Annotated in this window: 51 protein-coding genes, 1 tRNA gene and 2 rRNA genes; 29 read left to right on the top strand and 25 right to left on the bottom strand. The window is 38.1% G+C overall.

Features of this window, described 5'->3' with window-relative positions:
* Window positions 1-399 precede the first annotated feature (399 nt).
* The 8 genes from EGI31_RS17005 to EGI31_RS16970 all read left to right on the top strand — a co-directional run bounded on the left by EGI31_RS17005 (window position 400) and on the right by EGI31_RS16970 (window position 8,600).
* Window positions 400-1,056 carry a CBS domain-containing protein gene (locus EGI31_RS17005; RefSeq protein ID WP_255038352.1) on the top strand — a complete coding sequence of 219 codons (657 nt, stop codon included), beginning with the start codon at window positions 400-402 and terminating at the stop codon, window positions 1,054-1,056.
* Between the two features lie 12 nt (window positions 1,057-1,068).
* Window positions 1,069-1,956: an NAD kinase gene (locus EGI31_RS17000; RefSeq protein ID WP_255038351.1), complete on the top strand. Its 888-nt coding sequence runs from the start codon at window positions 1,069-1,071 to the stop codon at window positions 1,954-1,956.
* Window positions 1,957-2,022: 66 nt separating this feature from the next.
* Window positions 2,023-3,069 (top strand): hypothetical protein, encoded by a 1,047-nt coding sequence (locus EGI31_RS16995; RefSeq protein ID WP_255038350.1) that lies wholly within the window; start codon window positions 2,023-2,025, stop codon window positions 3,067-3,069.
* A 64-nt stretch (window positions 3,070-3,133) separates the two neighbouring features.
* Entirely contained in the window at window positions 3,134-3,886 is a 753-nt protein-coding gene (porG, locus tag EGI31_RS16990; RefSeq protein ID WP_255038349.1) for a type IX secretion system protein PorG, read from the top strand.
* Between the two features lie 139 nt (window positions 3,887-4,025).
* Window positions 4,026-4,769 carry an undecaprenyl pyrophosphate synthase gene (gene uppS / locus EGI31_RS16985; protein ID WP_255038348.1) on the top strand — a complete coding sequence of 248 codons (744 nt, stop codon included), beginning with the start codon at window positions 4,026-4,028 and terminating at the stop codon, window positions 4,767-4,769.
* A complete protein-coding gene (bamA, locus tag EGI31_RS16980; RefSeq protein ID WP_255038347.1) occupies window positions 4,766-7,369 on the top strand; it encodes an outer membrane protein assembly factor BamA in 2,604 nt (867 codons plus the stop codon). Before uppS ends, bamA begins: the two co-directional genes overlap by 4 nt.
* Before the next feature lie 110 nt (window positions 7,370-7,479).
* The gene (locus EGI31_RS16975; RefSeq protein ID WP_255038346.1) at window positions 7,480-7,998 is read left to right on the top strand and encodes an OmpH/Skp family outer membrane protein; all 519 of its coding nucleotides are present in this window, start codon (window positions 7,480-7,482) and stop codon (window positions 7,996-7,998) included.
* A 29-nt stretch (window positions 7,999-8,027) separates the two neighbouring features.
* The gene (locus tag EGI31_RS16970) at window positions 8,028-8,600 is read left to right on the top strand and encodes an OmpH/Skp family outer membrane protein (RefSeq protein WP_255038345.1); all 573 of its coding nucleotides are present in this window, start codon (window positions 8,028-8,030) and stop codon (window positions 8,598-8,600) included.
* Between the two features lie 53 nt (window positions 8,601-8,653).
* On the opposite strand, the gene proB is transcribed toward EGI31_RS16970, so the two are convergent.
* The 5 genes from proB to EGI31_RS16945 all read right to left on the bottom strand — a co-directional run bounded on the left by proB (window position 8,654) and on the right by EGI31_RS16945 (window position 13,918).
* Complete coding sequence (gene proB, locus EGI31_RS16965; RefSeq protein ID WP_255038344.1) at window positions 8,654-9,688, bottom strand: glutamate 5-kinase; 1,035 nt, start codon at window positions 9,686-9,688, stop codon at window positions 8,654-8,656.
* 2 nt (window positions 9,689-9,690) lie between these two features.
* Entirely contained in the window at window positions 9,691-10,251 is a 561-nt protein-coding gene (locus EGI31_RS16960; protein WP_255038343.1) for a hypothetical protein, read from the bottom strand.
* 1 nt (window position 10,252) lies between these two features.
* Window positions 10,253-11,341, bottom strand: a complete 1,089-nt coding sequence (locus EGI31_RS16955) for a complex I subunit 1/NuoH family protein (RefSeq protein ID WP_255038342.1) — start codon at window positions 11,339-11,341, stop codon at window positions 10,253-10,255.
* Window positions 11,342-11,344: 3 nt separating this feature from the next.
* A complete protein-coding gene (asnS, locus tag EGI31_RS16950; RefSeq protein WP_255038341.1) occupies window positions 11,345-12,787 on the bottom strand; it encodes an asparagine--tRNA ligase in 1,443 nt (480 codons plus the stop codon).
* Between the two features lie 108 nt (window positions 12,788-12,895).
* Window positions 12,896-13,918 carry a DUF4056 domain-containing protein gene (locus EGI31_RS16945; protein WP_255038340.1) on the bottom strand — a complete coding sequence of 341 codons (1,023 nt, stop codon included), beginning with the start codon at window positions 13,916-13,918 and terminating at the stop codon, window positions 12,896-12,898.
* A 109-nt stretch (window positions 13,919-14,027) separates the two neighbouring features.
* On the opposite strand from EGI31_RS16945, the gene EGI31_RS16940 reads away from it, so the two are divergent.
* Window positions 14,028-14,981: a threonine ammonia-lyase gene (locus EGI31_RS16940; RefSeq protein WP_255038339.1), complete on the top strand. Its 954-nt coding sequence runs from the start codon at window positions 14,028-14,030 to the stop codon at window positions 14,979-14,981.
* Between the two features lie 30 nt (window positions 14,982-15,011).
* Here the strand turns inward: EGI31_RS16940 and EGI31_RS16935 are convergent, their stop codons facing one another.
* Window positions 15,012-15,968, bottom strand: coding sequence for an OmpA family protein (locus EGI31_RS16935; protein ID WP_255038338.1), 957 nt, complete (start codon window positions 15,966-15,968; stop codon window positions 15,012-15,014).
* A gap of 104 nt (window positions 15,969-16,072) precedes the next feature.
* On the opposite strand from EGI31_RS16935, the gene EGI31_RS16930 reads away from it, so the two are divergent.
* A complete protein-coding gene (locus EGI31_RS16930) occupies window positions 16,073-16,303 on the top strand; it encodes a hypothetical protein (protein WP_255038337.1) in 231 nt (76 codons plus the stop codon).
* 73 nt (window positions 16,304-16,376) lie between these two features.
* On the opposite strand, the gene EGI31_RS16925 is transcribed toward EGI31_RS16930, so the two are convergent.
* On the bottom strand, window positions 16,377-16,586 hold the full coding sequence (locus tag EGI31_RS16925) for a PspC domain-containing protein (RefSeq protein ID WP_255038336.1): 210 nt from the start codon (window positions 16,584-16,586) through the stop codon (window positions 16,377-16,379).
* 457 nt (window positions 16,587-17,043) lie between these two features.
* The gene (locus tag EGI31_RS16920; protein WP_255038335.1) at window positions 17,044-19,467 is read right to left on the bottom strand and encodes an endonuclease MutS2; all 2,424 of its coding nucleotides are present in this window, start codon (window positions 19,465-19,467) and stop codon (window positions 17,044-17,046) included.
* 239 nt (window positions 19,468-19,706) lie between these two features.
* On the opposite strand from EGI31_RS16920, the gene EGI31_RS16915 reads away from it, so the two are divergent.
* Window positions 19,707-22,925, top strand: a complete 3,219-nt coding sequence (locus tag EGI31_RS16915; protein ID WP_255038334.1) for a VCBS repeat-containing protein — start codon at window positions 19,707-19,709, stop codon at window positions 22,923-22,925.
* Window positions 22,922-24,229 carry an AGE family epimerase/isomerase gene (locus EGI31_RS16910; protein ID WP_255038333.1) on the top strand — a complete coding sequence of 436 codons (1,308 nt, stop codon included), beginning with the start codon at window positions 22,922-22,924 and terminating at the stop codon, window positions 24,227-24,229. Before EGI31_RS16915 ends, EGI31_RS16910 begins: the two co-directional genes overlap by 4 nt.
* Window positions 24,230-24,238: 9 nt before the next feature.
* Here the strand turns inward: EGI31_RS16910 and EGI31_RS16905 are convergent, their stop codons facing one another.
* The 5 genes from EGI31_RS16905 to EGI31_RS16885 all read right to left on the bottom strand — a co-directional run bounded on the left by EGI31_RS16905 (window position 24,239) and on the right by EGI31_RS16885 (window position 26,784).
* The gene (locus EGI31_RS16905; RefSeq protein ID WP_255038332.1) at window positions 24,239-24,559 is read right to left on the bottom strand and encodes a heavy metal-binding domain-containing protein; all 321 of its coding nucleotides are present in this window, start codon (window positions 24,557-24,559) and stop codon (window positions 24,239-24,241) included.
* 115 nt (window positions 24,560-24,674) lie between these two features.
* On the bottom strand, window positions 24,675-25,088 hold the full coding sequence (locus EGI31_RS16900) for a PIN domain-containing protein (protein ID WP_255038331.1): 414 nt from the start codon (window positions 25,086-25,088) through the stop codon (window positions 24,675-24,677).
* Complete coding sequence (locus EGI31_RS16895) at window positions 25,085-25,291, bottom strand: hypothetical protein (RefSeq protein ID WP_255038330.1); 207 nt, start codon at window positions 25,289-25,291, stop codon at window positions 25,085-25,087. Before EGI31_RS16895 ends, EGI31_RS16900 begins: the two co-directional genes overlap by 4 nt.
* Before the next feature lie 65 nt (window positions 25,292-25,356).
* Window positions 25,357-26,265, bottom strand: a complete 909-nt coding sequence (locus EGI31_RS16890; RefSeq protein WP_255038329.1) for a DUF58 domain-containing protein — start codon at window positions 26,263-26,265, stop codon at window positions 25,357-25,359.
* Window positions 26,266-26,784 (bottom strand): septal ring lytic transglycosylase RlpA family protein, encoded by a 519-nt coding sequence (locus EGI31_RS16885; RefSeq protein WP_255038328.1) that lies wholly within the window; start codon window positions 26,782-26,784, stop codon window positions 26,266-26,268.
* A gap of 201 nt (window positions 26,785-26,985) precedes the next feature.
* Between EGI31_RS16885 and EGI31_RS16880 the strand changes: the two genes are divergently transcribed.
* Entirely contained in the window at window positions 26,986-27,342 is a 357-nt protein-coding gene (locus tag EGI31_RS16880) for a DUF3276 family protein (RefSeq protein ID WP_255038327.1), read from the top strand.
* Here EGI31_RS16880 and EGI31_RS16875 read toward each other — a convergent pair.
* From EGI31_RS16875 to EGI31_RS16850, 6 genes are read right to left on the bottom strand one after another with little or no spacing between them, the layout of a single operon-like run.
* Complete coding sequence (locus EGI31_RS16875; protein WP_255038326.1) at window positions 27,339-27,971, bottom strand: oxidoreductase; 633 nt, start codon at window positions 27,969-27,971, stop codon at window positions 27,339-27,341. The two genes, EGI31_RS16880 and EGI31_RS16875, sit on opposite strands and share 4 nt — an antisense overlap.
* A gap of 9 nt (window positions 27,972-27,980) precedes the next feature.
* Complete coding sequence (locus EGI31_RS16870; protein WP_255038325.1) at window positions 27,981-29,498, bottom strand: GH3 auxin-responsive promoter family protein; 1,518 nt, start codon at window positions 29,496-29,498, stop codon at window positions 27,981-27,983.
* A gap of 8 nt (window positions 29,499-29,506) precedes the next feature.
* Window positions 29,507-30,376 carry a glycerophosphodiester phosphodiesterase family protein gene (locus tag EGI31_RS16865; protein WP_255038324.1) on the bottom strand — a complete coding sequence of 290 codons (870 nt, stop codon included), beginning with the start codon at window positions 30,374-30,376 and terminating at the stop codon, window positions 29,507-29,509.
* The gene (locus EGI31_RS16860; protein ID WP_255038323.1) at window positions 30,360-32,423 is read right to left on the bottom strand and encodes a TonB-dependent receptor; all 2,064 of its coding nucleotides are present in this window, start codon (window positions 32,421-32,423) and stop codon (window positions 30,360-30,362) included. Before EGI31_RS16860 ends, EGI31_RS16865 begins: the two co-directional genes overlap by 17 nt.
* A complete protein-coding gene (locus tag EGI31_RS16855; RefSeq protein ID WP_255038322.1) occupies window positions 32,399-33,046 on the bottom strand; it encodes a gluconate 2-dehydrogenase subunit 3 family protein in 648 nt (215 codons plus the stop codon). The genes EGI31_RS16860 and EGI31_RS16855 overlap by 25 nt, the downstream gene beginning before the upstream one ends.
* 27 nt (window positions 33,047-33,073) lie before the next feature.
* Entirely contained in the window at window positions 33,074-34,813 is a 1,740-nt protein-coding gene (locus EGI31_RS16850; protein ID WP_255038321.1) for a GMC family oxidoreductase, read from the bottom strand.
* 407 nt (window positions 34,814-35,220) lie between these two features.
* Between EGI31_RS16850 and EGI31_RS16845 the strand changes: the two genes are divergently transcribed.
* Both EGI31_RS16845 and EGI31_RS16840 read left to right on the top strand, forming a co-directional pair.
* Window positions 35,221-36,576, top strand: a complete 1,356-nt coding sequence (locus EGI31_RS16845) for an MBOAT family O-acyltransferase (RefSeq protein ID WP_310586223.1) — start codon at window positions 35,221-35,223, stop codon at window positions 36,574-36,576.
* A gap of 3 nt (window positions 36,577-36,579) precedes the next feature.
* The gene (locus EGI31_RS16840; protein ID WP_255038319.1) at window positions 36,580-37,578 is read left to right on the top strand and encodes a hypothetical protein; all 999 of its coding nucleotides are present in this window, start codon (window positions 36,580-36,582) and stop codon (window positions 37,576-37,578) included.
* An 80-nt stretch (window positions 37,579-37,658) separates the two neighbouring features.
* Here the strand turns inward: EGI31_RS16840 and EGI31_RS16835 are convergent.
* Window positions 37,659-37,730, bottom strand: a tRNA-Arg gene (locus tag EGI31_RS16835).
* A 123-nt stretch (window positions 37,731-37,853) separates the two neighbouring features.
* On the opposite strand from EGI31_RS16835, the gene EGI31_RS16830 reads away from it, so the two are divergent.
* On the top strand, window positions 37,854-38,252 hold the full coding sequence (locus EGI31_RS16830; protein WP_255038318.1) for a hypothetical protein: 399 nt from the start codon (window positions 37,854-37,856) through the stop codon (window positions 38,250-38,252).
* 34 nt (window positions 38,253-38,286) lie between these two features.
* Here EGI31_RS16830 and EGI31_RS16825 read toward each other — a convergent pair whose 3' ends face one another.
* A complete protein-coding gene (locus EGI31_RS16825) occupies window positions 38,287-38,802 on the bottom strand; it encodes an acyl-CoA thioesterase (RefSeq protein WP_255038317.1) in 516 nt (171 codons plus the stop codon).
* Window positions 38,803-38,978: 176 nt separating this feature from the next.
* On the opposite strand from EGI31_RS16825, the gene EGI31_RS16820 reads away from it, so the two are divergent.
* From EGI31_RS16820 to EGI31_RS16795, 6 genes are all read left to right on the top strand, one after another.
* Window positions 38,979-39,659 (top strand): DUF1361 domain-containing protein, encoded by a 681-nt coding sequence (locus tag EGI31_RS16820; RefSeq protein WP_255038316.1) that lies wholly within the window; start codon window positions 38,979-38,981, stop codon window positions 39,657-39,659.
* Window positions 39,628-39,981 (top strand): diacylglycerol kinase family protein, encoded by a 354-nt coding sequence (locus tag EGI31_RS16815; protein ID WP_255038315.1) that lies wholly within the window; start codon window positions 39,628-39,630, stop codon window positions 39,979-39,981. The genes EGI31_RS16820 and EGI31_RS16815 overlap by 32 nt, the downstream gene beginning before the upstream one ends.
* Window positions 39,982-39,984: 3 nt before the next feature.
* Window positions 39,985-40,608: a hypothetical protein gene (locus EGI31_RS16810; protein WP_255038314.1), complete on the top strand. Its 624-nt coding sequence runs from the start codon at window positions 39,985-39,987 to the stop codon at window positions 40,606-40,608.
* Window positions 40,605-40,895 carry a winged helix-turn-helix domain-containing protein gene (locus EGI31_RS16805; protein ID WP_255038313.1) on the top strand — a complete coding sequence of 97 codons (291 nt, stop codon included), beginning with the start codon at window positions 40,605-40,607 and terminating at the stop codon, window positions 40,893-40,895. The genes EGI31_RS16810 and EGI31_RS16805 overlap by 4 nt, the downstream gene beginning before the upstream one ends.
* 59 nt (window positions 40,896-40,954) lie before the next feature.
* Window positions 40,955-42,127 (top strand): AIR synthase related protein, encoded by a 1,173-nt coding sequence (locus EGI31_RS16800; protein ID WP_255038312.1) that lies wholly within the window; start codon window positions 40,955-40,957, stop codon window positions 42,125-42,127.
* A gap of 257 nt (window positions 42,128-42,384) precedes the next feature.
* Window positions 42,385-44,892 carry a glycosyl hydrolase gene (locus tag EGI31_RS16795; RefSeq protein ID WP_255038311.1) on the top strand — a complete coding sequence of 836 codons (2,508 nt, stop codon included), beginning with the start codon at window positions 42,385-42,387 and terminating at the stop codon, window positions 44,890-44,892.
* A 52-nt stretch (window positions 44,893-44,944) separates the two neighbouring features.
* On the opposite strand, the gene EGI31_RS16790 is transcribed toward EGI31_RS16795, so the two are convergent.
* Window positions 44,945-46,108 carry a sigma-54-dependent transcriptional regulator gene (locus EGI31_RS16790; protein WP_255038310.1) on the bottom strand — a complete coding sequence of 388 codons (1,164 nt, stop codon included), beginning with the start codon at window positions 46,106-46,108 and terminating at the stop codon, window positions 44,945-44,947.
* A gap of 179 nt (window positions 46,109-46,287) precedes the next feature.
* On the opposite strand from EGI31_RS16790, the gene crtD reads away from it, so the two are divergent.
* The 7 genes from crtD to EGI31_RS16755 all read left to right on the top strand — a co-directional run bounded on the left by crtD (window position 46,288) and on the right by EGI31_RS16755 (window position 55,539).
* Window positions 46,288-47,784 (top strand): 1-hydroxycarotenoid 3,4-desaturase CrtD, encoded by a 1,497-nt coding sequence (gene crtD / locus EGI31_RS16785; protein WP_255038309.1) that lies wholly within the window; start codon window positions 46,288-46,290, stop codon window positions 47,782-47,784.
* Window positions 47,785-48,012: 228 nt separating this feature from the next.
* Window positions 48,013-48,813 (top strand): hypothetical protein, encoded by an 801-nt coding sequence (locus EGI31_RS16780; protein WP_255038308.1) that lies wholly within the window; start codon window positions 48,013-48,015, stop codon window positions 48,811-48,813.
* Between the two features lie 253 nt (window positions 48,814-49,066).
* Window positions 49,067-50,365 (top strand): DUF937 domain-containing protein, encoded by a 1,299-nt coding sequence (locus tag EGI31_RS16775; RefSeq protein WP_255038307.1) that lies wholly within the window; start codon window positions 49,067-49,069, stop codon window positions 50,363-50,365.
* Window positions 50,366-50,414: 49 nt separating this feature from the next.
* Window positions 50,415-51,545 carry a trans-sulfuration enzyme family protein gene (locus EGI31_RS16770; protein ID WP_255038306.1) on the top strand — a complete coding sequence of 377 codons (1,131 nt, stop codon included), beginning with the start codon at window positions 50,415-50,417 and terminating at the stop codon, window positions 51,543-51,545.
* A 76-nt stretch (window positions 51,546-51,621) separates the two neighbouring features.
* Entirely contained in the window at window positions 51,622-53,205 is a 1,584-nt protein-coding gene (locus tag EGI31_RS16765) for a S8 family peptidase (RefSeq protein ID WP_255038305.1), read from the top strand.
* A gap of 50 nt (window positions 53,206-53,255) precedes the next feature.
* Window positions 53,256-54,431 (top strand): putative sugar nucleotidyl transferase, encoded by a 1,176-nt coding sequence (locus tag EGI31_RS16760; RefSeq protein ID WP_255038304.1) that lies wholly within the window; start codon window positions 53,256-53,258, stop codon window positions 54,429-54,431.
* Between the two features lie 7 nt (window positions 54,432-54,438).
* Complete coding sequence (locus EGI31_RS16755; RefSeq protein WP_255038303.1) at window positions 54,439-55,539, top strand: DNA polymerase III subunit; 1,101 nt, start codon at window positions 54,439-54,441, stop codon at window positions 55,537-55,539.
* 9 nt (window positions 55,540-55,548) lie between these two features.
* Here EGI31_RS16755 and EGI31_RS16750 read toward each other — a convergent pair whose 3' ends face one another.
* The 3 genes from EGI31_RS16750 to EGI31_RS16740 all read right to left on the bottom strand — a co-directional run.
* Window positions 55,549-56,193, bottom strand: coding sequence for an START domain-containing protein (locus tag EGI31_RS16750; RefSeq protein WP_255038302.1), 645 nt, complete (start codon window positions 56,191-56,193; stop codon window positions 55,549-55,551).
* 240 nt (window positions 56,194-56,433) lie between these two features.
* Window positions 56,434-56,545 (bottom strand): 5S ribosomal RNA (rrf, locus tag EGI31_RS16745).
* A 189-nt stretch (window positions 56,546-56,734) separates the two neighbouring features.
* Window positions 56,735-57,671: ribosomal RNA gene (locus tag EGI31_RS16740) — 23S ribosomal RNA — on the bottom strand; the annotation flags it as partial.

Here is a 57,671-nt window from a genome sequence, read left to right as displayed (position 1 = left end):
TACGTATTTATGTCGAACTTTGAATAATTGGGAAGCAATCAGGGCTGATGCATAACATTTTATTTTTAGCTTTTCGGGAATCTTTATTAGCTATTTGAATATTGGACTTACCACCATTTTTAGAAAATAAAGAATTAAAGTTCAGTATGCTAAAGAAACAAAGGTGGCTTAAAGGATTAGGATACGGATATTAAAATCCATGCCTATTATTTTGGTTCTGAAAGATTCGATGACGCTAAAGTTATGTAAACCATAAATTGAACAAATTTCGTCTATTTAAGATGAGAATTGAACATACAAATATTCTAACACACAAAAGGTACAACTGGCTAGATTGCTTTGTAAAACAAGTGAAGCTAAAAAATATTTTCGAAACAGCATCAAAATAATATCTACCTCATGGTAGCCAAAGAACTTATAGATAGCAATATACCTGTTTTGAAACAAACAGATAATGTAGACAGAGCATTACAACTCATGGGCGAATGTAAAAATACACATTTACCATACGTATGCGATGACAACTTTTCAGGTTTCTTTTCAGAAGAATTTCTTCTGAATTATAACTATGACACCCTTCTCGAGGATATCAGACCCGAAATGGTCGAGCTCAAAATCGACTCAAATCTACCAATTCTAGAACTTATAAAACTTTTTTCTCAAACCTCGTTTGAACTTCTTCCAGTATTTGATAGCACCGACGTATTTCTTGGCGTTATCGAAAAAAAAGAGGCCAATGAAAGATTTATTGAAACATTGGCATTAAATGACAATGGCGGCATAATAGAAATCAATCTACATCAAAAGGAGTATTCCTTGAGTGAGATTTCGAAAATAATTGAGTACGAATATGCCAAAATTATAAGTTTATTTCTGTCCAATGACAGCCAGAACCAATTACACTTGACCCTTAAGCTTGATATTGCCCAGATTAGCGGAGTGGTCAACTCACTAGAAAGATATGGCTATGACGTAGTATCTTACTTTGCCTCTGAGCCGGTTACAAACATTGAAAAGGATCGCTACGACCTTTTAATGAAATATTTGAGCATCTAAAATACCTATTTTATGAAATTTGCCATTCACGGAAGAGTTTTTAAATCAGACTCTTCGGCTGCTATACAAGAGATTTTTGACGAATTAAAGAGCAATGACATCGCCTACCAAGTATCCGATTCATTTACAGAAATTCTGCATGAAGCTCAAATTCAATTTGACGACACCAATATTTTTAAAAATGCACAAGACTTACAAGACATTGACATAGCCTTTAGTTTGGGTGGAGATGGTTCTTTTTTGGAAACTTTGGGTTTAGTAGCGAGCAATGAAATCCCTGTATTGGGTATTAACTTTGGTAGGTTAGGTTTTTTAACTGACATTCAGCCACAAAATATCAAGAAAACCATCAAGAAGATTTTGGCCAAACAGTACAAAATAGATGAAAGACTCATGCTGCATACTGAGGCTAATAATGACTTTTTTGAATCAGGCATGAATTTTGCTCTGAATGAAATAGCTATCTCGAAAACCGATACTTCGTCTATGATAGTTATTCATGCGTACATAGACGGTGAGTTTTTAAATAGTTACTGGGCAGACGGCCTCATGGTGGCAACACCAACGGGTTCTACTGGTTATAATTTAAGTTGTGGTGGGCCACTTGTGATGCCAAAGTCTGAAAACTTTATCATCACACCCATTTGCCCTCATAACTTATTTGTTAGACCAATAATAGTGTCTAGCCAAAGCAAAATTACTTTGAAAGTAGAAAGTCGCAGCAAGAATTTCTTGGTATCGATGGACTCGAGAGCCAAAATAATTGGTGACGATGTGGGTGAAATTAACATCAGCATGGAGACTTTCAAAGCCAAACTAGTGAAGATTGACGGAATGAGTTTCTTAAGCACACTCCGCAAGAAACTAAATTGGGGCGACGATATCAGAAACAGAAATTAAAAAAATATTCAATAAAAACGAATTAGAAATCGTTTTAGAACAAATTCGAAAAAACTAGGAAACACCATGTTGAAACCCATAAGTAAATATTACAACGTCGTTTTGGTATTAATGATGCTTGTATCTACTAATGCACTAGCTCAAAAAAACGGCCTTTTTAGTAAGAAAAGCGTCCTTAACCAATACGCCACCGTGGGAATTGGTGGTGGTAGTTCGCACTATTTTGGGGACTTAGCTCCGTATTCGAAGTTTTATTATGGTATTTACACTAACGTTCGTTGGAATGGAAGTATAAACTATACAAGATTTTTGAATGCAAACGCAGCTGCAAGGGTGTCTTACACCTACGCAAGAATTTATGGCGATGATTATACTTTTGCCTCAAGAAACCTAGAAAAAATGGCCGCAAACTATGTTCGAAACTTGAGCTTCAGAAACGATTTGCAAGAATTTACGCTTTCAGGCATTTTCAATATACTTCCTCAATATGGAAAAGGTGCAAAAGGCAGGAGTAACATCATGCCTTACGGTGCCATAGGTATTGGCATATTTGGACATAATCCAAAAGCCAGAGGAGAAGTAGGGTTTGATCCTGCCACAGGATTACCGGCTAAAGCACCATGGGAGGCATTAAAGCCGTTGAACACCTCCGGACAAGGTATTCCGGGAAGCACCGTGAAAACATATTCTCTCGTGCAACCAGTTATGCCAATAGCTTTGGGTCTAAGGGTTAAAATAAATTCCAACTTCGATTTTACAGCCGAAGCAGGTTTAAGACTTACACCATTCGACTATCTTGATGATGTTGGCAACACTACCTATCCATCGAAGTCTTTAATGGTTTCAAATTATGGTACCGATGCAGCAGGCTTTAGCTACAGAGCTGGTGAAGATTACACGGCAAATTCGGGAGATTTGCGTCTACAAAATTTTATTCAAGCAGCATCCCAGTTGGGTTTTAGTACGGCCGGAATTGCACCCTCTACTAACGCAGAACAAATTTATCCCTACTCATCCAAGAGAGGTACTAAGAGAATAGACAGCTATATTCTTACCCAGTTTACACTAAGTTACGTCTTGAGCAACAACATCAAATGCCCTGTAATTAAATGATTTAACCTCTACCTTTTTTTATTTCAGAGAAAAAACAGGAACTTTGCTGTCGCAAACTAGAGGTATGTTCAAAAAAACACTATTCTTTCTTTCTATTTCTTATTTTTCTGTAGCACAAAAACTTGAGATTGGTGCTGGTCTGGGTCCGACCTACTATAAAGGTGACTTACAACCAACATTCAGAGTTCTTAATCCAAGTATAGGAAGTAATGTTTTTGTGAGATACAATGCTTCGAAGGTTATCTCCATAAAAGCAAACGCTATGATCGGTTTTGTGCATGGCAATGACCGAAAGTCTGGAAATGTTTTGAACCAATACAGAGGGCTAAAATTCAACAATACACTATGGGATTACAACGGACAGATTGAATATAACTTTTTGAATTTCAGAACCCACAATGGCCGCTATGAACATCAATGGACGCCTTATTTGTTTGGTGGTCTAGGGAATATGCAGTTTCTTACTAGAAAATATACTACCAGATTGATATCAAAACAAAACGCAAATATTTCCGGCCCCGATCCTGTTTTGCCTTTCGGCATTGGCTACAAAAAAATCATCAACGGTAAGTGGAACTTTGGTATTGAATTTAGTACGCGTGTATTACTACGTAAAAAAAATGCAGACACCTTCGATGGCTTTGGTTTCAATCCAACCAATGGAGAGGTACAGAATTATTACATTGCCCAAGACGGCTCGGACTCAAACATAACTTTATTAGAATACCCGAATACCTTGCAGAAAGACAAATATTTCCACATTTCGTTTTCAGTAAGCTATCTTTTTTATAAAGTACATTGCCCTCCGGGAAGATAATTCCAGACCATTCACGTACCAATAAGCCCCTCGAAATCAATTAAAACTATATTTTTGCTTTATTAGATACACTGCTTTTTATTCCTTTATCTTTTTTGTATTTTTGCAGTCCTTTTCAAACGGACAAACACTATTTTTTTTGGAAGACATCGATTTAAACAATTTACCCAAGCATATAGCCGTTATCATGGATGGTAACGGAAGATGGGCGAAGAGCAAAGGTGCCATGCGTATTTTTGGCCACCACCACGGCATTGCGGCTGTTCGTGATACCGTTGAGGGCTGTGCTGAGCTGGGTATTGGACACCTAACACTTTATACTTTTTCAACCGAAAACTGGGGAAGACCCAAGGCCGAAGTTGACGGGATAATGAGTCTATTGATAAAAACCATTGGTGACGAAATACCAAGTTTACATAAAAACAATGTCAGACTTAAGTGTATTGGCGACTTAGAAATGTTACCGAAAAACGCTAGGAATGAGATGTTAGCAGGTATTGAAAAAACCAAAAATAACACTGGTTTAGTACTTAGTCTAGCATTAAGTTACAGCGGAAAATGGGATATAGTACAAGCTATTAAACAAATAGCTACCAAAGTAAAAACGAACGAAATCGAAATAGAAGATATTAACGAAAGCATGTTTAACAAGTTTTTGTCCACATATCCAGACCCTGACGTTGACTTTCTTATAAGAACCGGAGGAGACCATAGAATAAGCAATTACCTACTTTGGCAGTCTGCCTACGCAGAACTTCTGTTCTTAGACGACGTTTTTTGGCCTGACTTTAGAAAGGAGCATTTGAAGGATGCTATTAAAACATATCAACAAAGAGAGAGAAGATTCGGAAAAACAGGAGATCAGATAAAAACAAATAAATGAGGAATTCTTTAAAACTATTCATATTAACAGTCCTAATTTTTGCAGTGCACATCGTTGCAAAAGCCCAAAGAGTAGGTCTTCCGCGTTTAAACAGAACGGTATCTGAGGAAGCCTTGGTAGATTACACTAGTCCAAAAGATTATATTATTGGTGGCATTGTAGTAACAGGTGCCAAATTCCTTGACCCAAACACACTGATATCTGTTTCAGGTCTGAATGTAAACGATGAGATAAAAATCCCAGGGGAGCGAATCTCGACAGCCATCAAAAGACTGATGGACCAAGGTATTATAGAGGATGTATCCATTAACATCACAAAAGTGGAGGGTAAAACCGTATTTCTCGAACTAGCTTTAAAAGAAAGACCAAGACTCAACAAGATAGTACTGAACGGTATCAGAAAAGGAGAAAAAGAGACGATTGAGGAGAAAATAAAAACCTATAAAGGCAAGGTAATTACTGATGCCATGGTTAAAAACATTCAGAACATCGTTAAAAAGCACTATTTGGATAAAGGGTTTAGAAATTGTGCAGTTCAGGTTCAACAAATCGCTGATACCGTACGGGTAAATAACGCTGCTTTGGTGTTTAACATCTCCAAAAAATCAAAAGTAAAAATAAACGATATCCAGCTAAACGGAATCAAGGAATTGCCCGAATGGAAGGTACTCTCTAAAATGAAAGGAACGAAAGAAAAAGCACCTTTGAGAATATTTACACCTTCAAAATTCGTTACGAAGAAATATAAAGAAGACAAAGAAAAACTGATCAGTTTCTTGAATAAAAACGGATATAGGAACGCACAGATTGTTAGCGATTCTATATATGAAGTAGATGACAAGAACATCAACATTGTTTTGAATGTTACCGAAGGGAATAGATTTTACTATAGAAATATTACCTGGACGGGTAATTATCTGAGAAATTCGGATACTCTTGCCTTGATCCTAGATGTTAAAAAAGGTGATTTATACAATCCTGAGGAACTTGAGAAAAAAATAAATGGAAAGCCTCAGCAAGACGTAAGTTCTTATTACATGGATGACGGATATTTATACTTTAGCTGTCAACCGATAGAAACCGCCATAGATGGCGACTCTATTGATATCGAAATGAGAATCACCGAAGGCAAGCAAGCCACTATCAATAAGATTATTCTAAACGGCAATACCAAAACCAGTGACCATGTGGTCCTTCGTGAAATCCTAACTAAGCCAGGACAAAAGTTCAGCAAAACTGACTTGGTAGAAACGGTACAGATGCTCTCGAAATTGGGCTATTTTGACCCTCAAAAAATTGACCCTAAACCGGTTCCTCAAAATGACGGCACTGTCAATATTGAATATAATGTAGAAGAAAAATCCAATGACAACATCGAACTTTCGGGTGGTTGGAGTGGCATACAGGGAATAATCGGTACGTTTGGTATTGTATTTAACAACTTTGCCATACGCAAAATACTTAATCTTAGAGAATACAAACCACTTCCAAAGGGCGACGGTCAAAGATTCTCTATTAGGTTTCAAGCCAATGGTGGTTTCCAAAATTACTCTATGTCTTTTACAGAGCCTTGGTTGGGAGGTAAAAAACCAAACTCATTCTCGGTAAGCTTATTCCACTCTGTGCAAGATTATAGCAAAATTGCAGAAAGAATGCAACGTCTTCAAGGCAATTCATTCAATAATCCATTTTTGGGGGGTGGATTTAATTCAGCACTATATCAAGGATTTTTTAGAAATACAGGTGGATCAGTGACTTATGGCAAGAGACTTAACTGGCCAGATAGAAACTTTAACTTCAGTACCGCATTTTCATATCAGTATTATGATGTAGAAAATAGTTTCTTGCTTTCAAACTTTAGAAATGGTCAAGCTCATGATGTATCGCTGGGCTTTAACGTCTCTCGATATAGCCTTGACAACCCTCAGTTTACAAGAAGCGGTTCCAACATTTCATTAAATACAACTTTCAACCCACCGTATTCATTATTTGGTACACAGAAGTCAGGAAAACTGTGGATAGAAGGACACAAGTGGATGTTTGACGCTGACTGGTATGCCCCTGTTTTTGGCAAGTTGATCTTCCACGCCAAAGGAAACATGGGTTTCTTGGGTAAATATAACTCAAGCACTGGCTATAGTCCATTTGGTAGATTCGTAATAGGTGGAGCAGGTATGGGTCTCCAAAACACCAACAGTATCGGTGTCGAATTGATCGGATTAAGAGGTTACGACGAAGGTGTAGTATATGAGGCTACTTATAACGAAAAAGTAGAGGCAGCTCAAGCAACAGGGACTTTCTCTAGGACGGGTGGAATTATATATAGCAAATACGCATTAGAGTTGCGTTATCCGGTTTCTCTTAACCCTCAGGCCACCATATTTGTCTTGGGATTTGCCGAAGCGGGTAACAGCTGGGGTAGTTACAAAGACTACAACCCGTTTAAGTTACGACGCTCGGCCGGTATTGGTGCCAGAGTATTCATGGCAGCCTTTGGTTTACTCGGAATCGACTATGGTTACGGTTTTGACCCAATCCCTGGCCTACAAAATCAAGGTAGAAAAGCCTTTACATTTAGTATTGGTCAGCAGATTCGATAATGTTAAAATTCTGTTAATCCGAGATAGAATTATAAACTCTAGACAAAGAATTTCGTCTTAAGAACACGAAACCGTTGAATAAAAAACAAAAAGGACTAAATCTAAAAAAAATGAAATTGAAAATATTTTTTTTACTTTTGATGCTCGGAGGTTTCCAGTCCATTGCTCAAAAATTTGGCTACATTGATACGGAATATATCATGAACAAAATGCCAGAATATAAGAAAGCAAATGAAGAAATGAATCAATTTGCAGAAAAATGGACGAAAGACATTCAGGCCAAATATGCAGATGTAGAAAAAATGAAACAGAAATATCAGCAAGAAGAAATACTTCTGACGGCCGATATGAAAAAAGAAAAACTGGCTGAAATTGACAAAAAAGAAGAAGAACTGAGAACATTAAACAACAGTATTTTCGGATTGAATGGACAGCTATTTCAGAAGAAAAAGGAGATATTGAAGCCAATATTGGACGAAATATACAAAACATCCGAAAAAATAGCTCGAAAATATAAACTTAGTTTTATCTTTGACAAAGCATCTGACATGAGTATGTTTTATGCTGACCCTAAGCACGATTATACAGATTTTATAATGGACGAGCTTGGATTAAATCTTAAAAAGTAAACCAATTTAATTTTATTAATACTACAGAAATGAAAATCAAACTATTTGTAATTGCTTTAACAATTTTAGCAAGTATTTCAACAAACGCTCAGAATCTTAAGATAGGTTATACCAATATAGAGTTTATCCTTCAAAACCTACCAGATTCTAAGGATATTCAAGCGAAATTATCTACAGAAAAAGCTCAGTATGACAAACTTTATCAAGATAAATTAGCCGAAGCTCAAAAAATGTTTGAAGACTATCAAAAAAATGCAGCTTCAATGTCAGCAGTTATCAAAGCAGACAAAGAGAAAACTTTGCAAAACAAACAAAATGAATTGCAAGAGTTACAACAGAATGCAGAGACAGCTCTTTCTCGTAAGCAACAAGAAATGATTGCACCGGTTATGGATAAAATCCAAACCGCGATCGATGCAGTAGCTAAAGAGAATGGATACACGTATGTTTTAAACTCTGACGCTGGATATGGCACGACACCAGTAATCTTAGTTGCTCCAGAAACTGATAACATTACCAACTTGGTATTCAAGAAAATGGGTGTTCCGATTCCTGCTGAAACCAAAGACGCTGCCCCAGCTTCTACAACTCCGAAAAAATAATTTTTAGATTTTTTAGAATAGACGAAGCCTTTGGTTAATGCCAAAGGCTTTTTTTATATCAATACAATGTCATCTGCATGAATAAAGATCAAATTCTGCACTTTAAGGTTTTCTTGTAGAATTTGAGAGGATATTTTTGCTTTACCTACCGCCAGTATTTGTTTGGTTTCATCTAATATTTCAACCAACTCACCCGATTCAAATTCTCCATCAAAACTCGTAATACCTACGGCAAGAAGACTTTTGCGATTAAGAAGTGCTTTACTCGCTCCTGCGTCAATGGTCACACTACCCACCGAGATAGCACCACTCGCAATCCATTTATTTTTAGCTGATAAATTGGCATCTTGAGGCAAAAATGTCGTCCCTGCTTTTTCGTTAATGGCATTCAATATGCCGTCTACCACCTTCATTCCGAATATAATAACTTTTATACCCATTTTGTTGGCCAAATGAGTAAATGTAAGCTTCGAAGCCATTCCACCCAGACCTAAAGCTGTTTTGGATTTACTCACCATTCCCAGAATTTCCTCATCAATTTTTTCCACTTGATTCACCAACTGGCCTTCTTTATTCAGTAAACCACCAGAAGCCGTGCAAAGCATGAGAACTTGGGCTCCAAACCCGCCGGCAATTAAAGTAGCTAATTCATCATTATCAGAAAACTTTAGCTCCCGATTGCTCACTACGTCGTTTTCGTTGGCTATCGGAATTATATTACTTTTCCAAAGTTCATCGTAGGTTTCCTTTAGTTGCAAAAACTGCTGTCTGTTGGCAAAATGCTGTCTTTCCAGAAGACTTTGGGCAACATTGATATTGTATTTCTGAAAAGCTTGGTCGTACATTTTTAATAAAAGTGGATTTCCAATGGCCGCAGCTGCCTTTCTTTGGCTTATAGTGCCTTCATAATTTTGCACAAAATGTTTTCCAGCACCCACCGCTCCTGAAGACACAATAATGATTCTATATTTTTTATGCAAGATAGCGGCCTGGCGTGCAATCTCGTCTATTATAGCTACATCAGGCTCGCCTGATGGTTTCGTAATGGAGGCCGTTCCAAACTTTAAAACTAATAGGGGTCTTTTCATTTTTAGTCAATATATCGAGGCAAAGCAAGGCTCTTGGCCAAGCCTGCATGAATACCATTATAAAAGAAATCAAGAATAGTATTAATGTCATCCACAAATTCTATTTGATAGTCCTCGTGAATTCCTTTAAGGTTTTTGAGCAAAAGCAACATTTTTTTGATATTATATTCATTCAGTTTGTGGTTATATTTCAGGTCAGGTTTGTTGAAAACCAGCGAATAATCAGTTACAAACTTCAAAATCAACTTAAGACTTAAACGTACCTCACCCACCTTGTCACTAGTGATTCTTTTGTGGTGGGAAATCTGTGCAAAATAGCTTCTTTGTAAAGTCAGTAGCTCTTTTGATTTGATTGCATTATATCTTTTAAGATTTTCTATTTGATCAGCTACTGAATCCTGACGTAGCTTTAGATCTATCTCTGGATGTTCTAACAGTTTAAAATGTAGTTGCTCAACCAAAACCTTATTTTTGTCAATAAGTCTAATCAGAATCTTATTTTTTTCTTTTGTTGGTAAGGCTAATATGGCTTCTTCAAGATCTTTTTCGATTAATTTCGCCATTTCACCAAATCATTAGAATTCTCCAAAAGGCTGAAATTAGGACCAATATAAGACACAAAGGAGTCAAAACTTTCCAACACAGATACATGAGCTGATCGATTCTGAGGCGAGGCAAGGTCCATCTTACCCACATCTGAACTAACATACCGAAATAAGCCTTTGAAAATATCCAGAAAGCCCCCCAAAGGTGCATGGCTATTGATCCATCTTTTCCTGATGTCCAATCAGCCAATTTTAATGAGCCAATATTTGGCAATGGCGTATTCCATCCTCCCAAAAACAAAATTGTAGCCATAAATGCCAACAATAGCATCATGCCATATTCCGCTAAGAATATGATAGCCCAACGAAAACCCGAATATTCTGTATGAAAACCGGCAATCAATTCGGACTCTGCCTCGGGCAAATCGAAAGGAGCTCTATTGGCTTCAGCTAAGCCTGAAATCACAAAAACAATGAAAACAATGAATAAAAATGGATTTCTAAAAATATTCCAGGTCAAAAAACCACCCACATTTGTGGTTTCTATTCCCAAGGCTTTTATTCCAAAAAGGTAATTGGGCTCATTAGAAAAAATGCCTTGCAAGCCGATTATTTCCTGCAAATTAAGGCTAGCACTCGTTATAGCTACACAAAGAATACATAAACCAATGGGTACTTCATACGAAAGAATTTGGGCAACCGAACGCATGGAGCCCAACAACGCATACTTGTTATTTGAGGACCATCCCGCCATCAAAATACCTATTATATCTAGTGAAATAACACCTATCAAAACAAATACTCCTGACTGCAAATCAGCTCCTTGAAGCAATTTATTGATAGGTATAAGAGCAAAGCCTGCAAAAATAGCTGCAAAAATAAGAAAAGGTGCTGCTTTAAAAAGTCTCTTGTCTGCCGTAAATGGTATGATGTCCTCCTTTTGAAATAGTTTCATTAAGTCAGCAAACAATTGTAAAAGGCCCCACTTACCTACTTCCATCGGACCAAGTCTGTCTTGAATAAATGCAGAGAGTTTTCGTTCGAGATATACACTCACGATAACATTGGCACCTATGACGGCAAGGAAAATAAGTAAGGCTACAACCATTGCTTAGAATTCAGCATTTTTCGGTGTACGTGGGAAAGGAATTACATCACGGATGTTACCCATGCCAGTCACAAAAAGCACCAAACGCTCAAAACCAAGACCAAATCCTGAGTGTGGGGCAGAACCAAACTTGCGGGTATCTAAATACCACCAAAGGTTTTCTGGATCTATACCTACCTCGTTAATGCGGGTCATCAATTTCTCGTAGTTATCTTCTCTTTGAGAACCACCGATTATTTCGCCAATGCCAGGGAATAAAACATCCATGGCTCTAACTGTTGCACCCGGAGTCGCATCAGACACTTCATCTTGCTTCATGTAAAAAGCTTTTATGTCCTTCGGATAGTTGGTAAGTATAACTGGCTTTTTGAAATGCTTCTCTACCAAATAACGTTCGTGTTCTGACTGAAGATCTATACCCCAGCCTACTTCGTATTGAAACTGCTTCTTTTGTGCTGGCTTAGATTTTAATAAAATATCTATAGCCTCGGTGTAAGTAAGTCTTTCGAAGTCATTTTCAACCACAAACTTCAGTTTTTCCAATAATGTCAACTCCGAACGTTCGTTTTGAGGTTTTGATTTTTCTTCTTCCAAAAGTCGATTTTGAAGAAACTCCAAATCGTCCTTACAGTTATCCAAGGCATACTGAATTACGTATTTCACAAAACTCTCGGCGAGATTCATGTTGTCCTCCAAATCATAAAACGCAACCTCCGGCTCAATCATCCAAAACTCCGCCAAGTGACGGGTAGTGTTGGAATTTTCAGCTCTAAAAGTTGGTCCAAAAGTATATATTTTTGAAAGAGCCATGGCACCCAATTCGCCCTCCAACTGTCCGGATACGGTTAATGAAGTTTCTCTACCGAAGAAATCTTGGCTAAAATCTACCGAACCGTCCTCATTTTTAGGAGCGGCGTTGGGCTCGAAACTACTCACTCTGAACATTTCACCAGCACCTTCGGCATCGGAGGCCGTAATGATGGGGGTGTGTAAATAAAAGAACCCGTTGTCGTTGTAATACTTGTGTACAGCAAAAGCGAGAGCGTGTCTTATTCTAAAAATTGCTCCGAATGTATTGGTTCTGAAACGCAAATGGGCTTTTTCTCGAAGAAATTCAAGGCTATGTTTTTTCGGCTGCATCGGAAAAGTTTCGTCAGCTGTACCATAAATCTCTATACTTTGAGCTAAAACCTCAACTGCTTGACCTGAGCCAGCAGAAGCCACCAAAGTACCCGAAACTGCTATACAAGCTCCCGTTGATATTTTTTTGAGTGTTTCTTCGTCAATCTTACCGTCTTCAACAACCGCCTGAATATTTTTTATAGTAGAGCCGTCATTTAGATTTATGAAGACGATATTGGCTTGACCACGTTTGGTTCTTACCCAACCTTTTACTATTACACTTTGACTTTCGGGCGAAAGTTGGAGAATATCTTTAATCTGCATATTTTACGAAAATTTTATATCGATTTAAAATTCCTGCAAAATTAAGGATTTCGAGGGGTATTTACTATGCAAAACGAGGATAATTAAATGAGAAAATTATCTTAAATTCTAGTCTGCAGTGGTCTTGAAAGTTTCTACCTCAGCATATTTTATCAAAGAAGGAAAATCTAACTGTGTGATGGTTTTTTTTTCTTTGACATGAGTACCAAAAACCTTCTCCACGGGAATTTTAAAATTGGCCTTTATACTCAAAGAGTAGTAGTTGTTCAGCGGTAAGTTACCAGAACTTAAAAGTGGCACGCAAACTTTGTTCTGGTCGCTATTTTGTGCCGATTCCGCATCTACTAACATTGGGAAAACACAGTCGTATACGTCAAACTGACGTTTTATCAAAACCTTACGACTAGGTAATTTGGCTTTCCCTGACCACCAAATGTCTTTGACCGCATTCATGGCGGCTATCGTACTTTCTCTATTTTTTACGGCATCTAAACCATCTAAAGTTGCCTTCACATTCTTTGTCATTTCGGCCTCATATTCGCCATCGGCCAATATAGACTGCATGCCCAAGTGTACACCAAGTAAGTTGGAATAGGCATCTTCTACCGAAAAACTAGAATAACGCTCTGGCACCAATGGAATAAACGAGGCTCCATAGGAAGTGGATATTTCATGCCAAACAGAAAGGTCATAGGCTATTTTTCCAGCCAAATGAACGAGGTCCTCGTCGGTCAAATTTTCAGGCACATTGAAATTCAAAGTTTTCATACCGCCCTCATTGCCAAGTTTCAATGAAAAAACAACATTATGCCGTTCTTTTTGAATATAGAGGTATACAAATGCTGTAAAGTCAGCAATGTCCCTCAAGTGACCCATGTCAATAAAACCGCCCTTTTGGGTGTAAATAATACCGTTATTCTCGGCTTTATTACCCAAATATTTGTGTTCGCCAATAAGTTCGGGAGACGTAACTTCGGTATATTTGATAAAAGGCATCCCTGCCACTTTAACATCTACTCCAAACGAGCAGCAAGTTCTAATAATTCTGGGAGGCGGATTTTTGAGATTTACGTCTTTTGGAGCTTTTGCAAATAAGCTGCAAGAAATAAATAAAAGTGTTAATATTCGCATATTTTTGTATCTCCACAGATTTGACCACAAAAATAATCCTTTTGTGACAGATTTAATGGAATGATAATGTTAAATTGATAATTGATTTTAAATACAATAAGTTCAAAATATGCTTCACGAAGTTCCGTCAAAACTTGATATAGTCACCACACATGAAAGAATCAGACCTTACATAAACAGAACACCCGTTTTGTCATCTGATAAAATCAACGAAATATGTGGTGCTGAAGTGTTCTTTAAATGTGAAAATCTTCAGAAAATAGGTGCATTCAAAGCAAGAGGTGGAATAAATGCAGCCTTAAGTCTAGAGAAAGATGAAGTAAAGAATGGAGTTTGTACCCATTCATCGGGAAATCATGCTCAGGCGGTAGCTCTTGCGGCTAAAATGTTAGGCGTAAAAGCCTACATTGTCATGCCAAATAATGCACCAAAACCTAAAGTAAATGGGGTGATAGGCCTTGGTGCCGAATTGATTTTCTGTGAACCAACCCTAGAAGCAAGAGAAAATGGCGTTAAAGAAATAATAGAAAAAACAGGTGCCAAATTCATACATCCATTTGATAACTATGACGTTATAGCTGGCCAAGCAACTGCTTCTAAGGAACTTTTGGAAGAATATCCAGACTTAGACGCCATACTTGCACCTGTTGGTGGTGGTGGACTTTTAAGCGGAACAGGGCTTAGTGCAAAGTATTTCTGCAAAAAAGCAAAAGTGTACGCCGGAGAACCCGAAGGTGCCGCTGATGCTGTTTTATCTTTCAAATCGGGCAAAGTGGAAAAGGCTCCTTATATCAAAACGATTGCCGACGGGCTGTTAACCAACCTCTCGGAAAAAACTTTGGGCATCATAAAAGATACCGTAACGGATATACTTTTAGTAAATGATGATGAAATTATGGCCGCACTGAAGCTTGTCTTTGAAAACCTAAAAATTATTATCGAACCTTCGTGTGCCGTTCCTTTGGCAGCACTCATCAAAAACAAGGAATTGTTTAAAAATCAACAAGTTGGAATAATCCTCAGTGGTGGCAATGTTGATTTGAGCAAATTGAGCTTTACCTAATCAGTACACTTAAATCCAATTTATACAATACTATAAAACTATCAGCTCTACTCTCCTATTTTTCCGGCGAGTTTCTTCGGATTCGTTGCTGGCGATTGGTTTCGTACTTCCAAAACCCCGGGTGCTGATTCGCTTGTCGTCAATACCTTTCTTTACCAAAAAGTTTTTAACCGCCAAAGTTCGATTTCTCGAGAGTGTTAGGTTGAGGTTAAAATCTCCTTGGTTGTCGGTATGGCCTTGCAGTTCTATTTTGGCCTTGGGATTATTTTCTAAAAATGCGAAAATATTTTCAAGCTCAGGAATGGACTCTGGCAATATAACATCCTGACTTTTAAGAAAATACAGGTTCTTCAGAATACCCTTTGGATTAAAGCCGACAATATTATTTTGTTCAGAAAAAATTTGAAACAGATTGGATGCATTTTTCTCATCAATAAAAAAATCATATAGTTTGATCATAGCCACTGCACCAGCAGTGGTTGGAGTTCCTTCCTGAGAAAAAAAACTTACTTGAGATTTATCATCAATTTCCAGATTGTTGCCAGTATCCGAAAAATTAAGTGTGAGTTTTCCGTTTACAAAAACATTCATTTGCTTGGTTTGGACATTTCGGGTGGTTACCAGATGTACGTATTTACCCTGACTAGAAATCAGCTGATCTCCCAAAAGTTGCCCATAGAGCAGCATACTACCATCGTCGTACCTGAAATACATCTCAATCCCGTAAGATCCATTAATGAAATTCTTGATTTTGGTGTTGTCAAAAACCAAACCCGAGCTTTTTGGAAAACGATACACCTTTCGTTTTTCTTTACCAAACTTCTCTACCACCTCCTCCAAAAACTCTCCTTTGTCGCCTTCGATTCCTAAAGCTGGGAAGTTACCCGAAAACTCATCAAAGCCTTTATCGAAGTAATAAAAAGCTTGATTTTGAGCGGATACTTGATTTAAACATAAACCACAAAAAATAAGTAGTAGGAATCTCATGCCAATGATTTTAATATTTTTCAAATCTAACGAAAACCTGAAAATTATTTCAGCAGAAATCAAATTCTTTGGTTGAAAAACATGAAATTTGTGTAAAAAGAATTATGGAGTCAACTGTTATAAAAAGTATCGTTATTCAGGCTTTGCAATTTATTGTCATAATTATGCTCATCAGTTTCGTGTTAGATATCGGCTTTGATAAACTAACCCAAGAGCCGTTTTTGGCTAATTTAGAAAACTGGTTTCAGTCTATCCTGACGCTCAACAAGCTGGGAATTTGGGTAGCTATTTCGTTAGTATATAGTTATTTTAGAGTAACCAAGTTGAAAAAATAGATTTGGAAAAGCCTAAAATGAAAATAGCCTGGAGCAATGCCCCAAGCCATTTTGATCTATTAAACCCTAATTATTATTGTGCCAAAGTAGCGAACGTCTCTTGTTTCACAGGCATAATAGCCCACAAGATAAGGTACATGAACACTACAGGTACTGGTGTAAAAAAGGCACCCACGGCCAAAACTCTCACCAGCGTAACATCGATACCAAAATACTCAGCCATACCGGCCATAACACCACCCAACATCGACTCATTTCCTTTAATTCTAAATAGCTTTTTCATATTTGTATTTGTTTATTTTGTTTTGTTTGATGATTCAAAACTAACATACGACAAGGTACTATGCATAACAAAGTACATGAATGGATAGAAATAATGATGAGGTGTATTTTTTGATTATGGTATTTGAAATTTAATTTGCAGTGGCCCTATATTACATGCTAATGAAGTTCCGATAGCTATCAAAACAAGCAACGCTGATTTTCCCGGATTAAATGATCGAGATAATTCTAAATGGCACGCTGATGACGCTGATACAAGCAACGCTGACTTTCGCGGATTACATTAGCGAGATAATTCTATATGGCACGCTGATGACGCTGATGAAAGCAACGCTGATTTTTACGGAATGAGCTTAGAGACACAGTTGGCCTGACCAAAGACCTGTAACCAATTCAACAGTAAACCAGTAACAAATTTACCAATAAACCAGTACCCAGTTCAGCAATAACCAAATACCCTACTTCATATCCACAATAGTTACGCCTTGACCTCCACGGTCTGCGTGTTCGTCTGACATCTTTTTTACTGATTTATAATGCTTTAAGTGGGTCCTTACCAAGTTTCTTAATATCCCGTCGCCTTTGCCATGAACAATCCTTAGTTGAGGATAACCAAGAAATATGGCATCATCCATCAATAAATCGACCTCATGAAGAGCCTCCTCGCCCCTTTTCCCACGAATGTCAAGATTAAAACTAAACTGTGTCATTTTCTCATTGATGTCAATACCTTTCAGGTTTTCTCGAGGAGTTTCTTTATTAGCAGACTTAAATTCTTTCTTCGAAACCTTCTCTAAACGATTAAGTTTGATATTGGATTTTAACTCACCGAGAGATACCTCTGCATCCTTCCCATTCAAACTAACCACCTGACCAAAAGTATCTTGTCCAATTATTCTTACAAAATCGCCTTGGGCAATTTTGCCATCCGCTTTCTGGAATACATCAGCTGTTTGTTTTTGAACCTGAGGTTTTTCGGGTTTGAGTTTTTCTTCCTTGAATTCCTCCAACATTTGCCTCACCACTTTGGTGGTTTCTTTCTCGGCTTTGTTTTCTTTTATTTCCCTTATCGTACTCTCTATCTGCCTATTGGCGTCTTTGAGTAGTGTTTTGGCGTTTTCTTTGGCCTCATTCAGAATTCGTTTTTTATCGCTATCCAAGAAATTTTTGAGGGCGTTGTACTGCTCAATCTTTTGTTTAAGTTCGCTGGTTTCTTTTTTGAGCAAAGCATTTTGTTCGGCAAACACCTTCTTCTCAATCTCCAGTTCTTTGAGCAATTTCTCAAAGTTGACCTGACTTTTACCCAACTTTCGTTTCGAATTGTCAATAATATGCCTTGGTAAGCCGATTTTCTGAGCCACTTCTAGGGCAAATGAACTGCCGGGTTGGCCCATCTCGAGCTCATAAAGTGGATCCAAATGCTCGGCATCAAACTTCATGGCTCCATTTATAAGGCCTTCGTTTTTGTCTGCAAATATTTTGAGGTTGGTATAGTGAGTGTTTACCACGCCAAAAGCACGATTTTTCAGTAGATTTTCTAAAATGGACTCTGCTATAGCTCCACCTAAACTCGGCTCTGTGCCCGTTCCGAATTCATCTATCAAAAACAAAGTGTGCTTATCAGAATGCACCAAAAACTCACGCATATTGGTCAGGTGTGAACTATAGGTACTGAGGTCATTTTCAATACTTTGTTCATCGCCAATATCTATAAAAACACTTTTGAAAATTCCGACTTTCGAATCCGGCGAAACGGGCACCAAAAGACCACACTGAGCCATATATTGAATCAATCCGATGGTCTTCAGCATCACTGATTTTCCGCCTGCATTTGGTCCCGATACAACCAAAATTCTATTCGTACTATCTAAAACTACCCTGAGTGGAACAATAGATTTATTCTGTTTTTTATGTGCCAAAAACAGCAGTGGATGCACTGCCTTTGTCCAATCAACAATAGTTTCGTTGAGCAGAAGTGGGCTTGTGGCGTCTATTTTTTGAGCCAACTTGGCCTTTGCTCTGATAAAATCCATCAGACCAAGAAAATGGTAAGACTTTTCAAGATCCGTAATATGCGGTCTCAAAGCAGAAGTTAAATTTTCCAAAATATGAATAACTTCCCTTCGCTCCTTTATCTCTAAATCTCGGATTTCATTGTTAGCCTCCAAAACTTCTCCTGGTTCCACAAAGGCAATCTGCCCTGAGGTAGATTCGTCGTGAACGAAACCCTGAAGTTTGCGTTTGTGTTCGGCCAAAAGAGGTAAAACTAATCGGCCATTTCGGTAAGCCAAACTCATGTCTTCACTTATCCAGCCAGAGTTTTTGGCAGTTCTGTAAATCCGCTCTAAAGTACGTTTTACGTTGTTTTGCTCTACTGATAACTTTCTTCTAATTTCGTAAAGCTCCTTGGAGGCATTGTCCTTGACCTTTCCTTTTTCGTCTATCACGCCACCGATTTGTGCTATCAAGTCACTCCATCCATCTTGCTTGTCTGCAGGAAGTGTATTTTGCATCAACCCACGCAACTGAGGGCAACGACCTTCCTCTTTGTTTTTAAAAAAATGAATGATTTGCTGAATGGTGGTTAGAGAAAGTTTTATATCAAAAAACTCTTCTTCGTCTAAATAAGAACCGACAATAGCCGCCCTCTTGAGAAAGGGAATGACATCCAAGTAATTTTGATTTGGGAAAGATGATTCCAGTTGCAGAATTAGCCTAAATTCTGCCGTTTGATCAATCATTCTTTTAATAATATCGAAGCGGTCGGAAAACCGGATTTTATCCACGAACGAACGACCTAGCGAACTAACACATTCTTCGGCTACTAAGGCCCTAATTTTGTCGAAACCTATCTTTAACTCTATATTTTGAGGGTATAACATCCCGTAGTTTTATTGATTTTTTTTACAAAAGTAACGCTATTTGGAGTGTTATGAAAATCGTTCATTAAAAACAACCCGATTGAAATCAATAAGTTTAGTTGAAAAACAGAAAACAGCTAATTTATCTTTTTCAAAATTCACATATAAGGTCGAATAAAGACATTTTTAAGTACAAAATCCAGAATAAAGACAAAGAAAAGCCTTATTTTTGAAGATTATTAAAACAGTTTTTAGCTTAGATGAAATATCTTTTTACGCTCTCTTTTTTCGCTTTATTGATTTCTTGCAAAAACAAAAACCAGCTTTTTGAGAAGTTGAGTTCAGGCGATACCAACATCGACTTTGTGAACCAAATAACCGAAAATGAAATAGACAACGTACTTAATTACGAATATTTCTACAATGGCGGCGGTGTAGCATCAGCAGACTTCAACAACGACGGTTTGCAAGACCTTTACTATACAGCCAACCAAGGGACAGACAAACTTTATATCAACAAAGGTGACCTTAAATTCGAGGACATTACCGAAAAAAGTGGAATAAAATATAATGGAGAGTGGAAAACTGGCGTAAGTGTGGTGGACATTAACAACGATGGCTACCAAGACATTTATGTTTCTGTTTCTGCAAATATTGACAATCCGGAACTCCGAGGCAACAAACTATATATCAATAACAAAGACCTCACTTTTACAGACAAAGCCGCTGAATATGGACTTGATTTAAAAACTTACAGTACCCAAGCAGCTTTTTTTGATTATGACAAAGACGGCGACTTGGATGCCTATATTCTCAACCATAACGTGAAGGATTTTAAGCGATTCGATGTTCAAGCGGTTCATTTTATGCGGGATTCATTGGCTGGCGACCGACTTATGCAAAATAATCAAGGCAAATTTGAGGATGTGAGCATAGCCGCAGGAATAAAAGGCAATCCGATAGGATTTGGATTGGGCATCCATACCGCCGACTTAAACAATGACGGTTGGACTGATATTTATGTCTCGAATGATTATCTAGAAGAGGATTACCTGTATATCAACAATAAAAACGGCACATTCACAGACGAAATAAAGTCTAAAACCAATCACACGAGCTATTTCTCCATGGGAAATGAAGTTGGTGATATAAACAACGACCTATTGCCTGACATCATTACCACAGATATGCTTCCAGAAGATAACAAAAGGCAAAAATTGCTCTTCGGACCAGAAAAATATGAAGCGTATTTATCGATGCTTAAAAATGGAATCCAGCCCTCGATCATGAGAAATATGCTGCAACTAAACAACGGCGACGGCACTTTTAGTGAAATAGGTCAATTGGCTGGCTTATCGAATACAGACTGGTCTTGGTCGGTGCTTTTTGCCGATTACGACAATGACGGCTACAAAGATGTTTTTGTGTCGAATGGCTACTTGAGAGACTACACCAACATGGATTTTATGAAATATTATGCCGACGAAGGGCAACAATCTGGTACAAATATTATGGAGGTAATCAAAAAAATGCCTTCGACCAAAACACCAAACTATATTTTTCAAAATAACAAAAATCTAACTTTTACAAATAAACAAAAAGATTGGGGTTTTGAAGAGGCCGTTATCACCAATGGCACCATTTCGGTGGATTTGGACAACGATGGCGACCTAGAAATTGTTACCAACAACCTCAACGAAGAATCCTTTATTTTCAAAAACCTCAGCACCGAAAGCAAGATCGGGAATTTCCTGAGTATCAACTATAACGATTCGAGAAAAACGGGAGCAAAATTTTATGTTTATGCCAACAACCTAAGGCAATTTCAGGAATTCACACCAATTCATGGCTACCAAAGCAGTACGCAGGCAAATCTAATTTTTGGTTTGGGAGTTAACAACAAAGTGGACAGTTTAGTTATCGTTTGGCCTGACGGAAAGGTTCAAAAACAAACTAATATTCAGGCCAATCAGACACTAAAAATAAGTTACAGTCCTAATTCAATTGCTCAGTCATTACCTTCTACATCCTCATATTTCGTTGAAAAAAATGCCTTGGATTTCACTCACAATCAAATGGCTCTGAACGATTTCTCAAGACAAATCCTTTTGCCACAAATGTACTCCTACCAAGGCCCAAGAATTACCAAAGGCGATGTTAATGGCGATGGACTGGAGGATGTATTTATTGGAAGCGGAAAAGGATTTCCATCTGAACTATTTATTCAGCAATCCAATGGGCTCTTTAACAAAAAAGAACAACCTGTTTTCAAACAAGACGAACTTTGCACCGACACCGACGCTGCCTTTATAGATATTGAGAAAGATGGTGACCTCGATTTGATAGTGACTAGCGGCGGATATGAATATTTACCAAACGATTTGATGCTTCAAAACCGAGTATATATCAATGACGGAAAAGGCAATTTCTCCAAATCATTTGATGCTCTAGTAGATACACCCTATGCCGATTCCAGCTTAGAGACCATAGACTTTGACAAAGATGGTGACCTTGACTTGGTAGTAGGAGGCTCAATTGTTCCGTGGAATTTCCCGATTTCTAATCCAAGCAGATTGTACAGAAATGACTCTGGCAAGTTCATAAAAGTAGACGACACTATTTTTGACAATTTAGGAATCGTAACAGATATTACCAGCACAGATTTTAACAAAGATGGCTGGGTAGATTTGGTGATTGTGGGAGAATGGACCGGAATTCAGATTTTACAAAACAACAATGGCATTTTTTCTAAACTTGACAACGAAACTGCCAAAATGATAGGTGCATGGTCTAGTGTAAAAGCCGGAGATTTTGATAAGGATGGCGATGAGGACCTGATAGTGGGCAATCAAGGATTCAACTCCCAACTAAAAGCCAGCTCCGCAGAACCAGTTAGCCTTTTTTATCAAGATTTTGACGATAATGGCAAAATTGACCCCATTTTGGCCTATTATACCCAAGGCAAAAACTACCCAGCCTACAGCCGTGATGAAATCTCTGACCAAATAGTGAGCTTGAAGAAAAAATACATTACTCATGAGGCCTACTCCACAGCTAGAATCGATGAAGTTTTGGCCGATTTTAAAGGCAAAGACATTAAAAAACTGGAGATAAATACTCTAGAAAGTATAATTCTTGAAAACGATAACGGAGTTTTCAAAGTAAAAGCTTTGCCAATTCAAGCCCAGTTTGCCCCTATTTATGCAATTGAAAATGCAGACCTCAACGGAGATGGTTTTCAAGATTTAATTCTGGGAGGAAATCAGTCAAAAGGACGTGTAAGACTCGGAAATATTGACGCCAATTATATGCAAGTATATTTAAATGATAAAAAAGGAAACTTTGTTTATCATTCGAGCTTAGGAGTTAAAGGCGATGTTAGGGGTTTAAAAATGATTAACAATCAATTGATAGTCGGAATCAACTCCGGCAAAGCTAGGAGTTTTGAATTGAACAATTTTAAAAAAGTAATCTTATGAAATCCAAATTGATCATTCTTTTATTCTTGTTTTCAATTGATTTTACAGGAAAAAGCATCTACGCAAAGTCCAAAATAGAAAATAACTTACTTAGTAAATCCTCAAAATTGACAGCTGATTCTCTAGAAAATCAGAAAAAGGTTTTAAAAAAAGAAATCTCTCTCGAATTAGATAACATACTGAATTATTGGATAAAGAACACCATTGACCATGAAAATGGTGGGTTCATTGGAAAAATAGATGGCAATGATGTGGTTTTTCCGAAAGCGGATAAAGGTTTGGTACTGAATAGCCGTATTTTATGGACATTTTCGTCGGCATACATCCACAACCCAAAGCCCGAATACAAAATGACGGCAAAAAGGGCTTATGAATATTTGATGAAGTACTTTTGGGACAAACAACATGGTGGTGGATATTGGTCAGTGGATTACTTGGGAAAGCCAAAAGAAAAACATAAGCAGATGTACGGCCAGGGCTTTATGCTCTACGGACTTTCTGAATACTACAGAGCATTTGGAGACAAAAATGCACTAAACTCGGCCATCGAACTTTTCAAACTCATAGAAAAACATGGATTTGACAAAAATCATGGCGGGTATTTTGAGGTAGCAACACAAGATTGGAAACTGACCGACGACAAGGTCATAACGCAAGGAAAAACCGATCAAAAAAAATCAATGAACACCCACCTACACATCATTGAACCCTACACCAACCTTTACAGAGTTTGGAAGGACCCATTTCTAAAAAAGCAACTTTATGGACTCTTAAACGATTTCACAGAACATATCATCGACAAAAAGACCCAAACTCAAATTCTCTTTTTAACAGACGATTGGCAACCACGATCTGAAATAATATCATACGGCCATGACATAGAGGCCTCTTGGCTGTTACTTGAAACTGCAGAAGTAATGCACGACCAACAATGGATTGAGAAAATAAAACCCTTTTCGTTAGGGCTGAGTGATGCCGCCCAAAGAGGCATTGACACCGACGGAGGAATGTATTATGAAACAGAACATGGTCACATAAAAACCCAAAAAGATTGGTGGCCACAAGCCGAAGCTATGGTAGGTTTTTACAATAGCTTTCAAATATCAAAAGACCCAAAATACTTCATTCAAGCTCAGAAATCATGGGAGTTTATCAAGAAAAACCTCATTTCAAGCACTGGAGAATGGTACTGGGGTGTTAACGGCAATGGCCAGGCTCTCACAAATATGGATAAAGTAGGAATGTGGAAATGCCCCTACCACAACGCAAGGGCATGTATGGAAATGATTAGGAGTTTGGACTAAATCTCGAATTTAGCTCAATTTCACGGCGGTGCCTGAGGCCGAAACCATCAACATTCCACCGTTTTTGCCCACTGTTTCGTAGTCGAGATCTATACCCACTATTGCATCTGCTCCGTATCTACGAGCACGGTCAATCATTTCGGCCATGGCAGTATCTTTGGCTTCACGCAATACACGCTCATACGAACCCGAACGGCCACCCACGATATCGCGGATACCTGCTAAAAAGTCTTTAAAAATGTTGGCTCCAATAATGGTTTCACCCGTAACAATGGCTTTGTATTCCACAATCGAACGACCTTCAATACTTTGAGTAGTAGTTAATAACATTTCTATTTTTGTTTTTTTGTCAAAAATAGATGTCAATCCAAATTAGAAGCCACAGAAAGTTTATGATTGGATATTTTGATATTATAGGTGGTAAAATATAACTAAAAATTAATAATTAGAATTCAAATACATCCACAAAGCCCTTACTAATCAAATGTTGTTTGAGTTTTTCATCTCCTGTCCAGAGTTCACATTTTAAAAATAAAGATAAGGCTACGTGAGGTATATCTTTAGGATCTTTTTCTTCACATAATAAAGTAGCCTTTTGCCAATTTTCCTTGGAAATATGAATCTCACTTACAAATGTAACTTTATTGAAAACCCCTAACATCAATTCTAAAAGTTCAGGCTCAGTTAATCTACTCGCTTTAAGTATTTTATTTTTATGTGCGAATATTTCTACATAAAGGAAATGACAAGCATTCAATCTAAACTGACTTGAAAGATCTATAATCTTCTCGGCTGTTCTTCCGTTAGGACTTATTAAAGCAGAAATAAGTTTATTGGTATCAATAACCAAATCTTTCATTTGGCAAATTTGTCCTTATTCGTATTCCACCACTCGGAGTCAATTAAAGAAGCTAATTCACTTACGTCACTTTCCTTGCCTTTAGTTTTAGAAGAAATCTCAATTAGTCTGAGATCTGAAAGGAGCTTATCTATATATTTTGTTCCAAAAATACTTTTCGGAAGACTTATCACATAGTCATTTAACGTATTCTCTACTTTCATTTGAAAATTATTTTGACCAAATAAAGAAATGTAATTCAAAAATACAAAAGTTCGATTGAGATTCTTTATCTCATCTTAGCTCTTTTCGCCAAAAAAGATGAGAGAATTTGGTCGAAACCTTGCTCTATGTCCACTTCAATGTAGTCAATTTTGTACTGACCACACTTTATTTTTAGTTCATGGTGAAAATCCTCCAAAACGGCTATGTATTTTTCTTTGACTTGTGAGGGCTGAATCTTTACTTTTTCACCAGACTCTAAGTCTATAAACTCATAAGGTCGTTCGTCAAAATCAAAGTCTAATTCCGTCTTCTTGTCGGTAACATGGAATAATAGGACCTCATGTTTGTTATGCTTGAGATGTTGCATGGCTGAGAAAATCTTCTCCATGTCGTCCATATTTTCAAACATATCACTAAAAATCACAACGAGCGAGCGAGTATGAATTTTGTCGGCAATCTCGTGCAATGTCTCTACTACCGAGGTTTTTTGAAGCGTTTGTTTGCGATTCAGCACTTTCTCCAGCTCATGGTAAATCTTCATGATGTGAGTGGTGGTTGACTTACACTCGGTGTGCGTTTCTATTTTATCAGAAAAAGTCACCAAACTCACCGCATCGCGTTGCCTCTGAAGCATATTGGCCAAAGTACCTGCGGCAAGTGTCGAAAAACTAAGCTTGCCGTTGTTTTTGATAGGATAATACATCGACGAAGACACATCAAGTAGCAAATGACACCTCAAATTGGTTTCTTCCTCAAATCGCTTCACAAAAAGCTTATCAGTTTTGCCAAAAACCTTCCAGTCTATGTGTCGCGTACTTTCGCCCGAATTGTAAAGTCTATGTTCAGCAAACTCAACCGAAAACCCATGAAAAGGAGATTTGTGAAGGCCTGTGATAAATCCTTCCACCAATTGTTTCGACAAAAAATCTAGGTTGCCGTATTCTCTTATTTTAGATAAATCTAATTTCTGCATTTAATTCTTTTTTTTCGAGGCCGAGGTTTCGGGCAAATAAGGCACTACTACTTGTAAACTGTCTTTAGAAAAAATCTGTTGAAAATTATCTTCTGTACTTCCCTCTCTGTACAATAAAATCTCTCCATCTTTTCCAACCACCTTGGCATTGATACTCATTATGCCTTTACTGATCATACCCAACATCTTAGCGGCTTCGTAAGAAAGGTCTAAAACTCGGCTTTTTGAGAAAGGCCCTCTATCATTTACTCTTACTACCACCCATTTTTTAGTTACTGGGTTTTCTACTTCAATCATTGTACCAAAAGGAAAATACTTATGTGCACAAGTAAAACCACTGTTGTTTAGTCGTTCGCCGCTTGCTGTTTTTCTACCGCTAAACTTCTTGTGATAATAGGACGCCTTACCTTTGAAAGTCTTACCAATTTCTACTTTTTGTGCGTGTAATTTTCCTGCAAAAAACATTACAAAAAACGTGTAAGTAATGTAATTCAGAATACGTTTATACTTCAAATCCATATTTGCAAAAGAATAGATTTATTTAAATTTTATTGCCGTCAAAAGGGACTTTTGCTCAATCTTACTTACAAAGTACAAAAAAATATTTATTTTTTTATGTTTTCTAGGCAAATCCACCCGTTTTTTTGGCTTAATATTTTTTATTTATATGAATAAAAACTTATTTTTGGAACACTAACAAACCCCATAAAAATACATCCCGTGGAAAGAGAAGAGCAAGAGAAGATTTTTTCAAAGAAAATCAGAGCAGGAAAAAGAACCTATTTTTTTGATGTACGGGCCACCCGTTCAAACGACTATTACCTCACTGTCACCGAAAGCCGTCGATTTCAAAAAGACGGAGACTTTGTTTATGAGAAAAGTAAACTTTTTATCTATAAAGAAGATTTCGACAAAGTAGTGGAAGCTCTGCAAGAAACGGTAGATCATATCAAATCAGAACTGATGCCTCATGTGGATTTTGAACAGTTCAAAAACTCCGAGGACGATTTTCATGAAAAACATCACAGTAAAAGAAATGATGAAGATTTGTTAGGCTCCAGCTATAAATGGGATTAATACATTTCGCCAGATAAAATAACTTTTTTACCAGAAGAATTGGTCTGTTTGGCAAATTGAATCATAGCTGTCGCTACCTTATGACCGTGTATAGCCTTGTAGTTTTTCGGGATTAAAAAACCGAAAAAGTTCATTACAATTTGGCCAATCCGCTCTCCTATTCTTGTTTCGGTTCTTTCACCAAGCAACATTGAAGGCCGAAAAATACCCAATCGGTCAAATTTCAAGTCCGTCAATGCATTTTCTATTTCACCTTTGACTCTGTTATAAAAAATAGAAGAAGTAGCATCAGAACCCATGGCTGTTACAATCGCAAAGCTGTTTACACCTTTATCTATAGCCATTTTTGCGGTTTCGAGTGGATATTCAAAATCCACTTTTCGGAAAGCATCCTGACTCCCAGCTTTTTTGATAGTAGTACCTAAACAGCAAAAAACTATCTGCGAATTCACAAAGACTTCCTCTGGCAAATTATCAAAATTTACTTCGACCTCTTTGACTTTATTATAAGGCTTACCCGTCTTTTTTCTAACCAAAGAAAGAATCTCAGTAAAAGCTTTATCCTCGTCTAATTGCTCAAGCAAACAACTTCCAACCAAGCCGGTAGAACCAACAATTACTGCTTTCATTTCACCCAATTATTTTATGATTTCCAAAATCTCCTCTAAATATTCTCTCGAATTGCTCAGTCTTGGCACTTTGTGTTGTCCACCGAGTTTCCCACGTTTTTCCATCCAAGTGTAGAAAGTGCCGCTGGCTACAAAATGAACCTTGGGTTTAACCAAGGCAATGTCATTCTGTCTCTTAGCATCGTAATCGGAGTTAACTTCTCTCAATTTATTGTCTAATATTTCTATAAATTGATCGCAATTTTCAGGCAATTGTGAACACTCAATGATCCATTCATGCCCACCTTTGCTGTCAGAATCCATGTAAACTGGCCCAGCGGTGTATTCTTTCAAATCTACCTTGGCATTAGCTGCCGCAACAGTAAGAGCTTGGTCAGCGTTTTCTACCATCAATTCCTCCCCAAAAGCATTAATAAAATGTTTGGTACGACCTGTAATTTTTATTCTAAAAGGATATTTCGAGGTAAATTTTACCGTGTCACCGATTTTGTAACGCCATAAACCACCATTGGTAGAAATAACCATAGCGTAACTTTTCTCCAACTCCACCTCATCTAGAGTCAGTGCTTTGGGGAATTCCTTTTCCCACTCTTCCACAGGCAAAAATTCGTAAAAAACACCGTAGTCAAGCATTAGTAGCATTTGATCTTGCAAAGCGAAGTCGTCTTGAATGGCAAAAAAACCTTCCGAGGCGTTGTAAGTCTCAAAATAATTGACCTTGTCGCTTGGAAAAAGTCTATCTCTAAAAAGGCTTCTGTAGGGCGTAAATGAAACAGCACCGTGAAAAAATACCTCAAAATTCGGCCAAACTTCTAGTGCATTTTTGGCTCCCATACGTTCAACAATACTTTCTATCAGCACCACTGTCCAAGTAGGTACTCCCGCAATGCCCGTGACGTTTTCTTTAGAACAGATCTCAATCATGCGTTCCATTTTGTCTTCCCAGCGTTCCAACAGGGCAATTTCGGGTGGCGGTATTCGGAACATTTCGGCCCATTTGGGCATGTTGCGGGTAATGATGGCCGAAATATCTCCTGTCATAGCAGGAGTATTGAACGGATTTGGATGCAAAGAACCTCCAATAGAGATACTTTTGCCGTCAAAAAGCTGAGAATCTATTTTATTATCAAAATACAAAGTCAGCATATCCTTGCCTCCACGATAATTACACTCCTCGAGAGATTCTTCTGATACAGGAATAAACTTACTTCTTGAATTTGTGGTACCAGATGATTTGGAGAACCAGTTTATTTCGGATGGCCATAGGATGTTTTTTTCCCCACGCATTACTCGCTCTATCCACGGATAATGCTCTTCGTAAGTCACCACGGGTACTCTTTCTTGGAATTCTTTGATTGTGGTGATGCTAGCAAAATTATATTTAAGACCAAACTCCGTAAACTTTGCTCGGTCTATTAAACTAAAAAACTGTTCGCTTTGGGTCTCCACCGGATACATTTTGAAATGATCGATACGAGACCTTCGTCTTTTGATAAAAAATCCTACTACTTCTGTAATTAAGCTCAAAATAAAACTTATTTTTTGATGTATTCTATGGCTCTATTTGGGTAATCCGTTATGAGGCCATCACAACCCAAGTCACGCATTTTGTTCATGTCGGCCACTTCATTCACCGTCCAAGGTATTACTTTTATACCTTTTTGGTGCAGATAATCAACCTTAGTTTTTGACAAAACACTAAAATTTGGACTCCAAATATCGGGTTTAAATCCGAGCTTTTCAAGATTGAAATCAATTTCGTTGTTGTCTTCAGGCTCCACTAGAAAAGAAATCTCAAAATATCGAGAAGATTGACGTTGAGCCTTCAAAATTTGCAAAACGGTAACATCAAAGCTTTGCAAAACTATATTTACTTGACTATCAACCAAGTTAAGGTCATTTAAAACCAAAAATACAAACTCAGAAGGCTCTGGTTGCGTAATGTGATATTCGACTGGAAGGCTCTTAAGCTCTATATTCAGACCAACCGAATTCGAAAAGAATGCGGTTTGAAAATCCGACACTAAATCAATGACCTCAGAAAGTAAAGGTTTATAAGCAGCCACATTGAATTGTTCAGGAAAACTAGGATTGCCCCTCAAGCCCACATCGTATGACCGAATTTCCCCATAATTCATCGCGTAGAGGTTGGTCTCGTTGTCTGAAACAATTGGCTCACCATTGGGCTTAGTTGAGAAAGTGGAATTAAAGAATGGTTCATGAGAAACAACCACTTTATTATCTTTCGAAATAACGACATCTAATTCAAGATAATCCACACGAAGCTCAAGAGCTTTTTTGAAGGCAGGAATAGTGTTTTCGGGCATTAAACCCCGACATCCTCTATGGCCATGTATCTCGAAATTCTCAAATTGAGCCTCCATTATATCAAAACTTAAAGTCAAGTTTTAGGCCACCGTTAAAGTTTCGAGGTGGCGATGGATTATAAAATCTATTGCCGAAGGCATTAAAATCAAAACCAGCGGAGTATTTTTCGTTGAGTAAATTATCAACTCCAGCATAAATTTTGAAATCTATTTTTCTAATTGACCGCGTAAAACCTAGCCTTAGTTGAGAGAGAAAAGCCTCCTCAGCATAAACTGAATTGAGATCATTCAAAGGCATTTTAGACAAATAGTTCAAGTCAAAGTTTAAGAAAAATCCTTCTTGCTGTTTTACGTCAATTTTCAGGAAACCATTGTATTTTGATACCCCAGGCAGTTCCTTTCCACCAAAATCACTAGCACCAGAGATGAACTTTTGATAGCTAAAATCGTTATAAATAACATTTAAACTAACATTAGCCTCCTTTATAAATTCAGTGTCATTTGTTTTTTGTAAGGCCATGGTATTCGAAAATTCTATACCATTTTGCAAAATCTCACCGGTGTTCAGAAAGTATTCATTGCCCGTAGCAGTCAGATTTCTCACCAGTCCATTTTTTATGTTTTGTTGAAAAAAGACCAGTTCAGTATTCCAAAATGAATTTGTTCTATGCCTCAAGCCTATTTCTTTGTTGAAGCCCTTTTCTGCCTTTAACAACTCAAAATTTGGAGCGTTTTGTACCGAAGCCACTAACTCTTGAGCCGTTGGAGAAGAAAAACCACTACTCAAATTAACAAAAACCGAGGTACTTTTACCCAAACCTTTGAGAAGCGAAACTCTAGGTGAAAAAGGAACAACTGGCTCGTCTGAAATGTCAATTTTGGCGACAGAAGGTAGTGTAGGAACTCTTTCAAAATTGTATTTCTGGGAATTTAGACTAAAACCAGAGGTTAGTACAAATTCAAAAGGAAGAGACCATTGTCCTTGAAAAAAGACAGAATTTTGACCTGAATTTATCTTATCTGTGTATCGCTGCTTACTTTTTTGACCGAAATTATTATCGTAAACCTCAAAACTCGAATTAGTCCTGAGCCCCTCAGAACCTACCCAAAACTTGAGATTGTCGATACTTTTGGAGAGCACAAATCTATAACCCGTCGTTTGCTCATTTCGCTGCTCGTAATTGGTTATGAACGGATTCTGCAAAGCGTTGGCCGTGTAGAATACCGAAGAAGTGAGTTCAAAACTTTGACCTAGACTCCAAGTATCAGAAGCTCCAACGACAGCAATTTTCTGATGTATGCCCGCTTTTTGTTCTAATGCTCCAGGTGTAGCCGCAGTCTTGGGTCTTGCCGATTTTGGATTGGCTTCCATTTGAGCCAAGGTAAGCCCTCCCGGGGTGAGATAATCAAGATCAGAAAGTAACCCAAAAACACTGAGACTATGTTTTTTCAAGAAAAAAGTATTGCTCAAGTTCAGCGTTTGGCGATTCATAGCGGAGTTTTCTCTATAACCGTCGGTTTTGTTCGTTGAAAAATTCAAAAACAAATTGTTCTTGCTCGTTCCGTGTTGGTAGGATAAAAACGAATTTAAAGTGTTGAAACTTCCTATATGCATACCTGTACTTACAGCATTTCCGGCCACGGCATTCTTGGTTTGGAGATTCAGCACTCCGCCAATTCCTGCTCCATAAATACTTCCCGATGGGCCTTTGAGGATTTCAATTGAGCCAATGCTATTAATGTCCAACTGATTGAAATAACTCTGCCCATTCCCATCTGTAATAGGTATGTTGTTCCAGTAAACTTTGACATTGCGTACTCCAAATGGCGAACGTAGTGAACTACCACGTATAGCCAAACGATAACTACCTGGTGAACGCTCTTCTAGTCTAACGCCCGCTTGAGTATTGAGCACCTCCAGTGGCGTGGTGTTGTCGAAACGTTCGATGTCTCGTTGAACTATTTTGCTTACTGAGGCTCCAGTTTTTAGTATACTTTGATTGGTTTCAAATCCTTTGACAATGGTTTCACCCAGCAGTATGGTTGAATCTGCTTGAGCGAAACCAATTTGAAAATTTAAAAATAAAAAAGCATAGCCTATTATTTTGCTGCATGCTTTTCCCATTCTGAATAGCTAAGATTATATTGTTTTAAAACTTCTTCTGGTACACCATCCCACTTATTAGGCGTGTTGCCCATATAGCCCAAGTCTTTTACGCCCATTTCGGTTGTAAAAAAGCCCGTTGCAGTAAGATTTCTCATTAAATTGAAAAAACTAACGCCTTGCGAGTGCTCCTTTTTTGCCTTGTTTGGGTAGGCAATCAAATCCACTACTTTAAGTCTATCTGCGGGTGTTAAAGCCACAAATTTCTTCGAAAACATCTTTTTAGACTGCGTATCGAGCCACATCAAACCACCACGCATAGGCGTTTGGTGCTGAGGCATGTCTTTGACAATGAACTCAATAAACGCCGGTACACCCGCTTGACTAGCACTGCCCGACTTGGCATCTGCCGGAATAATAATATCAGACAATACCGTAATGGAGGCCATTTCTGCAGCAGTGAAAAACTTAGCTGCCTTGAGTTTATTGTCATGAATAATCTCATCACGCAATTTGCCGTTCTGGGCTTCTGGTATTTCTTTGACTGGTGCAGTTTTCGGTTTTACCTGACTGATTGCTTCCCCTGAAACCATCACTCCGGCCGTTCCTAAACCTATATTTTTTAGAATATCTCTTCTTTTCATTTTTTTAGTTTTTAAAATCAAGAACGATTACAAATTCTTAGCTTTTACTTCTTTCATGATGTACTCCGAAGCCCTAAGCGACAAAGCCAAGATGGTCCAAGTAGGGTTCTTGTCAGCTTGAGAAACAAACGGACCTCCATCAACCACAAACAAGTTTTTGACATCGTGGGCTTGGCATTGGCTATTCAATGCAGACTTTGAAGGATCGGTACCCATTCTAACCGTACCTACTTCGTGAATAATTCGGCCTGGGGCAGCCAATCCATAATTGGTATCTGCTCCAGGTTTAGTACCATTTGGAATTCCACCTAAGGCATGAATAATCTCCTCAAAAGTATCCTGCATGTGCTTGGCTTGCTTTACCTCATGCTCGCTCCATTTATAGTTGAATCGTAATACAGGGATTCCATACTTATCCACTACATTTGGGTCTATTTCGCAATAGTTGTCTTCGCGGGCAATGGCCTCTCCCCTACCGGCCATACCGATGTCAGTACCATAGAAAAATCTATAATCGTCTTTCAGCGAGGCACCGTAGCCACCTGCTTCCTTCATTTTACCGTTTCTGTCAGGATATTTACCGTTGACATTTTCCATACCGAAACCGAAACCGTAGCCCGGCATACGCTGGCCTCCACCATACTCAATGTGATAACCACGGGGAAAATCAAGTTTGGCGTTGTCTAACCACCATGGAGAATATACGTGCATACCACCCACGCCATCTTCGTTGTATCTTTTTCGGTTGGTCAAGTGTGGTATAAATGCACTTCTGCTTGCTCCTGTGCTGTCGTGTAAGTATTTACCCACTATTCCTGAAGCATTGGCCAAACCATTAGGATGATTACCTGATTTAGAATTCAACAACAAACGAGCTGACTCACAAGCACTTGCGGCCAAAATAACTATTTTACCCTTAACAGTACTTTCTTCTAATGAGTATTTATTGACATATGAAACTCCAGTGGCCTTTCCGGTTTCGTCTGTTATTACCTCACGAGCCATGGCGTTATTTATCAATGTCAAGTTGCCAGTTTTCATGGCAGGAATCACCAAAACCGATGAAGACGAAAAGTCTGCATAAGCCATACATCCTCTGCTGCATTGTCCACAGTAAAAACATTCTCCACGACCATTGATAGGCTTGGTAAGCATAGACATACGAGATGGAATGGTCAAAACGCCTGTTTTTTTATTGGCTTCCATAAGCATTAATTCGTGCAAACGAGGCTTAGGAGCTGGTAGAAACAAACTGTCCGGGTCATTTGATAGGCCCTCTTTTGTACCGAAAACTCCAATCAGTTTATCGACCTCGTCATAATATGGAGCTAAATCATCATAGCTAATTGGCCAGTCGTCGCCTAGGCCATCAATACTTTTTCTTTTAAAATCTTTCGGTCCGAAACGCAGTGAAATACGGCCCCAGTGATTGGTTCTACCTCCCAACATTCTCGACCTGAACCAGTCAAACTCTGTACCTTTCTTGCGTGTGTAAGGTTCGCCTTCAATCTCCCAACCGCCCCATGCAGCATCAAAGTCTCCAAAAGGACGAAGTGTACTCGCACCGCGACGAGGCGATTCCCAAGGACCTTTGAGTTGGTTGATATACTTCGGATCAGCTGGGTCAAAATAACCACCGGCTTCAAGAAGACAAACTTTTGCCCCTGCCTTGCTCAATTGATAAGCCGCCATGCCACCACCAGCACCTGAACCAACTATAACGACATCGTAAACATTGGCCTGTTCTTTTATCTGAAAATCATTCATATTTCTATGGTTGAATATTTAATTTGCCTAAAAATAAAGGGATTTTTCGGTTTAATGAAGTAGCTTTTCATTTTTTTTAAAATATTTTATTAATCTTTTAAAAAGTGCTTAAAATTCGAAGATTGAAACCAAAAATGTATAGACATTGTCATCTCGAATTTCTTTTTAACGGAAAACAACTCGATTTTTCAATTGAAAGCAGTCTTAATATTTTTTCCTAATTTTGCACTCAGCAAATTCTAAAAATCAAATTAGATATCAAAACCAACAATAAAATGATGTTTTGATAAAACTCATAATGAACTTAGCCCAAAATGCTTTTTAATTCAGTAAGTTTTGGTATTTTTCTCCCGATAGTTTTCTTTCTTTATTGGTTTGTTTTCAATAAAAAATTAAATCATCAAAACTTGCTACTTCTGGTGGCCAGTTATTTTTTTTACGGCTGTTGGGACTACCGTTTTCTGTTTTTGCTGATGTTCTCCACATTTCTAGACTACTATTCGGGCATAAAAACATATGAGGCCAGTACACAATATTGGAAAAAAGCGTGGCTTTGGATAAGTATAGGTATCAATTTGGGCTTTTTGGGTATTTTTAAATACTATAATTTTTTCATGGATTCTCTATCTGTTGGTCTCTCGGCGGCTGGAGTTGATACACATTTTGATACCCTTAAAGTAATCTTGCCAATAGGTATTTCTTTTTATACTTTTCACGGATTGTCTTATGTCATTGATATTTATAAAGACAAAATCAAACCCGAACGGGATTTTGTAGAATACTCGGTTTTTGTGAGTTTTTTCCCGCTTTTAGTAGCCGGGCCAATAGAAAGAGCCACTCACTTATTACCTCAGATTCAAAAGAAACGAGTTTTTGACTATGCCAGGGCAGTAGATGGCTTGAAACAAATTCTATGGGGATTATTCAAAAAAATAGTGATTGCCGACAATTGTGCCCAGTACGCCAATATGTTTTTTAACAATTCTGAAGACTACGGTGGCAGCTCTCTATATTTGGGAGCATTATTTTTTACATTTCAAATTTACTGCGATTTCTCTGGATATTCTGATGTGGCACTTGGCACAGCTCGTCTGTTTGGCATGGAACTTTTACGTAACTTTGCCTTCCCTTACTTTTCGAGAGACATTGCAGAATTTTGGCGTAGATGGCATATTTCGCTCTCCACTTGGTTCAGAGATTACCTTTATATCCCACTTGGCGGAAGTAAGGGCAGCTTGGCCAAGAAAATCAGGAATACGTTCATAATATTTCTTGTGAGCGGATTTTGGCATGGAGCCAGCTGGACTTTTATCATCTGGGGAGGTATAAATGCTCTACTATTTTTGCCGCTTTTGATATTGCAAAATAACAGAAACAATCTCGAAACTGTGGCCCAAGGTAGGCTCTTTCCGAATTTTAAGGAATTAGGGCAAATGTTCGTTACTTTTCATTTTACACTCTTGGCTTGGATATTTTTCAGAGCCGAAAGTGTATCTCACGCCTTTAGTTACATTTCTGAACTCTTTTCGGCAAGTTTTTTCACCGTTCCAAAATTTGAAGGAATCAACAAAGCTATGATTACTTTGGCTTTTGTAGCCGGATTTATGGTCGTGGAATGGCTCGGCAGAGAGCAGCAATACGCCCTCCAAAAGTTTGGGAGCAAATGGAAGCCTGCACTGCGTTATGCATTTTACTATGCTTTAATAGTGATTATGTTCTTATTTGCGGGTTCACAACAGGAGTTTATTTATTTCCAATTCTGACAGATGAAAAACTTTATAAAAAAGTTCGCTCTTTTCATTTCGCCGATTGCTGTTTTGGCTGCTTTGGCTTTGTTTTTCTATATCAAAAGAGATGTTTACTCAGACTTTGAGCATAAAAATAATTTTGCATGGAAATATAACTTTCAACAGCTCAGCGATATATCTACCAAAAAACTCTTGGCCACAGACAAAAACTACAACTCTTTTATTTTTGGGAGTAGTCGCAGCTGCAGTATTTATGGCTGCTACTTGGAGAGTAAATTACCTGGGTCGAGGTTTTTCCATTATGCCAACTGGAACGAACCCATTGGTGGAATTCTTGCCAAGCTCAAATACCTCGAAGCAGAAAAATATGACCTAAAAAACGTAGTCATTTACCTAGACACAGACTATACTTTTGACGGAGAAGCCAAAGCGAGCCCGATGGATCATTACTTAATATTGAAGGAGAGCAAGTTTTATTACTATTATAAACATCTCGTAAGTTTTTTTTCAAATTTTAGCCTTGAGAAACTAAAGATATTGATGGGAGAAGGTGAAAAAGTCAGTTCGTTTGTAAACAGCAAACTAGATGTAAAAACCAACGACTTCAACCATGTATGTTCAGCCGAGGAAATAAGAAAATACAGTTACGTACAGTCTAATTACGATTACAAGCACCGACTTGATTCCCTCAAAAAAGCTGGTTTTATGTACGAAAGACCACAAAATCAACAATATAGAAGCCCTCAAATATCGGAAGAAGAAGAGGTTATGATAAAAGAAATCGCAGTGATTTTAGAAAAACATAAGACGCAATATACAGTAGTATTAACGCCACTTTATGACCAGCAAAAGCTAGACAAGAAGGACTATGACATCTTGAAAAAATATTTCAAAAATAACTTGCATGACTTTTCTGGAAAGAACAAATACACCGGAGACTTTTACAACTATCCAGATAGAACACATTTCCAGAATTATATTTCTAAGGAGATTATTGATTCGGTGGTGGTGAGGTAAAAATCTGGGTTTTCAAACATAACAACATCTACTTGTATTGTCTATTTTGCTAGCGTTTTAAAAAGAACTAAAAAAATAAGTAGCCCCAGAGGGAATCGAACCCACACCAGAGGTACCGGAAACCTCCGTTCTATCCATTAAACTATGGAGCCAAAAATTAAAGTGCAAAGCTAATTTTTTTTTGCCAGTCTTTAAACCTTTTTCTTTTTTAAGTATCCAATACCCGAAAATTCCAGTTCTGGATTAAACTTGTTAAACTTAAAAAAATTAAAGTCATGAAAACTCTTTTTAAAACAATCGCCTTCGTTTTTGCCTTGGTATTGACCGCTAATTACGCTTCTGCACAACACCCACAGAAAAGAAAAGTATTAGACAAAAAAGAAGACCGAAGAGACCGTAAAGAAGATGTAAAAGACAGAGCCGAAGATAGACGCGACACCGCTGAAGATAGACGAGATAGAGCCGAAGATATTCGCGATAAACGCGAAGATAAATGGGATGCCGCTCACAACGGTGGCCGAAAAGATAGATTAGAGGATATCAGAGATAGAAAAGAAGATGTCAGAGACGCCAGAGAGGATAAAAGGGACAGGATGGAAGATAAACGAGACAGAAAAGAGGACGTAAAAGATAGAAAAGAAGATAGAAAAGACCGCAGAAGAGGTTCTTACTAAAACGAAAAAGAGGCGAACAATCAGCCTCTTTTTTTTATATTTTGAAAATCGCTTTTAGCTCTGAAGCCTCCTCTGGCTTCATTCTGCCAGCCAAAACCAATCGTAACTGTCGCCTTCTTAGAGCTCCTTCGAATAGCTCTAGTTCGAGTTCTGTTTCAGGAATGGCTTCGGCTATTTCAATCGGTCTACCAGACTGATCCACAGCCACAAAAGTTAGAAATGCCTGATTCGTTTTGCTTTTTTGCCCTGCCGGAATATTCTCCGAAAACACATCAACTACCACCTCCATAGAAGTATTGAAGGCTCTCGTAATTTTGGCTTCCAAAGTAACCACATTGCCCAGTGGAATAGGATTCACAAAAGATACATTATCTACCGAAGCTGTCACCACAATTCTGTTGCTGTGTTTTTGTGCGGCTATGGCGGCTGCCACGTCCATCATTCGCATCAAATTTCCGCCCATCAAATTCCCCAAGGTATTGGTATCGTTGGGCATCACCATCTCCGTCATGATGGTCAGCGATTCTTTTACATTTTTTGCTTTTGGCATTAGTTTGTTGTTTTTTTTTACAAAAATACGCCCATTAGGGCAATATTTAATGCTTTGCGATTAAAAAGCAAAACAAGTGCAAAGACTGTTTTCTAAAAAAAATCAGACATTAAATTTTGAAAAACTAAAATTATCTGTTTACTTTGAAAAACAAAGTACTTTTTAAACATTCCAAAATGAATTTAAAACCAAGCAAACCCACCATCAGCGTATTGATTCTGATTGCTTTATGTTCCATATTACTCATGATAAGAGTTTATAAAACAGGTACTTTCTTGGGTCTATTCCTAGTTTGGAACCTGTTCTTGGCTATTACTCCTATCCTTTTTATTTTTCTGGCGAAAAAACTACATGACCATTATGGTTTTCAGAAACTGGGCATCAAAATGGCCATACTAACACTTATGACCACTTGGTTGCTCTTTTTCCCAAATTCACCTTACATCATAACCGACCTCATGCATTTGAGCCATTTACCCAAACATTTGCTGTGGTTTGACGCTGTGGGGATTTTTATAACGGCACTGACCGGGCTTATTGTTGGTCTATATTCTATGTATCATTTCCAAATCTTATCCAAAAAGATTTTCGGGAATACCGTGGCCTGGTTCCTCGTCATCAGTAGTGCCATTTTGAGCGGTTTTGGACTATATCTTGGCCGATTCGTAAGGTTCAATAGCTGGGATTTATTCTCCAATCCAACCCACTTAATCAAACAATCGGTTTTAGAAACTGGCAATCCTTTAGCCATACAAACTACTTTGGTTTTTAGTATTGTGCTGATTGGCTTATATTTGTCTTTTTATAATTTAATATCTTTCAAGCATGAAAATATCAAAAATGCTTCGAAGTTTTAAGTTTGCCTTTGTAGGCATGGCACATTTGGTAAGGTTTGAAAACAATGCCCAGTTTCATTTTCTAGCGACTTTGTTAGTCATATTCGCAGGGTATTGGCTCAATATTGACCGAAACGAATGGATCATCATCATTTTTGCGATGGCCTTGGTTTGGTCAGCCGAGGCGTTTAATTCGGCCATAGAAAAACTTTGCGACAAAGTTGAAACCGAGCAAGACCCGCTCATAGGCAAAGTAAAAGACATGGCAGCAGCTGGAGTTTTGTTTTTGGCCATTGCAGCCGCAGTAGTTGGATGTATAATATTTTTACCCAAAATATTTTAAGAGATGAACGAGCACCTCGAAAACCTTAAAGAAATAAGAACGCTCATGGAGCGATCGTCTAAGTTTTTGTCATTGAGTGGATTATCCGGTATTTCTGCTGGTATTATTGCACTTGTTGGAGCTTTTATGGTTTATTCAAAAAAAGTAGAAATCACCGGCAACAGTAACCCTCAAGGAATTCTCGATGCCGCCAATTTAGAAGGCGACTTCAAACTTTACGTTTTCAAAATAGCACTTTTTACACTTCTGGGTGCTTTGATTGGAGGGATTTATTTCACCATTAGAAAAGCAAAAAGATCAAATGAGAAAGTATGGAATAATCTATCTAAAAAATTATTGATAAATTTGACCATTCCTTTGATAGCCGGAGCCATATATTCTCTGGCTTTGGTGCAGCAAAACAACATGTGGATGGCCGCCTCATCTACTTTAATATTTTACGGATTGGCTTTGATTTTCGCCTCAAACTATACCGTTAGAGATGTTTTCTCGCTAGGTTTGTGCGAAATAGCACTCGGTCTGTTGAGTATATTTTTTACAGGTTACACCTTTTTGTTTTGGGTAATTGGCTTCGGCCTTTTACACATTTTATATGGCGGATTGATGTATTTTAAGTACGATAAATGATTTTAGAACAGTTCAATAAAACTTTTGAGAGCAAAGCTCGCTTGGGCATCATGTCGGTATTGATGGTCAATGAGTCTGTGAATTTTAATTCGCTCAAAGAACTATTGAACTTAACCGACGGCAACCTCGCCACACACGTAAAAGCCTTAGAAGAAGCTGGTTATCTTTTAGTTCAAAAAGAATTTATCGGTCGTAAGCCCAACACATTGTACTCTGTAACCGCCGAAGGGCGAAAGGCATTCGAACAACATTTGAGCGTTTTGGAGCAATTTATCAAAAACTCCTAGAGCGTAGCAGTCCATAATTACCGCAAAAATCCGTAAATTGCACACTCAAATTCTATACTATGTCTGACCGTTATATGCAAAGAGGCGTTTCTGCCTCCAAAGAAGATGTTCACAAAGCCATCGAAAAACTAGACAAGGGCCTTTACCCAAAAGCTTTTTGTAAGATTTCACCCGATATTTTGGGAGGAGACGATGACTATTGCAACATCATGCATGCGGATGGTGCAGGTACAAAAACCTCTTTGGCCTATTTGTATTGGAAAGAAACAGGCGACATATCGGTTTGGAAAGGCATTGCCCAAGACTCTATCATCATGAACACGGATGACCTGCTTTGTGTAGGTGCTACGGGTCCAATATTGATGTCGTCGTCAATAGACCGAAACAAAAACAAGATTCCTGGCGAAGTAATTGCCGAAATAATCAATGGAAGTGAGGAAGTTTTGGCCATGCTCAGAGAAAATGGAGTAGAAATTTACAGCACTGGTGGTGAGACTGCAGACGTGGGAGATTTGGTAAAAACGATAACCGTCAATACCACCGTTATTGCCCGCATGAAAAAAGCCGATGTAATTGACAACGCCAACATAAAGGCTGGAAATGTTATCGTTGGATTGGCGTCTTACGGAAAAGCATCTTACGAAACCGAATACAACGGAGGCATGGGTAGCAACGGCCTAACCTCTGCTCGTCATGATGTTTTAGACAATATCTATTCAGAACGATACCCTGAAAGTTATGACCAAGATATTCATAGTTCCTTGGTTTACAGTGGTTCTAAACTCCTTACAGATAAAATATCCATCTCTGAGAATTTGATGGTGAACGTGGGAAAACTGGTACTCTCTCCTACTCGTACCTATGCACCAGTGGTGAAAGAAATACTTACCAAACTGAAAGGAAAAATTGACGGCATGGTGCATTGCAGTGGCGGGGCACAGACCAAAGTCCTTCATTTTGTGGACAATGTACATATCACAAAGGATAACTTGTTCCCTATTCCGCCACTATTCAAACTCATCCAAGAGCAATCTGGCACTTCCTGGTCTGAAATGTACAAAGTCTTCAACATGGGTCACCGCCTTGAGGTCTACCTTTCGCCAGAACACGCCGAAGAAATCATCAAAATATCAGAAAGCTTCGGTATTCCAGCCCAAATTGTAGGGAGAGTGGAGGCTTCAGAGACTAAAAAATTGACTATTTCTAGTGACTTTGGGGTGTTTGAGTATTGAGTTGTTTTGATTAAGCTAGTATTTGATTAGAACACTGATTGGAGGGATTTGACACGGATGAATACTGAACATTACTTCTTTTAACCATTATTGGCAATGTTTGAGTATAATTTCAACATTGAAAAAAAATAGAAATCCGTGTCACATCCGTGTCATCCGTGTTCCATAAACACGGCACACAGCCCAACAGCATGACACCAAAGAACAGTAATTAAAAATCCATTCTTTATATTTACGACTGCAATCAACTTAAGCTGATGAAAGTCTGTAAATTCGTTTTAATCCTATACCTATTCTCTCTAAAAACCATTGCACAAAATACCGCCAAGCCTTGGGCTTATTGGTGGTGGCAAGGAAGTGCCGTAAATAAGGCGGACTTAAGAGCCAATCTTCAAAAATATGCAGAAGCAGGTTTTGGCGGTTTACACATTATTCCTATTTATGGCGTAAAAGGTGAAGAACAGAATTTTATTCATTTTCTGAGCCCAAAATGGCTCGAAATGCTGGAATATACCGTAAAAGAAGCCCAGAATTTAAATTTAGGCATCGATATGACGCTGGGCACAGGCTGGCCTTTTGGCGGAATTGATATAAAACCTGAGCATGCTGCTAAAACTTTTGAGTTAGTTTACGAAGCAGACCGAGCTCCTATTCTAAAACCAAAAATCACCAAACAACAAGTAAAAAGAGCTGCTCCTGGAGCTGAGGGCCTGGTATTGGATCACTTCGACAAAGCCAATGTAGAGCATTACTTATCCAAATTCGACAGCGTTTTTGCAAAGAACAATATCGGTATTCGGGCATTTTATAATGATTCCTACGAGGTTTATGGAGCAGATTGGACGGAGAATTTCTTCGAAAAATTTAAAAGCAAACGTGGCTATGAACTAGGAGAACATCTCAATATTTTCGAAAACAAAACGACATTTACAGAAGAAGAAAAACAAATATACTCTGACTATCAATTGACCATTTCAGAGTTACTTTTAGAGGAATTCACACAGCCTTACGCTGCTTTTGCGAAAAAATACGGTAAACTAAGTCGAAACGAATCGCATGGCTCTCCAGGCAATGTTTTGGATTTATACCCTGCCAATGCAATTCCTGAAACCGAATTTTTTGGATCAAAACCATTTGATATTCCGCTTTATAGACAAGACCCCGAATACAGCGAAAAGCAATTTGGCAAACCAAACAAAATGGTTCTCAAACTGGCCTCTTCGCCAGCAAATATTTTTGGCAAAAAACTGGTGAGTTCAGAAACCGCCACTTGGCTTGGGAATCATTTCAAAGTGAGTTTATCGCAAGTTAAACCCATCATTGACGAGTCATTTCTAGGTGGAGTAAATCATGTTTTCTATCATGGAGCCAACTATACGCCATTGGATGCCCCATGGCCAGGTTGGATGTTTTATGCCTCAACCAACTTCAATTTTAACTCGCACTTTTGGAACGAACTCCCGCTCCTCAACAAATACATAGAAAACTGCCAGAATTTGCTCCAAAAAAGCACGACTGACAATGAAGTTTTGGTGTACTTTCCCATTCAAGACCTTTGGCATAAACCTAAGAAGGGAGTTTATATGATGGATGTGCACAACATAGAAAAGAACGGTATTTTCAATGATAAATACCGTCAACTCTTGAAAGATTTGGAAAAAGCAGGATACGATTTTGATTTTATATCAGATTTACAAATAACCCAAATGGCGGAACAGAAACTAAGTAAGTCAAATTATAAATCAATCATAATTCCAGAAGTAGAATACATGCCACTTCAGACATTGCAGGCGATTAAAAAGTTAAATTCAACGGGAATAAAAGCTATTTTCGAACAAACTTTACCACAGAAAACTACTGGATATTTGGACTTAGAGAGAAATCAGAAAACTTTCGAAAAGGAATTAGCCAGCCTTAAAAATACCGTAAGCACATCGGTTATTTCAAAACTAAAAACACAGACAGATAAGAGAGAGGTCATTCAAGAAAAAGGATTGGATTACTTAAGAAAAAACTACGAAGATGGCCTTTTATATTTCATTGCAAATCAACACCAGTTATTTGAAAAGGGCGAATTGACTTTCGAAAACAAATACAAATACACCTATTTATATAATCCCAAAACCGATTCTTGGTTCGAAATTAAAACACCAAAATCAGGAATCTCAAAAAAAGTAAACTTAGAATTAAAATCGGGAGAGAGCATATTTCTATTTTTCTCAAACATCAAAAAAGACAATAACCAACCTTATTCCATCAAAAGTCATTCGAATAATTTGGACTTGAGTACCAACTGGAACTTAGTTTTTACCGAAGGAAAACCCAAAATACCTAATCCTCAAACTTTCAATACGCTCAAATCCTGGACTTTGGCAGATTCTGCAGCTAGTTTTTACAATGGTTATGGAGAATATAACAAAACTTTTATTCTGCCTGAAAATGCGGTAGGCAAACAAGCTCAAATCCAATTGGGCGATGTTCGTGAAACCGCCGAAGTATGGATTAACGGTATAAATATAGGCACGGCTTGGAGTTTACCTTATAATCTTGAAATACCCGAAGGAATACTAAAAACTCAAAATGAAATAAAAATTAAGGTAAGAAATCTATCTGCCAATCAGATAAAATACTTGGACATCAACAAAGTAAACTGGAAGAAATTCTACGACATCAATATTGTGGATATTCAATATAAACCTTTCGATGCATCTAACTGGAAACCAGTTAATTCCGGCCTTCTTGGTCCAATATTTCTAAAATATTAGGCAAAAAAAGAGTCGCAAGCGACTCTTTTTTCATATTCTTAAAGATCAAAAATTACAATCCTAAACCAGCGTACAATTTAACCTCATCCACACTTATCAGGGAATCGCACATGATTACCAAACGCTCAACCACGTTGCGTAACTCCCTAACGTTACCAGTCCAAGGGAGGTTTTTCATATATTCCATGGCTTCTGGTGAAAATGTCTTAGGTTGATCGCCGTATTCTTCAGCAACATCTCCCAAAAACTTATCCGCCAACAAAGGAATATCGTCCCTACGCTCAGCCAAAGGCGGTACATAAATAGGAATTACGTTCAATCTATGGTAAAGGTCTTCACGGAAGTTTCCTTCAGCTATTTCCTTTTTAAGGTCTTTGTTTGTCGCCGCTATAATCCTTACGTTTATCTTGATTTCCTTTTCGCCACCAACTCGCGTAATTTTATGCTCCTGCAAAGCACGTAACACTTTCGCTTGAGCAGAAAGGCTCATGTCACCAATTTCGTCCAAGAATAGAGTACCATTATCTGCTTGCTCAAACTTACCAATTCGTTGTTTGATGGCAGAGGTAAACGCCCCTTTTTCGTGGCCAAAAAGCTCACTTTCAATAAGTTCAGAAGGAATGGCGGCACAGTTGACCTCAACCAAAGGCTTTTTAAGTCTGTTGCTTTTTTCATGTATCTGCTTCGCAACCATCTCTTTACCAGAACCATTTGGTCCAGTTACCAATATCCTTGCCTCTGTAGGAGCTACACGATCTATGGTTTCCTTCACCTTGGTGATCAATGGCGAATCACCAACTATCTCGTTAAGTTTATAAACCCTTTTCTTAAGTGTCTTTATAACTTCTACGTCATTGCTTTTCTCTATGGCGTTTCTAACCGTCACCAAAAGTCTATTCAAATCAGGTGGCTTGGTGATAAAGTCAAACGCTCCCCTTTTGGTAGCTTCTACGGCATTCTCGACATTGCCAAACGCCGACACCATCACAAACTGAGTAATAACACCCTCTTCTTTTGCCTTTAGAAGAACGTCCAAACCATCCATTTTGGGCATTTTTATGTCGCAGAGAGCCACATCGTACAGGCTTGCCAGCACCATGTCTAGACCTTCCTGACCGTCTTTAGCTTCGTCTACATCATAGCCTTCGTATTCAAGAATGTCTCTCAGAGCATCTCGGATAGTTTTTTCGTCATCAATTACTAAAATTTTGGCCATGGGATAAGAAAAAAATTCTTTGTAAGGTTTATCTAAATATTTCGCAATTTACCCAAAAACTTTGTAAAAATTGACCTCAAGCATCATTATTTGTTACTTTGTTAAAAAAAATCATTAAAGAAAACCATTCTAAAAACATTGTTGACCATCTTTGGTTTTCTAAAAAAGTAGACAAATTGATGAAGAAAGTAGCGGTGATTGGTTGTGGTCCGGGAGGTTTGGCGGTTGCCATAAGGCTCGCCATTTTGAAATATGAGGTGGAAGTTTTTGAATCAAATGCCACTCCCGGAGGTAAAATTAACGAATTCCACTCTGAAGGATTTAGGTTCGATGGTGGCCCATCGCTTTTTACACTTCCCAGCCTCATTGACGAACTCTTCGAACTCGCTGGCAAAAATCCTAAAGACTATTTTAATTATCAAAAACTAGATGAAGTTTGTCGATATTTTTGGGAAGACCAAACACGTCTGACCGTTTCGGCTGATAACCAAGATTTCGACAATAAGGTAACTCAAATACTAAAAGAAAAGCCTGGAAGAATACTTAATTACCTTAATGATAGTGCATTTAAATATGAAATATTGAGTGGGCTATTTATTCATAAAAGTCTTCACAAGCTTTCTACTTGGCTCAGCAAAGATGCCTTCTGTGGTTACCTGAACATTTTCAAAATGGGTATTTTCGGGACATTTCATGGCTTTAATAAACAATCGTTTTCTAATCCCAAGACCGTTCAGATGTTTAACCGCTACGCTACCTATAACGGCTCAAGTCCATATAAAACACCGGCCACTATGAGCATTATTCCGCATTTGGAATATAACATAGGGGCATTTTTGCCAGAAAAAGGGATGTACCATATAGCAGATGCTCTACATAAGCTTGCTGTTGAGTTGGGTGTTAAATTTCATTTTAATACCAAGGTCGAGCGAATAATTGTAGAGAATAAATTGGCAACCGCTGTAAAAACCAGCCAAGGAACGGTGAAAAACTTTGATGCCGTGGTGAGTAACATGGACGTAACCCCCACCTACCTTAAATTGATGCCTGACCAAAAGCCTCCATTGAAAACCCTCAACCAAGAAAAAAGCGGCTCAGGACTGATATTTTATTGGGGAATCAATAGAGAATTTAAAGAGTTGGGGCTACACAATATCTTATTTAGTGAAAACTATGAGACAGAATTTGAACATCAATTCGAGAAAAAAGATATTTTTACCGACCCCACCATTTATATCAATATTACCAGTAAAATTATCGCCTCTGATGCTCCTGCGGGCTCTGAAAATTGGTTTGTTCTTATCAATGCACCTTCAAATACTGGGCAAAACTGGGAAACTATTACACAAAAGACAAAAAAAGCGATTCTTGAAAAAGTAAAAAGAACTCTTCATGTAGACCTAGAACCACACATTGTAACAGAAAGGATTCTTGATCCGGTAAAAATAGAAACAAACACATCGAGCAGTCAGGGAGCTTTGTATGGTAACAGTTCCAATAACAAATATGCTGCATTTCTTCGCCATCCCAATTTTTCAAAAGATATCCAGAACCTATTTTTTGTAGGCGGTAGTGTTCACCCGGGAGGTGGCATTCCGCTGGCGATATCATCCGCAAAAATCACTTCCGAATTTTTGGCACGGAATTTGACACACCTAAATTACATCCCTAATTAATAAATAATAGAGATTTTAATGTTACCTATTTAAAACAATCGGCATTCCAACAAAATAAATATAAGAATATAAAAAAAATATTTTGTGCTATATAACAACCTAATAAACAATAAGATAACCAAAGAATAACCCCTTTAAATAGTAATTCTATTCTTAAAATCAAGAATACGGTATAGTTTTTGTAACCAGATAGTTAAAGCTATTGTGTGAATTTATAAAACTATATATGTGAAAAAGAATACATTACTATTTATTGGGATTTTGTTTTTTTCTTCGCTGATATTTTCTTGCAAAAAGAAAAAAAATGACCCCGCCAGTCAATATGCTAAATGCCCTCTATTGTCGGTAGATGGTCCAACAGGCAACATCCGAAATTATGAATGGGTAGGTAGCAAACTTATCCGTGTATTCAGTCGAGACTCTATTCCAACAGTTGTGATTTTTAGGTATAACAACAAAAACTTGGCTGAGTCTATGGAAATAACTACTGAAGGAACAGCCGAAAAATACCTTGTTAAGTTTGTTTATGGTGCCAATAACATCATCACCAAAAGTAATGTATCTATCAATGGTATTCAATTCATGACCAATGAATTTGTTTATAATGAAAACAACAAACTCTCCAGTATCAAAACTACCGTTGAATTATTTGGAAGAAAAGTTTCCGGAAAAACTCGTCTTGAATATGTAAATGATAATGTCTCTAAGGTTTATTCTTCCATCAACGACGAGTTAGAGACAATTGCCTTTAGTGGTGAAAAATATGATAACAAAAAGCAGTTTTTCCCGGAGGTTTACAAAACAGCAGCTCTTGGTTTTGTTGGTATAGCCAACAACTTCTTCTCTTATTTTGGAGAAAACAACATGACAGCCGGAAAAGTCTACAACGATAAAGGCAAAATTGACCAAGAAACCCAAATCGAATATTTGTATAATAATAGCGGATTACCAATTCAATCCGAAACTGTCTCCACAAGAGGCGGTAAAAAAAGTGTCGAAGTGTGTAGTTATAGCTTCGACTGCAAATGAGTTGGCTTAAGTGCAATTAAACTAATAATCCTAGTGATCAAAAGAAGTCTCCAATTTTTGGAGATTTTCTTTTTTTAGACCCTTTCGATTTCAAATGAATCAAAAAGCAAATTGGTCTCTAATATTTCTTGGCTTTTTTCGTATTGAATGGGCATGGTTTTTGTAAATTTATTGAAATCACAAAATATAAGTTTGAGAGTGGATTGAATAACTCAATCTCATGACCAAAACCTATTTCTAAATAAACAATAAAATGGATTTTTTATCAAAAATAAAAGGCACAATATCAGCTAAAACTGTAGAAAACCTGGCTTCTTTTCTCGGAGAAAACATCCCTGACGTGGAGTCTGGCCTTGGCCTTAGCCTAAATTCATTCTTGGCGGGTTTATTGAAATACGCACATTCGGATGTCGATCTCAAAAACATAATAAATGTACTTAATGACGGTGGACATACAGGCGACATCTTGAACAATATAGAGTCGTTTTCGAGTAATTTTGAAAAAACCCAGCTCCTTGTCACCATTGGAAACAATATCTCGGTACATTTCCTGGGCAATAAAGTTCCACAATTGGTCGAGAAAATTTCTGGCATTTCTGAGGTACGAAAAACCAGTGCAGCTTCTTTGTTGAGCCTTTCAGCACCCATAGTTTTGGGATCTATTGGCAAAACCATGAAAGAAGGAAATCTTGATTTGACAGGTTTGAGAAATCACTTCAAAGAAATAAACGAAGGAGTTATAAACGCACTCCCACCGGCCATTAGTAATATTTTTCAGTTCAAAAAGACATCAAACAACCCTGTACCTGCAGCGGTTCCTCCAATAAAAGACCAGAAAGAAAAAGTAAAAACTGAGAGCAAAACTAACTGGGCGGTAATATTGCCTTGGCTAATCTTAGGTATCGCTGGCTTATCAGTGTTATATTATGCCAAATTCGCCAAAAAAAATACATTTAAGGTTCCCACCGAACAAGCTATAGTCACCGAAAAAACAGAAACTGATCTAAAATCTGAAGATTTTCTACCAGACTCTGCGGTTGCAGCATTACCAGTAGAAAAAAACGTTGTCCCTGTTGAATCTTCAGAGGAAATCAAAAAAACTGAACCAGAAACGATTGCCAAACCTCAGGAAAAGCTCAAGGTTGAAAGTCCTATAACCCTTGAAAAGAAAACAACCACGCCAACAACAGAAAAGAAAGAAACCAAAACCACTATAGAAAAGCCGCTAGAAAAGAAGTCTACTGACTCAAAGCCAGATGAAATAAAAACGCCGAGCGGATGGAGTGCAATAAACGGAAATGTGTTCAAGAAAAACAGTGCAGAAATCACCAGTTCTTCCCTGATAAATGGCATAGTAAATCAATTAAGAAATTCGTCAAAAACAATCAAAATTTCTCCACTATCAGGTGGAAATCGGACTTTAGGCGAAGACAGAGCCTATGCTTTGAGAGACATTTTGATTGAAAAAGGAATTTCTGAGGATCAAATAACTATCTCATCCTCTGTTTCAGGCTCAAATCCCAACGGAATCGTCTACAGAATTGGCAATTAATACCAGATAATATTATTGATTTCTTAACTTTGCCAACAAAAATTCTTCTATGGCAAGTTTAGAAACAGCTCTTATTCATCAGCATATAAGCCCTGAAATCTCTGGTGCAGTAGTACCGCCATTGGTGCAAAGTACCACATTTTGTAGAGATCCTAAAGGAGACTTTATTGAAGGACGAGACATTTATACGAGGGCTTCCAATCCAAACAGAAGACTGTTAGAAAATAAACTCGCCCTTCTGGAGAAAGGAACGGATGCTGCTTGCTTCGCTTCGGGTCAAGCAGCCACCATGAGTATTTTTCATTCCTTAGGTCAGAACTCCCACGTGATTTTGCCCGATGATATCTATTATGGCACCAGGGTAATCTTAGAAAATCTTTACAAAAATTGGAACATTGAGTATACAGTTGTGGATATGGCAAATTCAATAAACATCGAAAAAGCCATCAGACCTAACACCAAACTTGTTTGGATAGAGTCCCCTTCCAATCCTTGTCTTAAAATAGCTGATATTGCCACCATAACTGACATTTGTACCCAAAATAGAATACTGACTGCTGTAGACAATACTTGGTCCTCTCCATATTTCACCAACCCTTTAGCTCTGGGAGCCGATATCGTCATGCATTCAACTACAAAGTATCTCGGTGGCCATTCTGATATTTTGGGAGGAGCAGTAATCTGGGGGGATAAACTTGAGGCTGACAAGGCTCAATCTATAAAAGACTACCAATCTATCGGAGGTGGCGTACCATCTCCGTACGACTGTTGGCTTCTAAACAGAAGCCTTTCCACATTTTTTGTGAGAATGGCCAAACATAACTCTAATGCCGCCGAACTGGCCAATTTTTTAAGTACCCATCCCAAAATAGAAAGAGTGTATTATCCGGGCTTGGTGAATCATCAGAATCATGAGATTGCAAAGAAACAAATGACCAATGGTTTCGGAGGTATGATGTCGATTTTGATAAAAGGTGATGAAAAGAACTGTTTAGCAGTAGCCTCTAAACTTAAGGTATTTCAACATGCCACCAGCCTTGGGGGTGTAGAAAGTTTAGTCGACCACAGAAGAACGGCAGAGGGAGTACATTCAGTTTCCGTCGGTAATCTGCTTAGAATTTCGGTTGGAATCGAAAATATTGAAGATTTAATCGAAGATTTTGCCCAAGCTCTAAGCTAAAGCCAACAAAAAATCGTTATTTTACCATTTAATTCAAAAAAACTCCCAACTGAGGGCTATGATTATTTTCAATTTTATGAAAAAACTTATTTTTCTTTCTTTCATCGTTTTCAACCTTAATGGCCAAAGCTTAAAAACTAAATTCAACTGGCACAACCTAGATCTTTCCGAAGATGGAATAAGGGGAATGAGTACTGAAAAAGCATACGCAGAATTACTTAAAAACAGGACCTCTAAAACGGTGATTGTTGGTGTTATAGACTCTGGAATAGATATAAAACACGAAGACCTGAAAGATAAAATTTGGGTAAATAACAAAGAAATCGCCAACAATGGCATCGACGACGATAACAACGGATTTATAGATGATATAAACGGATGGGATTTTATTGGTGGTAAAGACGGAAAAGACATCGAACAAGAGCAATTGGAGTCTGTAAGACTCTATAAATCTCTTTCAGAAAAATTTGGAGAAAAGCCAAGCAAAAGAATCAAAAAGAAAAATAAGGCTGACTTAGCTTTAATGGAAAAATTAAAGGTCGAAATTGATTCGAAAAAGTCAGAGGCCACGCAGTACTTGCCGATGTACAAAAATATGCTTGAAAAAATTACTCAAGCGGAGGACATCCTTCTCAAATCTATTGGTAAAAGTACTTTAACAAAAGAAGATGTTCAAAAAATCGATGATCAAAATGTAGAGAGAAACGTAAGAGCTGCAAAACAAGTTTGGTTAAATCTCAATGCCATGGGAGCCACTAAGGCCGACATTCAAGACGGAGTAAACCATTTTGAGGAAGAATTGAACTATAATTTAAACGAAAATTTTGACCCAAGAAAAATTGTGGGTGACGACCTCAAAACTTTGGGATATGGAAAATATGGTAACAATGAAGTAACTGGTCCTGATGCCATGCATGGTACACACGTAGCGGGTATAGTTGGAGCTAACAGAAACAACAATATCGGCGTAAAGGGTGTAGCTGATAATGTACGTATTATGACAATCAGATGCGTACCGAATGGTGATGAGAGAGACAAAGACGTAGCCAATGCCATAAAATACGCTGTAGACAATGGAGCCGAAATTATCAACATGAGTTTTGGAAAACCATACTCACCAGAAAAATTCTGGGTAGATGAAGCTATGAAATATGCAGAGTCGAAAGGTGTACTTCTGGTATCTGCAGCAGGTAACGAAAGTGAAGACATTGATGAGCACGTTCATTATCCCACAAGAACCCTAAAAACAGGCTCAGAAATTGGCAACTGGATAACAGTAGGTGCTTCAAATTTCGAAGAAGGAGAAAACCTTCCGGCAGATTTTACAAATTATGGCAAAAAAGGCGTTGATGTATTTGCACCTGGTGTTGCCATCTATTCTACGGTTCCTGGCTCAAAATACGAGGAAAAACAAGGAACGAGCATGGCATCTCCGGCAGTAGCGGGTTTAGCAGCCTTGTTAAAATCTTACTTCCCAGCTTTAACTGCCAAACAAATCAAGACAATAATTCTTGAATCTACAGTTAAGTTAACAGGTCAGGAAGTGAATGTGCCTGGCGAAAAGGCAAAAAAAGATTTTTCGGAACTAAGCAATACTGGAGGTATCGTAAATACCTACAATGCCGTAAAAATGGCTATTCAGATTTCAGAAAAACAATAAACATTAGAGTATTTTAAAGTATTTTTGTCTTCGGAATATTAACCTTTCGAATGAACATAATACTTTTTGACCAGCCCAGCTTCAGGAACCAACTCAAACCAATAACCCTAACTCGGCCAATTGGCAACGTAAGAGTTGGAACACTAACCATTGACGAAAAGTGGCAGAAATATCTGAATGCAGATATTTCATTCTTGACGGAAGGCTATCTTTCTAAGAAATACTCGACCACTTACGCCGAGCAAAATATTTATATTAATGCTTCTTGTTTGCCTAATGAACATTTTGCAAATGCTATTTCAAAGTTATGCGAGAATGAAGCTCTAATGTCGAATGGGATACTTTTGGCTCTTATCACCTCTCAAAAGCTTACTTTTGGAGAGATTAGTTTGTCTAAGACAAATACGATGGAGTATAAAGAATCAGAAATTACTATAATATCTGAGTTACCACACTTGTTTTTGAACAACGGCTCTCAAATATCAGCTGACTTCAAAAAAATTACACTCGGCCGTAAGTCTGCACCAATTGAAGACAAATACACAGCAGTATATAACGAAGATTACATTTTTATAGAAGAAGGAGCATCTATAAAAGCAAGCATACTTAATGCTGAAAATGGTCCTATTTATATTGGAAGAAATGCAGTCATACAAGAAGGAAGTTTAATCATTGGCCCAGCGTCCATAGGCGAAAATGCCATGGTAGCTTTCGGAGCAAAAATTAGACCTAATACCACTCTAGGTCCAGTTTCAAGAGTTGGCGGGGAAGTAGGAAATAGTATTTTTCACGGCTACTCCAACAAAGCACATGATGGTTTTCTGGGCAATTCTTATATAGGCGAATGGTGTAATCTCGGAGCAAATACCAATAATTCAAATCTCAAAAACGACTACAAAACGGTTAAACTATACAATTACGATATTAAGGCTTTATATGACACCCACGAAACATTCTGCGGTACCTTCATGGGTGATTATTCTAAGGCAGGTATAAGTACTATGTTTAACACGGGTACGGTTGTGGGAGTTTCGAGCAATATATTTGGGTCTGATTTTCAAGAAAAATTTATTGATAGTTTCTCTTGGGGAGGCAAATCTGAGGGATACCAAGCTTATAGATTCGAAAAAGCAATTGAAGTTATCAATGCCACCATGGCGAGAAGAGAAAAAAGTCTTAGTTCCGACGAAATAGAAATTTTAAGCTACATTTCACAAAATAAATAACCACCTTATGCTCTTTTCCGAAATTCCTGGCTTAAACGAAATCAAAAAACACCTCATAAATTCGGTAAAAACGAATCATGTAGCACACGCATTACTATTTGATGGGGAAGCAGGTAGTGCCGCTTTACCTATGGCTTTGGCATTTGCAACTTATATCAATTGTATAAATCCGTCAGAGACAGATGCATGTGGCATATGCCCGACTTGTCAAAAAATAAGTAAAATAGCACACCCAGACTTCCTTTTCGCCTACCCAACCGCTGGTGGCAAGAAAGTGTTATCCGAAAATTTCATAAAAGAGTGGCGTTCTTTTATACAAAACAATCCATTCGGTACGCTATCAGAATGGCTAGAAGAAATAGACATCAAACAAGGAAATATACCCGTAGAGGAGTCTCGTCAGATTATTCAGAACCTAAGTTTAAAATCATATGAAGGTGGATATAAAATAGTTTTAATATGGATGGTAGAAGCCATGGGACAGTCAGCAGCAAATGCTTTACTGAAAATATTAGAAGAACCACCTGAAAAAACGATATTCCTCTTGGTTACAGCAAATATCAATAGATTATTAACCACAATTATTTCCCGAACTCAAAGAGTAGCTATAAGAAATTCCAATTCAGATGAGTTGACTCAATTTCTCACAACATCAAGAAACCTAAGTGAAGAAAGAGCAAAACAAATTTACTTTCTCTCGGAGGGTAATATCAACAAGGCACTTGAAATTCTTGAGCAAAAAGACCAAAATGAAAAAACTTGGTTTGCCAATTGGATGAGATATTGCTACGCCTTTGATTTGGGAAAATTAATTCCATTAGCCGACGAATTTGACGCATTAACCAAAGAAAGTCAAAAAGGCCTTTTTGACTATGGTTTAAAGATAATCCGAGAGATCTACCTCCAATGCGTTGGCACAGAAAGTTTGATTAAACTAGAAGGGGATGAGTTACAATTTGTTCAGAAGTTCTCAAAAGTATTTAAATTTGAAAACATCGGACAAATTTCCGACCTTATATCAGAAGCACAAATGCTAATTGAGAGAAACGTAAGAGCTAAAATCGTATTTCTTGATACTTCACTAAGTGTAGCCAAACTGATAAAGTAGTAGAAGCTACTAATTCACAATACCGTGCGAATTCCTAGTTTTGTATTTGTCTAAAGCTATCATTTTCTTTAGTCCTTTAATTGAATTCAACGGGCCTTCATCTATAAAAAGATTAACCATAGCAGCAGGCAAGTCACCACCAGGGTCAGAATGGAAAATATAGGTACCTTTTACACCACCATTTACAACATTTAACGTCCACTTAGCATAGAAGTCCTTAATTCTTACAAAGTTCTTATCCAAAGGTAAGCCTTTCCAATTGCATACATCTTCAGAAATCACTTCCTTAGTCACAGCATTTTGTGATATTTTGTTTATTGCCACTATATCTCTGTCGACAGCTGGCCATGGCATATTTATTCTATTGTGGTATTCCACTTGATTGGGTCCTATTATTCTTAATGTTTTAGAATACTCAACTTTATATATCCACTTATTAAATGAAGGTACGTCCAATAAAGCCTCTACTATCGTACTTAAATTAGAATCAAAAGTAGTTTCAATCTTAACATCCTTGAGGTTTCCATTACCTACCTTACGGTGATATATAGAGATACCATCTATTTTCTTTACAAACTTCCAGTCATTCGATTGTGAATAACTAAAAATAGTAGTAGTTAATATGAAACTTAAAATACCTAAAGTTGACTTCATAATTCTATCCATTTAAAACATATTAAAAACATTATGGCCTCCATAAAATACTCAGCAAATATATCAATGCACAATAAAAATCTGAAAACAACATATGCTGTATAATGACAGAACACTAAGTAATAAAAAACGCTGAGTGTTTCATCATTTATCAAACAAGCGATTTGGAAAATCGCTCCACGAAGCTCCTTATACAAAAAAACCCCAACACTTACGCGTTGAGGTTTAAATATAATAAAAAACTGGCATCTACCTACTCTCCCGGGTTTGATCCAAGTACCATCGGCGGTGCGGGGCTTAACTGCTCTGTTCGAAATGGGAAGAGGTGTTCACCCGCCCTATTGACACCATGAATGACAGCCCCCTAACCCCCAGTGGGGGAACTTGCGTCGGGTATATCTTCTGATTGTCCTATGGACATCTAATTCTTTTGACATTAATGCTTATCTATTCACTCCCACCTTGCGGTATCTGAGCTGCTCCCTGAGCTTAGCCGAAGGGAGTCGATGAAACATTGTGATTGAGAAAGACTGAAAATAAAAATTTAAGAGCTCTCGGTTCATTAGTACTACTCGGCTGCATACATTACTGCACTTCCACCTGTAGCCTATCTACGTCATAATCTCTAACGTTCCTCAAGGGAAGTCTCATCTTGAGGTGGGTTTCACACTTAGATGCTTTCAGCGTTTATCCCGTCCCGACTTAGCTACTCTGCCGTGCCCTTGGCAAGACAACAGATACACCAGCGGTCAGTCCAATTCGGTCCTCTCGTACTAAAATCAGAGCCTCTCAAACTTCCTACGCCCACCACAGATAGGGACCGAACTGTCTCACGACGTTCTGAACCCAGCTCGCGTGCCACTTTAATCGGCGAACAGCCGAACCCTTGGGACCTTCTCCAGCCCCAGGATGTGACGAGCCGACATCGAGGTGCCAAACCTCCCCGTCGATATGAGCTCTTGGGGGAGATCAGCCTGTTATCCCCGGAGTACCTTTTATCCTTTGAGCGATGGCCCTTCCATGCAGAACCACCGGATCACTATATCCTACTTTCGTACCTGTTCGACTTGTTTGTCTCGCAGTCAAGCTCCCTTTTGCTATTGCACTCATCGCACGGTTACCAAGCGTGCTGAGGGAACCTTTGAAAGCCTCCGTTACTCTTTTGGAGGCGACCACCCCAGTCAAACTACCCACCAAGCGGTGTCCCCCATTCCAGGGTTAGGAACCAAATATCAAAAGGGTGGTATTTCAACGTTGGCTAAATGACGCCTGGCGACGCCACATCAATGCCTCCCACCTATCCTACACATCTGATATCCAGTCACAACGCTAAGCTATAGTAAAGGTTCACGGGGTCTTTCCGTCCCGTGGCGGGTAGACGGCATCTTCACCGTCACTACAATTTCGCCGAGCTCACGGCTGAGACAGTGCCCAGATCGTTACACCATTCGTGCAGGTCGGAACTTACCCGACAAGGA

Source organism: Lacihabitans soyangensis (genome assembly GCF_024343775.1).
GTDB lineage: Bacteria > Bacteroidota > Bacteroidia > Cytophagales > Spirosomataceae > Leadbetterella > Leadbetterella soyangensis.
The sequence above is the reverse complement of the archived record's forward strand: the minus strand, read 5'-3'. Positions and strand labels throughout refer to the sequence as shown.

Excerpts from the sequence above, each read along its gene's own strand:
- EGI31_RS16775 (WP_255038307.1), top strand. The coding sequence starts at position 49,067 with ATGGATTTTTTATCAAAAATAAAAGGCACAATATCAGCTAAAACTGTA.
- EGI31_RS16750 (WP_255038302.1), bottom strand. The coding sequence starts at position 56,193 with ATGAAGTCAACTTTAGGTATTTTAAGTTTCATATTAACTACTACTATT.
- EGI31_RS16945 (WP_255038340.1), bottom strand. The coding sequence starts at position 13,918 with ATGCGAATATTAACACTTTTATTTATTTCTTGCAGCTTATTTGCAAAA.
- EGI31_RS16810 (WP_255038314.1), top strand. The coding sequence starts at position 39,985 with ATGAACGAGCACCTCGAAAACCTTAAAGAAATAAGAACGCTCATGGAG.
- EGI31_RS17005 (WP_255038352.1), top strand. The coding sequence starts at position 400 with ATGGTAGCCAAAGAACTTATAGATAGCAATATACCTGTTTTGAAACAA.
- EGI31_RS16805 (WP_255038313.1), top strand. The coding sequence starts at position 40,605 with ATGATTTTAGAACAGTTCAATAAAACTTTTGAGAGCAAAGCTCGCTTG.
- asnS (WP_255038341.1), bottom strand. The coding sequence starts at position 12,787 with ATGCAGATTAAAGATATTCTCCAACTTTCGCCCGAAAGTCAAAGTGTA.
- crtD (WP_255038309.1), top strand. The coding sequence starts at position 46,288 with ATGAAGAAAGTAGCGGTGATTGGTTGTGGTCCGGGAGGTTTGGCGGTT.
- EGI31_RS16970 (WP_255038345.1), top strand. The coding sequence starts at position 8,028 with ATGAAAATCAAACTATTTGTAATTGCTTTAACAATTTTAGCAAGTATT.
- EGI31_RS16770 (WP_255038306.1), top strand. The coding sequence starts at position 50,415 with ATGGCAAGTTTAGAAACAGCTCTTATTCATCAGCATATAAGCCCTGAA.
- EGI31_RS16935 (WP_255038338.1), bottom strand. The coding sequence starts at position 15,968 with ATGAGATTCCTACTACTTATTTTTTGTGGTTTATGTTTAAATCAAGTA.
- porG (WP_255038349.1), top strand. The coding sequence starts at position 3,134 with ATGTTCAAAAAAACACTATTCTTTCTTTCTATTTCTTATTTTTCTGTA.
- EGI31_RS16755 (WP_255038303.1), top strand. The coding sequence starts at position 54,439 with ATGCTCTTTTCCGAAATTCCTGGCTTAAACGAAATCAAAAAACACCTC.
- EGI31_RS17000 (WP_255038351.1), top strand. The coding sequence starts at position 1,069 with ATGAAATTTGCCATTCACGGAAGAGTTTTTAAATCAGACTCTTCGGCT.
- bamA (WP_255038347.1), top strand. The coding sequence starts at position 4,766 with ATGAGGAATTCTTTAAAACTATTCATATTAACAGTCCTAATTTTTGCA.
- EGI31_RS16760 (WP_255038304.1), top strand. The coding sequence starts at position 53,256 with ATGAACATAATACTTTTTGACCAGCCCAGCTTCAGGAACCAACTCAAA.
- EGI31_RS16765 (WP_255038305.1), top strand. The coding sequence starts at position 51,622 with ATGAAAAAACTTATTTTTCTTTCTTTCATCGTTTTCAACCTTAATGGC.
- EGI31_RS16800 (WP_255038312.1), top strand. The coding sequence starts at position 40,955 with ATGTCTGACCGTTATATGCAAAGAGGCGTTTCTGCCTCCAAAGAAGAT.
- EGI31_RS16925 (WP_255038336.1), bottom strand. The coding sequence starts at position 16,586 with ATGAAAAAGCTATTTAGAATTAAAGGAAATGAGTCGATGTTGGGTGGT.
- proB (WP_255038344.1), bottom strand. The coding sequence starts at position 9,688 with ATGAAAAGACCCCTATTAGTTTTAAAGTTTGGAACGGCCTCCATTACG.
- EGI31_RS16910 (WP_255038333.1), top strand. The coding sequence starts at position 22,922 with ATGAAATCCAAATTGATCATTCTTTTATTCTTGTTTTCAATTGATTTT.
- EGI31_RS16885 (WP_255038328.1), bottom strand. The coding sequence starts at position 26,784 with ATGGATTTGAAGTATAAACGTATTCTGAATTACATTACTTACACGTTT.
- EGI31_RS16955 (WP_255038342.1), bottom strand. The coding sequence starts at position 11,341 with ATGGTTGTAGCCTTACTTATTTTCCTTGCCGTCATAGGTGCCAATGTT.
- EGI31_RS16830 (WP_255038318.1), top strand. The coding sequence starts at position 37,854 with ATGAAAACTCTTTTTAAAACAATCGCCTTCGTTTTTGCCTTGGTATTG.
- EGI31_RS16840 (WP_255038319.1), top strand. The coding sequence starts at position 36,580 with ATGAAAAACTTTATAAAAAAGTTCGCTCTTTTCATTTCGCCGATTGCT.
- EGI31_RS16920 (WP_255038335.1), bottom strand. The coding sequence starts at position 19,467 with ATGTTATACCCTCAAAATATAGAGTTAAAGATAGGTTTCGACAAAATT.
- EGI31_RS16815 (WP_255038315.1), top strand. The coding sequence starts at position 39,628 with ATGAAAATATCAAAAATGCTTCGAAGTTTTAAGTTTGCCTTTGTAGGC.
- EGI31_RS16940 (WP_255038339.1), top strand. The coding sequence starts at position 14,028 with ATGCTTCACGAAGTTCCGTCAAAACTTGATATAGTCACCACACATGAA.
- EGI31_RS16855 (WP_255038322.1), bottom strand. The coding sequence starts at position 33,046 with ATGAAAAGAAGAGATATTCTAAAAAATATAGGTTTAGGAACGGCCGGA.
- EGI31_RS16890 (WP_255038329.1), bottom strand. The coding sequence starts at position 26,265 with ATGCAGAAATTAGATTTATCTAAAATAAGAGAATACGGCAACCTAGAT.
- EGI31_RS16995 (WP_255038350.1), top strand. The coding sequence starts at position 2,023 with ATGTTGAAACCCATAAGTAAATATTACAACGTCGTTTTGGTATTAATG.
- EGI31_RS16900 (WP_255038331.1), bottom strand. The coding sequence starts at position 25,088 with ATGAAAGATTTGGTTATTGATACCAATAAACTTATTTCTGCTTTAATA.
- EGI31_RS16915 (WP_255038334.1), top strand. The coding sequence starts at position 19,707 with ATGAAATATCTTTTTACGCTCTCTTTTTTCGCTTTATTGATTTCTTGC.
- EGI31_RS16930 (WP_255038337.1), top strand. The coding sequence starts at position 16,073 with ATGGAGTCAACTGTTATAAAAAGTATCGTTATTCAGGCTTTGCAATTT.
- EGI31_RS16895 (WP_255038330.1), bottom strand. The coding sequence starts at position 25,291 with ATGAAAGTAGAGAATACGTTAAATGACTATGTGATAAGTCTTCCGAAA.
- EGI31_RS16875 (WP_255038326.1), bottom strand. The coding sequence starts at position 27,971 with ATGAAAGCAGTAATTGTTGGTTCTACCGGCTTGGTTGGAAGTTGTTTG.
- EGI31_RS16860 (WP_255038323.1), bottom strand. The coding sequence starts at position 32,423 with ATGGGAAAAGCATGCAGCAAAATAATAGGCTATGCTTTTTTATTTTTA.
- EGI31_RS16795 (WP_255038311.1), top strand. The coding sequence starts at position 42,385 with ATGAAAGTCTGTAAATTCGTTTTAATCCTATACCTATTCTCTCTAAAA.
- EGI31_RS16825 (WP_255038317.1), bottom strand. The coding sequence starts at position 38,802 with ATGCCAAAAGCAAAAAATGTAAAAGAATCGCTGACCATCATGACGGAG.
- EGI31_RS16975 (WP_255038346.1), top strand. The coding sequence starts at position 7,480 with ATGAAATTGAAAATATTTTTTTTACTTTTGATGCTCGGAGGTTTCCAG.
- EGI31_RS16850 (WP_255038321.1), bottom strand. The coding sequence starts at position 34,813 with ATGAATGATTTTCAGATAAAAGAACAGGCCAATGTTTACGATGTCGTT.
- EGI31_RS16905 (WP_255038332.1), bottom strand. The coding sequence starts at position 24,559 with ATGTTATTAACTACTACTCAAAGTATTGAAGGTCGTTCGATTGTGGAA.
- EGI31_RS16820 (WP_255038316.1), top strand. The coding sequence starts at position 38,979 with ATGAATTTAAAACCAAGCAAACCCACCATCAGCGTATTGATTCTGATT.
- EGI31_RS16960 (WP_255038343.1), bottom strand. The coding sequence starts at position 10,251 with ATGGCGAAATTAATCGAAAAAGATCTTGAAGAAGCCATATTAGCCTTA.
- EGI31_RS16790 (WP_255038310.1), bottom strand. The coding sequence starts at position 46,108 with ATGGCCAAAATTTTAGTAATTGATGACGAAAAAACTATCCGAGATGCT.